General features: G+C 63.3%; 29 protein-coding genes, 1 tRNA gene and 1 riboswitch (2 of these 31 cut by a window edge). Of the genes, 19 read left to right on the top strand and 11 right to left on the bottom strand.

Annotation, left to right across the window (positions count from 1 at the left end):
• Positions 1 to 2,986: the 3' portion of an efflux RND transporter permease subunit gene (locus C4S68_RS09935; RefSeq protein ID WP_103932916.1), read on the top strand. 140 nt of this gene lie to the left of the window's left edge; the window shows 2,986 of its 3,126 coding nt (coding positions 141-3,126); its start codon lies beyond the left edge, outside the window; its stop codon occupies positions 2,984 to 2,986.
• Between the two features lie 146 nt (positions 2,987 to 3,132).
• Here the strand turns inward: C4S68_RS09935 and C4S68_RS09930 are convergent, their stop codons facing one another.
• Both C4S68_RS09930 and C4S68_RS09925 read right to left on the bottom strand, forming a co-directional pair.
• The gene (locus C4S68_RS09930) at positions 3,133 to 4,137 is read right to left on the bottom strand and encodes a YncE family protein (RefSeq protein ID WP_327333572.1); all 1,005 of its coding nucleotides are present in this window, start codon (positions 4,135 to 4,137) and stop codon (positions 3,133 to 3,135) included.
• Positions 4,138 to 4,418: 281 nt separating this feature from the next.
• On the bottom strand, positions 4,419 to 4,865 hold the full coding sequence (locus C4S68_RS09925) for a flagellar biosynthesis protein FlhF (protein ID WP_103932914.1): 447 nt from the start codon (positions 4,863 to 4,865) through the stop codon (positions 4,419 to 4,421).
• 502 nt (positions 4,866 to 5,367) lie between these two features.
• Here C4S68_RS09925 and C4S68_RS09920 point away from each other — a divergent pair.
• Complete coding sequence (locus C4S68_RS09920) at positions 5,368 to 7,410, top strand: beta-N-acetylhexosaminidase (protein ID WP_103932913.1); 2,043 nt, start codon at positions 5,368 to 5,370, stop codon at positions 7,408 to 7,410.
• 76 nt (positions 7,411 to 7,486) lie between these two features.
• Positions 7,487 to 7,592: riboswitch (SAM-I-IV-variant riboswitch) on the top strand.
• 48 nt (positions 7,593 to 7,640) lie between these two features.
• Complete coding sequence (locus C4S68_RS09915) at positions 7,641 to 8,705, top strand: threonine aldolase family protein (protein ID WP_235011492.1); 1,065 nt, start codon at positions 7,641 to 7,643, stop codon at positions 8,703 to 8,705.
• A gap of 175 nt (positions 8,706 to 8,880) precedes the next feature.
• Here C4S68_RS09915 and C4S68_RS09910 read toward each other — a convergent pair whose 3' ends face one another.
• Positions 8,881 to 11,646, bottom strand: coding sequence for a TonB-dependent receptor (locus C4S68_RS09910; protein ID WP_103932912.1), 2,766 nt, complete (start codon positions 11,644 to 11,646; stop codon positions 8,881 to 8,883).
• Positions 11,647 to 11,864: 218 nt separating this feature from the next.
• Entirely contained in the window at positions 11,865 to 14,117 is a 2,253-nt protein-coding gene (locus tag C4S68_RS09905) for an MMPL family transporter (RefSeq protein ID WP_146072100.1), read from the bottom strand.
• 222 nt (positions 14,118 to 14,339) lie between these two features.
• On the opposite strand from C4S68_RS09905, the gene C4S68_RS09900 reads away from it, so the two are divergent.
• Positions 14,340 to 15,167: a hypothetical protein gene (locus tag C4S68_RS09900; protein WP_146072099.1), complete on the top strand. Its 828-nt coding sequence runs from the start codon at positions 14,340 to 14,342 to the stop codon at positions 15,165 to 15,167.
• Between the two features lie 101 nt (positions 15,168 to 15,268).
• Here the strand turns inward: C4S68_RS09900 and C4S68_RS09895 are convergent, their stop codons facing one another.
• Entirely contained in the window at positions 15,269 to 18,541 is a 3,273-nt protein-coding gene (locus C4S68_RS09895) for a fatty acyl-AMP ligase (RefSeq protein ID WP_103932909.1), read from the bottom strand.
• 532 nt (positions 18,542 to 19,073) lie between these two features.
• On the opposite strand from C4S68_RS09895, the gene C4S68_RS09890 reads away from it, so the two are divergent.
• From C4S68_RS09890 to C4S68_RS09880, 3 genes are all read left to right on the top strand, one after another.
• Positions 19,074 to 20,225, top strand: coding sequence for a fatty acid desaturase family protein (locus C4S68_RS09890; RefSeq protein WP_103932908.1), 1,152 nt, complete (start codon positions 19,074 to 19,076; stop codon positions 20,223 to 20,225).
• A 125-nt stretch (positions 20,226 to 20,350) separates the two neighbouring features.
• Positions 20,351 to 21,736: a cytochrome P450 gene (locus C4S68_RS09885; protein WP_160115086.1), complete on the top strand. Its 1,386-nt coding sequence runs from the start codon at positions 20,351 to 20,353 to the stop codon at positions 21,734 to 21,736.
• A 528-nt stretch (positions 21,737 to 22,264) separates the two neighbouring features.
• Complete coding sequence (locus C4S68_RS09880; RefSeq protein WP_160115085.1) at positions 22,265 to 23,887, top strand: M20/M25/M40 family metallo-hydrolase; 1,623 nt, start codon at positions 22,265 to 22,267, stop codon at positions 23,885 to 23,887.
• Between the two features lie 78 nt (positions 23,888 to 23,965).
• Here the strand turns inward: C4S68_RS09880 and C4S68_RS09875 are convergent, their stop codons facing one another.
• Positions 23,966 to 24,511, bottom strand: coding sequence for a 4'-phosphopantetheinyl transferase family protein (locus C4S68_RS09875; protein WP_160115084.1), 546 nt, complete (start codon positions 24,509 to 24,511; stop codon positions 23,966 to 23,968).
• 334 nt (positions 24,512 to 24,845) lie between these two features.
• On the opposite strand from C4S68_RS09875, the gene C4S68_RS09870 reads away from it, so the two are divergent.
• The 10 genes from C4S68_RS09870 (at position 24,846) to C4S68_RS09825 (ending at position 47,048) form a co-directional block, all read left to right on the top strand.
• Complete coding sequence (locus C4S68_RS09870; protein ID WP_160115083.1) at positions 24,846 to 26,702, top strand: AMP-binding protein; 1,857 nt, start codon at positions 24,846 to 24,848, stop codon at positions 26,700 to 26,702.
• A 103-nt stretch (positions 26,703 to 26,805) separates the two neighbouring features.
• Entirely contained in the window at positions 26,806 to 31,008 is a 4,203-nt protein-coding gene (locus tag C4S68_RS09865; RefSeq protein WP_160115082.1) for a non-ribosomal peptide synthetase, read from the top strand.
• A gap of 337 nt (positions 31,009 to 31,345) precedes the next feature.
• The gene (locus C4S68_RS09860) at positions 31,346 to 34,249 is read left to right on the top strand and encodes a sensor histidine kinase (protein ID WP_160115081.1); all 2,904 of its coding nucleotides are present in this window, start codon (positions 31,346 to 31,348) and stop codon (positions 34,247 to 34,249) included.
• On the top strand, positions 34,246 to 34,878 hold the full coding sequence (locus C4S68_RS09855; protein WP_103932901.1) for a response regulator: 633 nt from the start codon (positions 34,246 to 34,248) through the stop codon (positions 34,876 to 34,878). Before C4S68_RS09860 ends, C4S68_RS09855 begins: the two co-directional genes overlap by 4 nt.
• Positions 34,879 to 35,143: 265 nt before the next feature.
• The gene (locus C4S68_RS09850; RefSeq protein ID WP_103932900.1) at positions 35,144 to 39,055 is read left to right on the top strand and encodes a TonB-dependent receptor; all 3,912 of its coding nucleotides are present in this window, start codon (positions 35,144 to 35,146) and stop codon (positions 39,053 to 39,055) included.
• Between the two features lie 151 nt (positions 39,056 to 39,206).
• On the top strand, positions 39,207 to 41,582 hold the full coding sequence (locus tag C4S68_RS09845) for a glycoside hydrolase family 2 TIM barrel-domain containing protein (RefSeq protein WP_103932899.1): 2,376 nt from the start codon (positions 39,207 to 39,209) through the stop codon (positions 41,580 to 41,582).
• 24 nt (positions 41,583 to 41,606) lie between these two features.
• The gene (locus C4S68_RS09840) at positions 41,607 to 41,981 is read left to right on the top strand and encodes a helix-turn-helix domain-containing protein (RefSeq protein WP_160115080.1); all 375 of its coding nucleotides are present in this window, start codon (positions 41,607 to 41,609) and stop codon (positions 41,979 to 41,981) included.
• A gap of 137 nt (positions 41,982 to 42,118) precedes the next feature.
• A complete protein-coding gene (locus C4S68_RS09835) occupies positions 42,119 to 44,341 on the top strand; it encodes a glycosyl hydrolase (protein WP_200821524.1) in 2,223 nt (740 codons plus the stop codon).
• Positions 44,342 to 44,394: 53 nt separating this feature from the next.
• Positions 44,395 to 45,141: an SDR family oxidoreductase gene (locus C4S68_RS09830; protein WP_235011491.1), complete on the top strand. Its 747-nt coding sequence runs from the start codon at positions 44,395 to 44,397 to the stop codon at positions 45,139 to 45,141.
• Positions 45,142 to 45,218: 77 nt separating this feature from the next.
• Entirely contained in the window at positions 45,219 to 47,048 is a 1,830-nt protein-coding gene (locus C4S68_RS09825; RefSeq protein ID WP_160115079.1) for an ATP-binding protein, read from the top strand.
• A 102-nt stretch (positions 47,049 to 47,150) separates the two neighbouring features.
• Here the strand turns inward: C4S68_RS09825 and C4S68_RS09820 are convergent, their stop codons facing one another.
• From C4S68_RS09820 to C4S68_RS09810, 3 genes are all read right to left on the bottom strand, one after another.
• Positions 47,151 to 49,637, bottom strand: a complete 2,487-nt coding sequence (locus C4S68_RS09820) for a S9 family peptidase (RefSeq protein WP_103932896.1) — start codon at positions 49,635 to 49,637, stop codon at positions 47,151 to 47,153.
• A 141-nt stretch (positions 49,638 to 49,778) separates the two neighbouring features.
• Complete coding sequence (locus tag C4S68_RS09815) at positions 49,779 to 50,315, bottom strand: cupin domain-containing protein (RefSeq protein ID WP_103932895.1); 537 nt, start codon at positions 50,313 to 50,315, stop codon at positions 49,779 to 49,781.
• 135 nt (positions 50,316 to 50,450) lie between these two features.
• Positions 50,451 to 50,933, bottom strand: coding sequence for a DinB family protein (locus C4S68_RS09810; RefSeq protein ID WP_103933278.1), 483 nt, complete (start codon positions 50,931 to 50,933; stop codon positions 50,451 to 50,453).
• Between the two features lie 92 nt (positions 50,934 to 51,025).
• Here C4S68_RS09810 and C4S68_RS09805 point away from each other — a divergent pair, with 92 nt between their 5' ends.
• Together C4S68_RS09805 and C4S68_RS09800 are read left to right on the top strand one after the other, a co-directional pair.
• Positions 51,026 to 51,982 carry a helix-turn-helix transcriptional regulator gene (locus C4S68_RS09805; RefSeq protein WP_103932894.1) on the top strand — a complete coding sequence of 319 codons (957 nt, stop codon included), beginning with the start codon at positions 51,026 to 51,028 and terminating at the stop codon, positions 51,980 to 51,982.
• A 269-nt stretch (positions 51,983 to 52,251) separates the two neighbouring features.
• On the top strand, positions 52,252 to 54,939 hold the full coding sequence (locus tag C4S68_RS09800) for a M14 family metallopeptidase (RefSeq protein WP_103932893.1): 2,688 nt from the start codon (positions 52,252 to 52,254) through the stop codon (positions 54,937 to 54,939).
• A 3-nt stretch (positions 54,940 to 54,942) separates the two neighbouring features.
• On the opposite strand, the gene C4S68_RS09795 is transcribed toward C4S68_RS09800, so the two are convergent.
• Both C4S68_RS09795 and C4S68_RS09790 read right to left on the bottom strand, forming a co-directional pair.
• The gene (locus C4S68_RS09795) at positions 54,943 to 57,303 is read right to left on the bottom strand and encodes a winged helix-turn-helix domain-containing protein (RefSeq protein WP_103932892.1); all 2,361 of its coding nucleotides are present in this window, start codon (positions 57,301 to 57,303) and stop codon (positions 54,943 to 54,945) included.
• 318 nt (positions 57,304 to 57,621) lie between these two features.
• Positions 57,622 to 57,671: transfer RNA gene (locus tag C4S68_RS09790), tRNA-Ser, on the bottom strand (it continues 40 nt past the right edge of the window).

Here is a 57,671-nt window from a genome sequence, read left to right as displayed (position 1 = left end):
CGCGCAGGTCCCCATCTCCGTCTTCCCGGAGACCAACTTCCCGCGCGTCGTCATCGGCATCGACAACGGCGTCATGCCCGTCGAGCAGATGCAGGTCACCGTCGTGAAGCCCATCGAGGACGCGGTCAACACCGTCCCCGGCCTCGAGACCGTGCGCTCCACCACCAGCCGAGGTCAGGCCGAAGTCAGCCTCTTCTTCAGCTGGGATGTCGACATGTTCCGCACGCTGCAGCTTGTCGATGCAGCCATCTCCCGCGTGCGCCAGCAGCTTCCAGCCACGGCCAACATCACCACCAACCGCCTCACCTTCGCCACCTTCCCCATCCTCGGCTACAGCCTCACCTCGGACACGGTGCCGCTTTCGAAGCTGTGGGAGGTCGCGACCTACGACCTCAAGCCGCCCATCAATCGCCTGCCCGGTGTCAGCGCCGTCGGCGTCCAGGGCGATCAGATTCCCGACTATGAGATCGTCCTCGACACCGGCCGCATGCAGAACTCCGGCGTCACCGTCACGGATATCCAGAACGCCGTCCAGAACACCAACACGGTCGATTCCCCCGGCCTCTATCGCGATCGCCAGCACCTCGTGCTCGGCCTCGTCGGCGGCCAGGTACATGATCCCGAACAGCTAGGCCGCATCGTCATCAAGACCACCACCGCAGGCATTCCTGTCACCGTCAACGACGTTGCGACAGTACAAGCTGCGACCTCGCCGACCTACACGATGATCCGCGCCGAGGGCCGCGAGGCGGTCCTGCTCAACATCACCCGCCAGCCCACCAGCAACACCGTGCAGGTCGCCGACGAGGTCGCCGCGGAGATCGAGCAGCTCAAGCCCTCGCTGCCCCCCGGCATCACCATCCGCCCCTACTACGACCAGTCGCACCTCGTCCGCGAGAGCATCAAGAGCGTCCGCGACGCCATCCTCATCGGCCTCATCCTCGCCACCGGCATCATCATCCTCTTCCTGCGCGACTGGCGCTCGTCTCTCGTCGCTGGCCTCGTCATCCCGGTCACCGTCGCGCTCACCTTCATCCTGCTCTATGTCTTCGGCGCGTCCTTCAATCTCATGACGCTCGGCGGCCTCGCCGCAGCGGTCGGCCTCGTCATCGACGATGCCATCGTCGTCGTCGAGAACATCGTCCTGCACCGCTCCGCGGGCGAAGACCGTGGCCAGGCCATCCGCCTCGCATTGCGCGAGATCGCCGTGCCCCTCATCGGCTCGACCATCACGCCCATCGTCGTCTTCCTTCCGCTCATCTGGGTGTCGGGCGTTACGGGAAGCTTCTTCCGCGCGCTCGCCATCACCATGGCCTCCGCGCTGCTCGCCTCGCTGCTGCTCGCCGTCACCTGGACTCCGACACTCAGCTATCTGCTGCTCAAGGAGTCAACCGGAAACGAAGCGCACAAGCACGAAGACTCCGGCTTCATGCTCCACGTGCTCGACTTCTACGAGCGCTGGCTGCGCTTCGGGCTGGAGCGCCCGGTCATTGTCTTCGCCGGCTGTGCCCTGCTGCTGCTCGTCACCTTCCTCGGCTACAAGAAGCTCGGTAGCGACCTCCTGCCCGAGATGGACGAAGGCGGCTTCGTCCTCGACTACATCATGCCCGCCGGCACCTCGTTGCAGGAGACGGACCGCGTCCTCAACCACGTCGAGGCCATCCTCCAGAAGACCCCCGAGGTCGAATCGATCTCCCGCCGCACCGGCGCGCAGATGGGCCTCGCCGCCGTCACCGAAGCCAACACCGGCGACATCACCGTCAAGCTCAAGGACAAGCGCGACCGCGCCATCGACGACGTCATCTCCGACGTCCGCGCCGAGATTAAGAAGACCGAGCCAGAACTCGACGTCGAGTTCACGCAGGTCCTGCAGGACATGATCGGCGATCTCTCCAACGCCCCCGAACCCATCCAGATCAAGCTCTTCAACAACGATCCCGCGATCCTCTCCGACGTAGCCGAACGCGTGGCCAGCACCATCAAACAGCAGCCCGGCGTGGTTGATGTCGAGAATGGCGTCGAGAACACCATCAGCGGCCCGTCATCGACGTGGCAGGTAAACACCGAGCTCGCAACGCGCCTCGGCTTCTCCGTGCAGGACGTGACCAACGACGCCGACGCCGTCGTCGAAGGCCTCTTACTCACGACGCCCCTCATCCAGAACGCTCGCCCGTATGACATTCGCCTGCGCTATCCCGCAGAGGCGCGCGTCTCGCAGGAAGCTGTGATGAACGCGGTACTCGTCGGGACCGGAGGCCACCTCGGTACCCTCGGCTCGCTCGCAACCCTCACGCAGAATCCCGGTGAGATGGAGATCCGCCGCGAAAACCTCCAGCGCGAGGTCGTCGTCACCGGCCGACTGGAGAACGTCGACACCGGCACCGGCGTCGCCGCCGTACAGAAGAGCGTCGATGCGCTCCATCTTCCCGCGGACATCCACGTGCACTATGGCGGCACCTACGAGGAGCAGCAGAGGTCCTTCGCCGAGCTCACCCGAGTGCTGCTCGTTGCACTGATGCTTGTCTTCGCCGTGCTCCTCGCCGAGTTCGGCAGCTTCTCCGCACCCATCGCGATCCTCACCTCGTCGGTGCTATCAGTCTCAGGCGTGGTCTTCGCCCTGCTCATCACGGGCACCACCTTCAACGTGGCCTCGTTCATGGGCCTCATCATGGTCATCGGCATCGTCGCGAAGAACGGCATCCTGCTGCTCGATGCCGAGCAGCGCAACGCAGCCGCCCACCAGACGCTGCTTGAGTCCGTCGTGCACGCTGGCCGTCGCCGCCTCCGTCCCATCCTCATGACGGCGCTCGCGGCCATCACTGGCATGTTGCCTCTGGCCTTCGCGCTCGGTGCAGGCTCTCAAATGCTGCAGCCGCTCGCCATCGCCGTCATCGGCGGACTGATGATCTCGCTGGTACTCTCGCTGCTCGTCACGCCGCTGGTCTTCTACGTACTCAACAAGCCACACGGCGCACAACCGGAATAAGCCCGCAACCCGAATCCCGACACCGATCCCGGTACCTCATCTCTTCTTCGCCATCACCGCTCACGCTATAAGCAAAGCAAAAAGTGGGCACGATCCGGAGTAGGATCGTGCCCCTGCTGCAAAACATAGTCTCTTGCCGGCGGCGCTTACTTGCTGACGACGACGATCTTGAAGCCCTCAGGCTTGGCCGCGGGCTTGCCATTCGCGACCGTTACATAGTCCGTGGTCGGCAGGTAGATCTTGCCCGCTTCGGCATCAATACCCAGCGTCTTCGCTCCCACAGCCGTCTGCACCGTCTGGATCACCGCGAAGCTTCCACCCTTGTCGCCTGCCACCGTCAGCGAGCCGTCACGGCAGCTCGCAAACGCCTCGCCCTTGCCATAGGCCGTCGCATCCACGCCCGCGCCAATGTCCACCGAGCCTTCGATCTTGCCGTCCACCGTGCTCATCACCACCAGCTTCTGCGGTCCACGGCAGCCGATGAACAGCTTGTGCGCGGCACGGTCGATGCTCAGACCCACCGGCTTACCGCCAGGAGCGACCGGGTACTTCGCGATCACCTTCAGCGTCTTCAGATCGACCTTCGCGACCAGGTCCTTGTCCTCGAGGTTCACGAAGACCGTGTCGCCATCGGCCGCAAGAAACTCCGGCTTGCCGCCCAGCTTCACCACCTCGGGCTTGCCGGTCTTGAGATCCGCAGAAGGCTTGTAGACCAGCAGAGCTTCGCTGTCGCCGGCCGAGACCAGCACACGGTCCGCGGCCTCGTCGTAGATCACGCCATCGGCATCGGCCATCGCAGGAAGGCTGCCCAGTACAGCGTAGGTCTTCAGGTCGAACACCAGCAGACCGCCTTCGCCCTGGCCCTGCGTCGCGAAGCCGCGGTTCACACCGGGCACAATCGCGATGCCGTGCGCTCCCTTGATGCCGGGAATGTCGCCGAGGAGCTTGCCCGACTCGGAATCGATCACCTGCGCATGCGTGCCGCGCGGCACAAACAGCCGATGCCCCTTCGCATCGACGGTGATGTAGTCAAAGCCGCCCGCACCACCCACCGCAAACGTCTTCTCTACATGCCACGTGCTCTGTCCATGGGCGGCGAGAGCCGTCACCATCAAGAGCTGAACCGCACCACTCGCAACGCACGAGCGCATCTTCACTACGCACCTCCAGGATTTGCCGCCCTTGCATGGACGTGAAGGCAAGGTAGCACCCTGATCCTGAAGCCAGCCTGAAGACGCATTCACCGGTCTGCAATATTCGCGCTCCGGTTGCGTCCGAGCGCCTGAGACTGGGCATATGCCTGAGCGCACCGCCGCGATCTACCTGGCCATCGGGCCCGCGATGTTCCAGGGCGCACGCACGGCATCGCGCAGCGGTAACCTCACCGCTGCGTAAAGACCTTCAGAGAGCAGGCATCAAGTTGCCGGAGCGCTCAGCGCGCAGCGTGAACCGGGGAACCGAGCAGGTTCGACCGCACAAGCGCTTCGAGCGACTGCTGATCGGGAATCACCTGCTTGGGAACGGAGACCACTGCGGCCTGCATGTTCGCGCGCGATACAAAAACCGGACGGTCGCTCCGGGCAGGAGCCAGGGCACGCTGATCGACAGCGGCATGCTTGGCGCGCGGGTGATACTCGCGCCGAATCCGCGGCGGGAGCACAACCACAGAGGGCTCGGGCTTGGCGGCAATCGGCGCAGGGGCCACGACCAAAGGCGGAGCGAGAGCCAAAGGCTTCGCTTCGGCTGGCGCGGGGGTCTTCTTGGTCCGCTTCACTTTGGGCAAGGGGGAGGGGCTTTCCAGGCGTTGCACGATATCTCGAATCAGCTGAAGCTTGGCGATCTCCGCGTCAATCTTGTGCAGAGTAGGTTCAAAGTCCATGCCGACAGCATATGCCTACTTATCGACACTTGGACAGCCCCCTACAGTTTTCCCTCCGGGTTTTACGCCAGCAATCTTTCAGACCTTCCCGATTGCCGTACTGGAAATTCACCTGCCAACGCCTGCACAGCCCGAACAGCGCGTGCGGAACGGCGCCGATGGCTCCCGGCTGACCCAGAATGAGACACACCTCGGAGCTCCCTGCCTCCTCGCTTGCTCCCGGCTCTCCAGCGAAGGCTCGCCTCGCCCTCAGCGGGCCGCCCTCAGCCGTCCGCGCCCAGCCGATGAGCTATAACTCCAACCGCGGCCCGCTGTTACAGACCGGCGACACTCAACACCGCGAGGACCGACGTCACGCTCGCTCAGCCTGCCCTTTCCACGCAGCATCTTCAGAGTCGAGGTGTATGAAACAGCCAAAGCGATCTTCCCCGCTCCTCAATTTCGTAAGATGTTGCTGTCACCGCTCCAATCACCGCGCTGGCCACAGGACTTTGATCCTCCCATGATGAAAGCACTTAGCGTTGTTCCGGTACTGCTGATGTCAGTCCTTTCTCTTCCTGCCCTGGCCGCGCCCCCGTCCGGTCCGCTCACCCTGATGCCGGTCCCAGCACACGTGCAGCGTCAGGAGGGCGCACTTGTCCTCCGCTCGACCTTCCTCGTCGAGACCTCCGCCAACGCGAACGATCGCCTGCGCGATGCCATCGCGCGGGCAGTCACTCGCATCGATTCCCTCGCCGATCTGCGCCACGCAGGCACGGGCGTAACCCCCGCGACGCCGCTGCATGTAGAGATCGAACATCCCGCCGATGCTGTACAGGCAGTGGACGAGGACGAGAGCTACAAACTCGATGTCTCCGCCTCAGGCATTCGCATCACGGCGCCCAATGAACTCGGCGCGATGCACGCCCTCCAGACGCTCATCCAGTTAGTGCAACCGGCGGGTGACCACTACGAGATCTCCGCCGTCAGCATCCAGGATGCGCCTCGCTTCCCCTGGCGTGGTCTGCTCATCGATTGCGGCCGCCACTTCGAGCCCATCGACGTCCTCAAGCGCAACATCGATGCCCTCGCCGCCGTAAAGATGAACGTCTTCCACTGGCACCTCACCGAGGACCAGGGCTTCCGCATCGAGAGCGAGCTCTATCCCGAGCTGACCGCCAAGGGCTCCGATGGCCTCTTCTATACCCAGGAGCAGGCGCGCAACCTCGTCGCCTACGCCCGTGCTCGCGGCGTGCGCGTCGTGCCCGAGTTCGAGATGCCCGGCCACAGCAGCGCCTGGCTCGTCGCGTATCCCGAGCTCGCCAGCGGAACCGTCCCTGATGGCATCCGACGCGAGTTCGGTGTCAGCAACTACGCCATCGATCCCACGCGCGACGAGACCTACACCTTCATCGCTCGCTTCCTCGGCGAGATGGCCACCGTCTTCCCCGACGAGTACGTCCACATCGGTGGCGATGAGTCGCCCGCGACCGACTGGAAGACGAACCCGCGCATCCTGGCCTTCATGCGTGCTCATAACCTCAAGGACAACGCCGCGCTGCAGGCCTACTTCAACACCCGCGTGCTCGAGATCCTGAAGGGCCTGCACAAACACATGATCGGCTGGGATGAGGTCCTCACTCCCGGCCTTCCGAAGGACGTCGTCGTGCAGTCATGGCGCGGGAGCGAGTCGCTCGCAAAGGGAGCACAGCTTGGCTACCCGGGCATACTCTCCGCGCCGTATTACCTCGACCACATGGACCCCGCCGGCAAGGTCTACCTCGCCGACCCCGTTCCGTCCGACTCGTCCCTCACCCCAGCCGAGCGCGCCCGCGTGCTCGGTGGCGAGGTCACCATGTGGGGCGAGCACGTGAGCGCACGCAACATCGACTCCCGCATCTGGCCCCGCACCGCCGCCATCGCCGAGCGCCTCTGGTCGCCCGCTGAAGTCCGCGATGTGCCCGACATGTATCGCCGTCTCGGGCCCGTGTCGGTACAGCTTGAGGCACTTGGCCTCACGCATCTCACGTCGGAGGACGCTGGCCTTCGCGCCATGGCCCACAGCACGCAGATCGGCCCGCTCCGCACCTTCGCGCAGGCCTTCGCTCCCGTCAGCTTTGGCGAGCGCTACCATGTGCAGCGCACCGATCAGCTCACGCCGCTGGATGGCTTCGTCGATGCAGTCGTACCCGATCCACCTTCGCAGTATTGGCTGGAGAGCACGATGAAGCGCTTCCTCGCAGACCCACGCGCCGACGTTGCAGACCGCGATGCTCTGCTCGCGAAGTTTGCCGAGTGGAAGCAGTCCATCCCCGCCGTGCGCTTGCTGATGAAGACCTCGCCACAACTTGCAGCGATGAGCCAGCGCGCGGATGACCTTGAGCATGTGCTGAGCGATGCGGAGACGGCCGTACATCATCTCTCCCAGGGCACAGCCGTTTCTCCTGCATGGAAGCAGCAGGCTGTGGCTCGCCTTGAATCCTTCACGAAGCCCAGGCCCGAGACGCTGGTGCACTTCGTAGGAGCCGCCCCCTTGCGCTCACTCCTCGAAGCTGCTTCGAAGTAGCAGCGAAGGTCGCAGCGCACGCCGCGTTCGAATAACGAGCGCGGCGTGCGCTATCAGTGGCCTTCGGCTATCCTAGAAATGACATCAAGAGTTGGGCTGCATGCCCAACGCCAACCTGCTCCCGGGCAAGGTGGCGTCCCGCTCCGGGAGATGTGGCCGATCCGGCAAACCTCGGGTTCCAGCCGCGCGTCACCGAACGCTCCCAACGAGAAGTTAGCGAGCAGTTCTTGATGATTGACGAACGAAAGGCTTGGACCCAATCCATGCAGCAGCCCCAGCAATTTGCCAGCGATAACTACGCCGGAGTGTGTCCCGAAGCGTGGGCCGCGATGAACGAGGCCAACAGCGGCCATGAGCCCGCATACGGTGGCGATCAGTGGACCGCGCGCGCCTCGGAGGCGTTCCGCACCCTCTTCGAAACTCCCTGCGAGGTCTTCTTCGCCTTCAATGGCACCGCTGCCAACTCGCTCGCTCTGGCGTCACTCTGCCAGAGCTATCACAGCGTCATCTGCTCGGAGTCGGCCCACGTCGAGACCGACGAATGCGGCGCGCCGGAGTTCTTCTCCAATGGCTCCAAGCTCCTCGTCGCGCCTTCCTCCAACGGCAAGCTCACGCCCGAAGCCATCCGCTCCATCGCGCTCAAGCGCACCGACATCCACTACCCGAAGCCCCGCGCCGTCACCATCACGCAGCCCACGGAAACCGGCGAGCTGTATACCCTCGACGAGATCCATGCGATCTCCGCCGAGTGCCGCAGCCTCGGACTCAAGCTGCATATGGATGGCGCCCGCTTCGCCAACGCCTGCGCTTCGCTCGGCTGCTCCCCTGCGGAGATGACATGGAAGGCCGGCGTCGACGTGCTGTGCTTCGGCGGCACGAAGAACGGCATGGCCGTCGGCGAGGCCGTCATCTTCTTCGATACGAAGCTCGCTGAAGACTTCGACTATCGCTGCAAGCAGGCAGGCCAACTCGCCTCGAAGATGCGCTTCCTCGCCGCGCCCTGGGTCGCGATGCTGGAGAGTGGTGCCTGGCTTCGCCATGCCTCGCATGCCAACGCGTGCGCGCAGGACTTCGCGCATCGCGTCGAATCGCTCCCTGGTATCAAGCTCATGTTCAAGGCGCAGGCCAATGCAGTCTTCCTCACACTGCCTAGCGAGATCGCAGAAGGCCTCCGCGCGCGCGGTTGGCTGTTCTATACCTTCATCGGCGGCGGTGCCCGCTTCATGTTCGCGTGGGATAGCTCACCCGAGCGAGTGACCGCGCTGGTGGAAGACCTGCGCGCGTTGACGTCCTGACGGCCTCTGGTCCTCAACGACGAAGCGCTGCTCACTGGAGATGAGCAGCGCTTCCCTTGGACATCTCCCTTCAGGTGTGCATCTCAGGGCCGAAGGCCTGGGTAAGGTACCAGCGATAGGCCGAGGGCTGAAAGCCCGACATATCGACCACTGGCACATCATCAGGAAATCCGCTCTAGAAGCTGTACCGCAGCCCCACTTCAACGCGGCGTCCCGGGTTCGCCGCGTACGCTTGCCCGAAGTTCGGAGAGCCCAGCACCGAACCCACCGCCGAAGCGTTCAGATGGTTCAGCACGTTTGAGCTGCGAAGGTTCACCATCAGCGTCTGCGGATGATCGGCCTTCGTGTTCTTGGTCAGGTTGAACGTCCGCTGCAGGTTCGTGTCGAGGAAGAACGTCCACGGCATCTCACCCTTGTCGCGTGAAAGCGAACCCACGCCACCCGAAGCCACAAGCTCTCCCCATGGCGTGTTGTAGCCGCACGGGCTGGCCTTCGGATTCACCGAACAAAGCGGGGTGCCCGCGACCGCGTATTGCGGCCGATCGTTGAAGTCGCCATCGCCATTGTTGTCGAACCCGGTGGTCACGTTGTAAGCCTGCAGCCCTGTGCCGTTGTAGTTGGCGCTGAACTGGATCTTCTCCGGCAGGTGAACCGTGGCGTTGCCGAAGATCTGCCACAGCCCCTGGTTATCGCGCCGGGCATACTCGCCCGCGGTCACACCGGTGGTCTGCGGCGTGAAGTACTGGTTGTCGTCCGTGTTGTCGATGATGTCCACGCGCACCGCACCCGCAAAGAACTGCACCTTCTTCAGCGACTGGTTCGTGAGTCCCACAAAGACCACGTTGCCATAGCCTCGACCCGAGCTTTGCATCTGCAGGATGTTCAGGTTCGCTCCATAAGGCCGCGGCCCCGTGGGCAGGTCGTTCGTCGGCGAGTTGATGTTCTGCGTCCGCGCATAGTGCCACATCTGCGTGATGTAGTAATCGCCGCTGAGAGTGAACTTCTGCGGCAGCGTCTTGCTGAAGCCGAGGTTCTCCATCGACCAGTAGGTCTCTCGGAAACCCGGCTGCAGCGTCCGCACCGAGCGGATCACGCTGCCTGTGCTCAAAGGCTGGCACGTGGTGGGGTCGAACGCTCCCGCGCACGTCGGCGTATAAACCGTGTTCACGCTGCGGTCCGTGCCGTTGTAGAACACCATCGACTCCCATCCATGCGCTCCCCAGCGGCCTGCAAACATACCGGCATGGGCATGCAGGTTCCACGTCGCCTTCTTGTCCGGCGTATAGGAGAACCCGAAGCGCGGCTGCACCGCCGCCGTGATGGAAGGCTTCTCCTGCACGTAGTACCGCACACCCGACGAGAAATGAACGTTGGGCCGGATGTTCCAGTCGTCCTGCACGAACAACGCATTGCGGAACTGGAACACCTCCACGTACGGGCTGCCCGTCGTGTTGTTGAAGCTGGTCGGCGAACCATTCGCCGCGCCGTTCAGCGCGTTCACATACTGCTGGATTCCCGTCAGCGTCTGGCCGGTGGAGGTCGTCCCGCCGCCAAACGTGTAAACCCCGTTGAAGTTCGTCGGCGAATACGTGTTGAGGTGCACGAACTCCGGTTGAATGCCCACCTTGATCAGGTGGTTCTTCGTCTGGATGATGATGTCGTCGATGATCGATGACCAGATCTCGTGCTCATGCGCCGCTCCCAGCGCCGATCCTCCGCCCGTGAACGCTCCCGCAACCGAAACCTGCGGGGCCGTCGAGTTGGGCGCGTAGGTATACCCGTCCCACTCCATGCCGATCCGGCCCTCGTGCATGATCTTCGGCGAGATCGTCGTCACCAGCGCCAGGTGCAAGTTCTCGTCATACTGGCTGTTGTCGTAGCCGTTCTCCGGCAGATTCGTTCCGCCCACGTTGAAGTTCGGCCGATCGTTGCTCCAGTGGTCGAAGCTCGCAATCAGCGTGTTCTTCTCGCCCAGCTGCCAGTCCGTCTTCAGGTTGCCGATGAACATGTGCTGCGGAGCCGCTACCGTCTGCAGAATCGGAGTCTGCACTCCCGCGGCGTTCACGCCAACAGCGTTCACCACGGCAGCGTTCGAGATGTCGCGATGCTCCAGCGACGTAAAGAAGTCCGAACCCTTCTTCCGGATCGGCCCCGTCAGCTCGAATCCATACCGCTGCTTGCCCAGCGAAGCGGGAGCCGTCGAGAAAGGATCGCGCGCATTCATAAAAGAGCTGGAGTTCGTCATGAACAGCGCCCCGTGAAAGGTCGACTGCCCCGGCTTCGTATAGATCTCAATGCGTCCGCCGCCGAACGGCGGGTTGCGGTACTCCGCCGAGAACAGGTCCGGATTCACCTTGATGTACGCGATCGACGACTTCGGCGGAAGATGCGTTCCGCCCTCACCATTGTCGAAGCCATCCACGGCTACGGTCGCCGCTGAGGGCGATCCACCGGACGCCGCCGAAAGTTGCTGCAGCTCCCGCAACAGGTCGTCCGGATCATCCGCCAGCGTCGAAAGCTGCTTGCTGGTGATGGTCTTCGAGGCGCCCGTCGATGTCGCAGAGGGCTGCTCAATCTCCTCGGCGTCGGTGGAAACATCGACGGTGGTCTTCACATCCCCCGGCTGCAGGGTCAGGTTCAACTCCGCCGGGCGCGGCGTCGTCACGGCCATGTCCAGCACGGCGAAGCTGTCGGCCGTCACATGCAACGTATGCTTCCCGGGCGCAACGCAAGGGAAGCGGTAACGGCCGTCCGAGCCGGAGGTGACAGCCTTGCCGCCATCCACCTGCACCGATGCCCCGGGGATAATCGCCAGGGTCGTATCGCGCACCAGGCCCGCGAGCGGCGCGCCCGTGGCACACGCGGTCTGCGCAGCGGCTGAATGCAGAACGCAGGGAAGTGTCATCGCCGCAATCATGGCGGCGGCGCAGGAAAGTCGCATGGGGTCCTCGGGAGATAGCCGCTGCCGAAAGCTGCGGCAGGCTACTCGCTATAACGTTGCTGCGATGGAGCGCGGATGCAAAATCTTGGCGCAGGAGTCAGGCAAACAGAACTTCAGGTCGTGAACAGAGGTACGCACACCATCCGGAGATGGTTCCCTGCGACTCGGATGTGCAGCAGATCCCTGCGGAAATCACATTAGGAGAGAGCGGCCCCCGCTCAATCTCCGGGAGCCAGCGATTTCTCCGGCGCGGCCTTGACCTTTGCCAGCCCACCTGGCCACCAGTTCCAGTCGCCCGCGACGCACAGCAGCGCCGGCCCAATCACCATCCGCACCAGCGTCGCGTCGATCAGCACCGCGACCGCCAGCGTGAACCCGATCATCTTCACCACCAGGAAGTTGCCGAAGGTAAACGCCGCGAAGACCACGATCATGATCGCCGCCGCGCTCGTAATCAGCCCCGCTGTACGAGCCAGAGCCTCGGGAATAGCCTCATCCTCGCTCAGCCCGCTGCGCCGGGCCTCCAGCACCCGCGCCACCAGGAAGACCTCGTAGTCCATGCTCAGCCCGAAGGTGATCGCAAACGTCACGATCGGCACAAGCGGAAAGACGCTCCCCGTCCCACCCGGCACCCCCAGCATCCCACTGCCAAACCCCTTCTGAAAAACCAATACCAGCGCCCCAAACGACGCGGCCACCGAGAGCAGGTTCAGCAGGATCGCCTTTATCGCTGCGAAGATCGAGCGGAAGCCCGCCAGGAGTGCCAGCAGCGTCCCGGCCACCACCAGCTCCATCACCGGAAGGAAACGCTTCTCAATGATCGTCTGATAGTCGCCGTTCAGCGCGGGGATTCCCCCGATCAGCAGCGTGGTTCCGGGTACTCCGGTCAGCGCCTCGCCGCCCGACCTCCGCACCTCGCGCACCCAGTCCACCTGCTCCCGCAGAGTGACCGAAGTCTTCGGCAGCACCTCGATCAGCGCAGCGTGACCATCGCTGCTGAGAAACGTCCGCCGCGTGTCGCGGGAGACATCGGTCAGGAAACTCCGGTCACCGCCCGCAACCGTCGTCAGCGAGATCACCCGCTCACTCCGAGGATCGCTCGCCAGCGTCTTGCTGGCCTTGTCGATCGCGGCCCAGCCTGCATCGCTCTCGGAGATCGACTCGTGAGCCTGGCTCGGCAACTCTACGATGACGCGCATCGACTGCACGATGCCCGCCCGATCCATCTGCTCCAGCGTGTGCAGCGCGTGCACGGACTCGGCCGCCTTCGGCAGCCAGTCGCCCTTCGGCAGGCTCGTGTCGAGCTTGGTAGCCTGCCACGCCAGCGCCAGCATCGGAAGCCCGGCAAAGAGCATCGCCAGCCACGGATGCGCCACAATGCCCCGGCCCCAGCTCCGCCACTTTTTGCCCACGCGCTCCGAAGCGCACTCATCCAGCTTCGGCTTGAACGGCAGGCGGCATAAATCGATGCGTCGGCCCAGGAGCGCAAGCACGGCGGGCACTAACGTGTTGGCGAGCAGTACGCTCGTCGCGGCCACGAGACATCCCGCGACGCCGATGGAGCGAATCTCGCTGATGGGCACGGTGAGCAGCGCAACGAAGCCAATCGCCACGGTCGAAGCCGAAATCAGCAGCGTGCGCCCCGCGCGCCGCGCGGCAATGGCCGCCGCCGTGGGCCCGTCGTTGCCTGCCGCGACAGCCTCTCGGAAGCGGCTCACCATGAGCAATGTGTAGTCGATGCCCAGCCCCAGCCCCAGCATCGTGGCCAGGTTCTGCACCAGGATGGAGAGGTGAAAGCGCGCGGCCAGAAGGGAAGCAATCGCCAGCGTCGTCGCAATGGCGAGCTGTCCCACGGCCAGCGGAATCAGCGCGGCGACCAGGCTGCCGAAGGCCAGCAGCAGCAGCGCCAGTGTCGCCGGGATCACCAGGCTTTCGCTGCGTTGCACCTCATCCGCGCTGGCCTTGCGGATGTCGAAGTTCAGCGGGATCTCGCCGGTCAGCTCCAGGCTGATCTTCGGGTAGCGTGGCCGGAGCTGGTTCGCCAGCGAACGCGACTGCGCGGAGATCGCAGGCACCAGGTTCTCGACCGGGCCATCCGGCGACGCGAGTCCCAGCACCACGTAGGTCCCGCCCCCTTTGCCCAGGAAGATGGAGTCATGCAGGTCGAGGTACGAGACGATGCCGGAGACGCCCGGCTGGTCCTTCAAGCCGTTCACGATGGCCGTCAGCGCCTGTGCGCCTTCATCGGTATCGGCGGCCGGCAGCCCCTGGACGACCACCACCACCTGGTCTACGAACGGCGAGCGAAAGCGTGTCTTCAGCTCCTGCACGACGGTCTGGGCATCGCTCCCTTCCACGCGCGTGGCGGTCTCGAGATGACGCTCAGAGTGGAAGGAAAACGGGAGCAGCGCGAGGACGCCCGCGAAGACGGCGCCGGCGGCCCAGATGCGTCGCGATGGCTTGAAACTCATGATGGTCGACAAGGGGGTCGCACGTTCAAGGTCTGAGACGGCGACCGGATTGGTACAAGACTACAGAGGGCGAATCGCGTTCGCGACGGGCAACCGAAGCGGGCCCTCACGCTTCGTATCGTCGTCAGGATACACCGTGTTGCGCCTCACGCTTTGAGCTCATGCAGGTCTGCTACATTGTGGAAACCGCGCGGCGGTTCAGGAGGCAGCATCCTACAGTTTGTGACAACCGCGATGAACCCCAACACGACCAGAACCTCGATCCTCAGCCTCGCCATCGGCGCGTTCCTCGGCCTGCTTACGGCGTCCCCGGCCTTCGCAGCTGATCCTCGCATCGGCGCATGGACGCTGGTCTCTGCCGATTCGACGCTCACGCCTCCCGACAAGCTCACCATCGTCTCCACGAAAGAGATGGTGCACGTCATCATGACCGGCGAGACGCATCTCGACTTCACCACCCAGGCCAACGGGAAGCAGTCACCCGTCGCCGCCAATCCCGCCTTCGATCAGGTCCAGCTTCACCGCATCAACAGGAAGCAGGTCGAGGTCATCGAAAAGAAGAACGGCACGGTCGTTTCGACGATTCGCAATGGCCTGTCGAAGGATGGCAGCGAGTTGACACTGACCACCTCGCGCCCCGGGCATCCCGACCAGATCTCGGTCTGGACGCGCGCGAAGGCCGCGAAACAGGCTCCCGATCCCTTCGCCGGAGACTGGACTCAGGATGTAAGCAAGACCCGCATGCGGCAGGGCATGACCCTGACGATCTCCGCCGTAGGCGGGGATGGTGTGCACTTCGAAGGCGACTACAGCTACACCGCGCACTTCGACGGCAAGCCGTACGACCTCAGAAACTCGCGCAACGACACCGTGCAGCTGGCGCAACCCGACGCACACACCGTGGACGCGACCTATCGCCGCGATCAACAGCCTACGCAGAAAGACCGCTGGGCAGTAACGCCGGACGGAAGGACCATGACGGTTACGAGCACGGGTTCGCTCGAGACCGGTCAGCACTTCACGGAGAAGCTTGTCTTTCAGAAGAAGTAGCGATCACAGAAGAAGTAGCGCCAGTGCTGCAATCGATCAGGCGTCCTAATGCAAAGAGCCCACCGCTGCGGTGGGCTCTTTGCTGTTTCTGTGTCGCGCGATCAGTCCGCAGGAACCGCTGCATCGACCTCACGCGGCGCGACCGAAATGATGCCCTTGCGGTGCATGAACTTCAGGATGCCGTTCACCACATCGTCGAGCGGAGGATCCGGCTGTCCCCACTTTGAAGCATCGCGGGCTGCCTGGTAGGTCGAGTTGTCGTAGCGCTTGAACTCCATCCCCGTGATGTTGTCCACCGAGCCGACGAGGAAGTCCAGCAGCGGGAACAGCAGGTCCTCCTTGCGGCAGCGGCGGATCAGTTCCGGCACGAAGTCATTCACGGCGAAGATATCGAACTGCCTCCCGGTCGACTTTGTGATCAGGTTGGTGATGTCCATCATGTTCGCGTAGTCGTCGCGCACGATGTGGTACGTCTTGCCGGCCGTGCCTGCCGAGTTGGAGATCGACACGATGTTGTTCGCGACGATGTCCGCCGGCACAAAGCTCACCTGGTTCAACGCATCCACACCGATGCCGTGGTTCACCATGAAGGCCACCAGCCGCACCGCAATGTCGAAGTTATTGCCTCCGCCATCGACCGACGGGCTGACGAGAGCTGGGCGGAAGATGCGCGTCGAAAGCCCCTTGGCGCGGGCATCTGCGACCACCTGCTCTGCGACCCACTTCGTCTGGCTGTAGCCAAAGTCCAGCAGCTCCAGATCTTCGTTGAAGTCCGTCTCCCACAGCACGTCCTTCACCGCCCAGCCGAAGACGAACGTCGTCGAAACGTAGTTGAACTCCTTCGCGCGGCCTTCAAAGGCGAGCCGCAGGACTTCGTTCGTCCCCATCACGTTCGCGTCGCGCATGCGGTCGTAGTTGAACAGGTAGTTCACCGTGGCGCCGTTGTGATAGATCGTGTCGCACTCGCTCGCGAGGAAGTCCCACGCATCGGCGGCGAGGCCAAGATTCTGCTGGCTCAGATCACCGCACAACGGCGTCACACGCGATTCGAACATCTGCATCAGCGAATGGCTGCACGGGCCCATGGACTCCATCGCGCCGCGCAGACGCTGCCTGCCCTGCTCGTCATCCGAGGCGCGCACGAGAACGTAGATCTTCGCGCGCGTCTGCTCCAGCAGGCTCTTGATCAGGAATGGCCCAATGAAGCCGGTACCGCCGGTCAGCAGGATGTGATGCGACTCTGGCACCACTGGAACCGGGAGCGGTGCGGGAGGATCGAAGACGAGCTTGCGATCTTCGCTCATCATCCTGCGCTCGGTCTCGCGCTGCTCTTCACGGAAGACGTGCAGCGACTGACGAAGATGCTCGATCGCCTCTTCGGGCGCGCTCTCCAGGTGCTCCGCGAGCTGGAACAGCTCGGCCACGCTCACCCGCTGGATGACGCCGATATCGACCTGCCGCGCCAGCACATCGGCGCCCTTGTCTTTCAGCAGCTCCTTGATCTCATGCATGAAGACCACGAGGTCAAGAGAGTCCAGCCCAGCGTCGACGAGGTTGTAAGTCTCATTGCCCGTCAGGTTGTAGCGAGCCTTGAGTTCATCGAACGGCGTCTGCTTTTCAAAGCCAGCCGAAGAGGCTCCGGCATCCTTCTCGCGCGAGAACTCGTTCAGGACCTTGAACTCACCTGCCACCCACAGCTGCTTGGCCTTGTGGCGCATGATCTTGCCGGAGCTGGTGCGCGGAATCGCACGCGGCGCGATGAAGGAGATCAGCGCGACTTCGACGTTGAGGAAGTTACGCACCGCCTGGGCGATCTTGCGCGCGTCGGGAATCTGCGACGGGTTCTTGACTTCGGCGACGATAGCCAGCGCAGGTTCGCTCTCCTCGTGGATCTGGAACGCTGCCACGCAATGCGCGCGGATCAGCGGAGACGCCCGCTCCACCACGCCTTCGATGTCCTGCGGATAGTAGTTCTGTCCGCGCAGGATGATCATGTCCTTGATGCGGCCGCAGACGTACAGCTCGCCCTCATGGAAGAAGCCCATATCGCCGGTGCGGAGGAAGCCATCATCGTACGGTGTGTCGTCGGTCAGTCGCGCGCGGAACTGCTTCAGCGTCAGCTCGGGGTTGTTCCAGTAGCCCGCACACTTGCCGAGGCCCGCGATCCAGATCTCGCCGATACCGCCGTCCGGCAGCACCTTGTGGAGCTCGGGCTCGACGATGCGAACATCCATGCCGGGCAGCGTCCTGCCGCAGCTCACGACCTGCGCGGACGAAGTGATCTCGGAGACCTCGGTCGTGAGCCGCGCCCGGCCCATGGCCAGTGCCTGCTTGCTGACCGCGATGATCCTGCGGCCCTCCAGCGAGACCGCCAGCGTATTCTCCGCCAGCCCATAGGCTGCGTAGAAGGCCTCGGCCTTGAGTCCGTAGGGCTGGAACGCCTCGAGGAAGCGGGTATAGGTGTCCGCCTTCACGGGCTCGGCGGCGCACATCAGCACATGCAGCGTGCTCAGGTCGCACAGCTCCATGCTCTCCTTCGGAATGCGTCCTGCGCGGAGGCAGTACTCATAGGCGAAGTTGGGAGCAGCCGTGTGGGTCGCCTTATAGGTGCTGATGGTTTCGAACCAAAGCACGGGGCGCTGGATAAAGTCCGTCGGCGAGAAGCCGTAGGTGGTTCCGCCACGCAGGGCCGGGTAGAGGTAGCAACCGATCAGGCCCATGTCGTGGTACTGCGGCAGCCAGGAGACAATCACCGGCGACGAATGGTCAATGACCAGCGGGGCCGTGCGCACGATGTTCTCGTGCGTCACCATCACGCCCTTGGGCTCCATCGTGGAGCCGGACGTGTACTGCAGGAACAGGATCTTCGCGGGGGCCGGATAGGTGGCGCCCGGGACGAGGTCTTCAAACGTCTCGGTCACGATCCACGGCATCCCGGAGATGTAGTCGATATCCACGCCAGAGGTCGCAACGCCGCTGCGAGCCATGTTGATCTTCAGCGACGCATGGTATTCGCTGCTGGTCAGCACCCCGGCAGCCTGGCAGTCCTTGGCGATGTGCACCATTTTGTAGAGCGCACTCTGGAAGCCGCGGGAGCTCGGCGGGTACACCGGCACAGGAATTAATCCCGCGCGGATGCATCCGAAGAACGCGCAGATCATCTCAAGACCAGCAGGGTATGCCAGAAGCAGACGATCTTCCGCCACGAAGCGGCCATCCTTCAGCAGGTGGCCGGCGATCGCCTTGGTGCGCGCCAGGAACGAGGCATACGTGTAGCTCTCGAGCGTGTTGCCGTTCAGATCGAGATAGGAGAACAGGAGCTTATGTGGTTGCTCCTCTCCCAGCCGGTCCAGTTCATCTAAAATCGACGCCATAGTAGATCAGCTAAGCCCCTTCGAGCGTTGAATAGGTATACCTGAACCGAAGTCTTGCAGTGTTTCGCTGCTTCCAGAGCCCACGGCATCTCCCTACAGAGTCGAACAAAGACGGGGATGCAGGCAAATCCGGATCGGACAAACGGACGGAATGGACTCGGTTCGCATCTTCCGTCGTGTCCGCGGCGAACAAGTTGCGGATGAAAACAAAGCAGACGGCCGGACGGGTTCCGGGGTTTCCGGATGCGGTTTGAGCCACTCCATTCGTGTGCAGTATCCGACCATGCTAGCAGAGGCAAGATCAAAGGCTACAAGCCTGTGGCGCTCCGTGCCGATACCCGGCCCCATCTTTCGTCGGAACGGGAAACCCCGCTACCGCCGGGTGAAACACCTTGATCCGTGTCCTCGTCCCAGCTACGATCAGCACTTGCAGGCCACGGTTGGCTGCGCCCCGGCCGCTGATTGCACAGAATACTCGTAGCCCGGACCGGGAATCAGAAGAACCTTCAACAGGATTGTGGAGACGGCCGTAATGTCCCAGGCAGTGACTTCCCCCATTGGCACCCCGATTGCTTCGAACGCTGCCGTGGAAGACCTCGTTTCCCACGAGACCCTGCCGGAGAGCGTCTATCTTGCGGGCGATCCATCGTTCCCCAAGGTGCTCCGTCGCCGCCTTGATCGCTACTTCGCCGACCAGAACCTCTCGCCTAAAGCCAATAGCGCCATGTGGATCAAGATCGGCGTCGGCCTGGCGGTGCTCGCTGGCAGCTGGGTCGCGATCTACGCGATTCACCCCGCAACGCCCTCGTTTCTGGCTCTCTATCTTCTCGGTGGGCTTGCCCAGACCTTCCTCCTGCTGAATATCGCGCACGACAGCAACCACAACGCCATCTCCTCCACCGCGACCGTGAACAAGGCGCTCAACTACGTCTTCGATGTGTGTGGGATCAACTCGTATATGTGGCGGATCCTGCATCATCGTGGCCACCACTCGTGCGTCAATGTGCACGGGGAGGACGATGCTCTGACGGGACGCGGCCTGCTCCGGTTTACGCCCCACGAGCCGCTCCGGCCCCTGCAGCGCTTCCAGCACATCTACGCGCTCTTCCTGTACGCGGTGTTCTCGCTCGATTACGTCTTTGTCCGAGACTTCGAGTGCTTCTTCAAGCCCGAGCACGATTACCTGACCCGCACCAGGCACCCGGCCCGCGAGTACGTCATCCTGTTCGCCGGCAAAGCCTTCTACCTCACGTACATGCTGGTTCTCCCGGTGCTCCTCCTGCACATGCCGATGTTGGTAGTCGCCGGAGCGTTCCTGATGGTGCACCTGATCGTCGGCTTGAGTGTGGCGCTGGTCTTCCAGACGACCCACACGGTGGACAGCACCTACTTCCCCGAGGGCCGCAACGAGTTCGAGAACGGGGTGTACCACATCTTCGCGACGACGGCCGATTACGCCACGACCAGCCCCATGGTCGGCTGGTTGACCGGTGGCCTCAACCATCACGTCGTCCACCACCTCTGCCCGTTCGTCTGCCACACGCACTACGCTCCGCTCACGAAGATCGTGAAGGAGACCGCAGCCGAGTTCAATGTGCCCTACCGCCAGCACCCCACCATGACGCGCGCGATCTGGCATCACCTGATACTTTTGAAGCAACTGGGCGACGGAACCTGGTCCTGATCCCGTCCTGGGCTTCCCAATCTCCCGAGCTTGATCTCCGATGTAAGGCCCCAGGTACAGCTGCAAGGCAAGACTTCTGTCCTTCGCCATAACCGGCAGCCCCGTACCTGCGGCGAGGTGTGACGTTGTCCGCATCCATACCAGCAGTCTCCCGCTTCCGCTCCTTCAAGGATTCGCCCGCGATCGCGCGCAATCCCGTCACGGTCCTTCAGACCTATACCGAGGAGTTTGGCGACACCTTCCGGTTCTATCTCGGCGGCCTCAAGGAAGCGATCGTCACGATCGATCCGGCCGTCATTCAGCACGTGCTGAAGACCAACGCCGAGAACTACCAGAAGTCCGAGATCCAGGTGAAGCGCATGGGCCACTTCCTCGGCAAGGGCCTGCTGACGACCGAAGGCCAGCCCTGGCGCGACCAGCGCCGCCTCATCCAGAAGGGCTTCGACCGCAAGCAACTCGACGCCCTCACGGCCATCATGCAGGACTCGCTCGACGCCTCCATGGCCGAGTTCGACCGCCGCATCCAGGCTGGGCCGGTCGACATCTATCCGCAGCTGATGGAGATGACCTTCGCGATGGTGGCGCGGTCGCTCTTTGGCGCCAAGCTGGACCGCAAGGACATCGATCTCGTCAGCCACACCATCTGCACCGTGCAGGAGTTCATCGTCCGCCAGACGCTGCAACCCTATCTGAATCCTTGGTTCGCGGCCTCAGGAGAGCTGAAGAAGCACGAAGATATGCGCGTCAGCGCGGACAACGTGCTGCTCGAGATCATCAAGCAGCGTCGCCACCAGCCGCCCGGCAGCGACATGCTGCAAAGCCTGATGGATGCACGCTACGCCGACGGCGAAGGCATGACCGATGAGTTGGTCCTCAGCGAGAGCATGCAGCTGCTCGTCGCCGGACACGAGACCTCGTCCAACGGCCTCTCATGGCTCCTCTACCTCATGAGTCAGCATCCCGAGTGCCTCGCCCGCGTGCGCGAGGAGTTCTACGCGGTCCTGGGCGACAACCTGCTCACCCATGGCGATGTCATGAAGTTCCCGTACACCTCGCAGGTCATCGCCGAGGCGCTGCGGCTCTATCCGCCGTTCTGGATGGTCGACCGCATGGCGATCAACGAAGACCGCATCGGCGATACCGTCATTCCCGCAGGGGCGATGGTCATCGTCTACGTCTACGGCGCACACCATGCGAAGAGCCGCTGGGACAGTCCTGAAGAGTTTCGGCCTGAGCGCATGGCCAAAGAGAACGACAAGCTGCGCACGCCGTTCACCTACCTGCCCTTCGGCGGCGGCCCGCGCATCTGCATCGGCAACCAGTACGCGATGCTCCAGATCCTCATGATCCTGAGCACGCTGCTGCGCCGGTACGACTTCGTACTGGCCCCCGGGCAGGACATCGAAGAGCGCGCCATGGTCATCCTCCGCCCGAAGAACGGCATCCGCATGAGCTTCAAACCGGCTGCCGCGGTCACGCGTGAGCCTGAACCTGTGCCCGCCGGCGTCTAGGGCCCGCGCCGCCCCGGCAATCTCCGGCCACCACCCGATGTGTCCTTTCGACCGGAGCGGGACGAACCTGTGCCAACGTTCGCGGCTCACGTGGACGTCAACCCGGCGGTTGCTCGTCCCGCGTAGTGGAGAAACCGGCATCTTTGCCTGTGCTGGCAAACTGCAGGTCCCTCGACTTCGCTCGGGATGACACATCGTTGCAGGGAGCCAGGGAGCCCGGCGCTCGCCAAACTTGTCGCTGCCGTTGAAGCCTGGGCTGCGCCCCGCGCCGTCCGGCGATGCGATACACTTCTCGGCAAGCTTGCAACTCATGTTGTTCTATCGGGCCTCCGCGCGCGTGCGCCGCTGGGGGACCCTTGCCCGTCTGCTCTCGCCGTGCAGTCCAGAGCCTCATTCTGCCTTGTCAGTGTTGCGTAAACCCACGTCTCTGAAGTGATTCCTGGAGTGAATATGCGCCATCGGTATCTTGCAGCATGCCTTATCGCCGCCACTGGACTGAGTGGCTGTACGAAGGAGAAGGCCAAATCTGTGGCTTCCGCTCCCGTGCACAAGCTCGGCATTCGCCCCTACGGCGATGAAACCGTAAAGATCGACACCAGCAAGATGCCGGCCGAAGAAAAGAAAGCCTTCGACTACATCGATGCCCACATTGATGAGCACGTCGAGAACCTGCAGAAGTGGATCCAGCAGCCCAGCATCTCGAACTCCGGCGAAGGCATGCAGGAGTCGCCCGAGATGGTGAAGGGCTTCTTCGACAAGCTCGGCTGCCAGAAGACTCAGATCAACGACGTCGGCATCACCAAGTGGGGCCAGCCCGGTAACCCCGTCGTCTACGCTGAGTGCAATGAAGGCGCTCCCAAGACGTTGCTCGTCTACTGGATGTACGACACCATGCCCGTCACGCAGCCTGAGCTTTGGGTGGCTCCTCCGTTTGAGGCGCGCCTCGTCGACGGCAAGACTGCGGGCATCGATCCCGGCTTTAAGAAGGTGCTCATCGGTCGCGGCGCGGTCAACTCCAAGGGCCCGGAGATGACGCAGTGGAACGCCTTCCAGGCCATCAAAGCGGCGAACGGCAAGCTCCCGGTCAACCTCATCGTCATCGCTGAGGGCGACGAAGAACGCATGTCGATGGGTCTCAACAAGTTCGTCACCACGCATCCTGACCTGCTGAAGCGCGCCGATGCGATGCTCATGTTCGGCGGCCAGAACGGCGCACGCGCGGCCTCCATCATGGGCGCGTCCGAAGGCCTGATGTACATCGAGCTCACCACCAGCGGCACGGCCTGGGGCCGCGGTCCCACGGTGTCCGACATCCATGGCATCTTCAAGCGCTCCACCGATTCTCCGGCGTGGCGTCACATCCTCATGCTGGGCAGCCTCATCGGCAAGGACGGCAACACCCCCACCATCCCCGGCTTCATGGACAACATCAAGCCCATCGATCCCGCCACCGACAAGCGTCTCCACGAAGCCGCCGGCAAGGTCGATCTCAAGAAGATGGCCGACAACGTCGGTGTCGCCCGCTTCATCTCCGACGATCCCTATACCGTCCTCAAGATGTCGAGCTTCGGCACCGCCTTCAACCTCGATGGCATCTGGGGCGGCAATATGTATGCCGGCGGCTCGGGCGCGATCCTTCCGAACAAGATCACGTCGAAGCACAGCATCCGCTACGTGCCGGACATGAACAGCGGTGACATCCTCAAGAAGATTCGCGCGCGGCTCGACAGCCAGGGCTACAAGGACGTACAGCTTCGTCTCATCGGCGACCAGCCCTGGTCTTCCATGGACTTCGACACCGACGTCGCCCACTCTGTCGAGCAGATGTTCGACAAGTTCGGCATCCCGTGGACTCCGCCGCTGAGCAAGACCACCACCATGGACGCCGAGGACACGAACATGGGTGGCGCGTGGCCCGGCTATCTCTTCACCAACGGCAAGCAGGGCGACCCCGGCACCACGCCGATCGGGCTTCCCATCGCTGGTGGCTCTGCAGGCTACGGTGGCCGCGCTCACGCAGCGAACGAGTTCTGGGTGATCGAAGGCTCGGGCAAGGTCTACGGCATGGCCGGTGCGGAGAAGTCTATCGTCGACGAGCTCTACAACTTCGCCAACAACAACACCACGCCAGCGAAGCACGGCCTCAAGTAGCAGCAAACCCGGGGAATCGACGATGGTGTGGCGCGGCAGCTTTGCGCCACACCATCTTTCTTGTGCCAGGCAGAGCGCTTACATCAGCTCGACGGACAGGAAGACATGCTTGTCGATGACGTTGCAGCGCGCGGCGTACACAGAACCCTCGCGAAATTCGGCATTGAGCGATCGCAGCAGCTGCAATGCAACATTGCCGCCTTCCATGTCGAGGCCCGTGACCTCTGCCTCGAGAAAGTCGAACCATGTGCCCGTCACCGGATTCAGGCACTTGAAAAGTGACTCCTTCGCAGCAAAGCAGATCGTGATGGCCCGCAGAGGGTCGGCACAGCTCGCGATGAGCCGCCGCTCGGCCGCGTTCAGGCACACCGCCGAGACCGCAGCCGAGTCCTTCTCACTTACCATCCGCTCGATGTCGATTCCGATCCCACGGACTTCATCACGCAGCGCAACGGCCACGCCACACCACGTCGTTGTGTGAGTGATCGAACCGATGAAGCCAGCGGGCCATAGAGGCGAGCGATCTTCCGCTACCCCGACAGCCGTCTCCGCACTGCCCAGCTCTGCAAGCAGCTGCGCAGCGATCTCCCTGCCCAGAGCAAACTCGCCGCGTCGTCGCTGCATCGCCTGCTCCCGGCTGCTGAACGTGCTTGTCCTCACACCATTGTCCGGAGCAGTATCGATCCGAACGACCCTCTGGAGTGCGGCTGACGTTAACCTGAAGGGCTCAAACGAAGTGCCCGCTGCAGTGTCAGACCGAGCAATCATCGAGCAGTCCTCCAACGGGTGAGATCAGGCCAGCGGCCTGCGAAGCCCAGCTGCCGTAAGACGCAGCCGCCAACGAAGCCAGCAGTGCACGACGCAACATTGCCGCAGGCATACCTCACAGAGTAGCCTCAGATACACCCGGCTCGCGATGTGCACAGACGGACGATTTTGCCATTGGGGCCCGGAGCAGATGCTGGATCAGAGCAGTCTTGAAGGTCAGTTGAAGCAGAGCGCGGAGCTGTTCGGTTCGCGCATCGCAATCGCGGGAGACGGCGGAGTCGAGCTGTCTCACCGGCGACTCCGCGAGCACGTCGGTACAGTCTTGCGCGATCTGCGCGAAGCGGGTATCCGCCGCGAACACCGCGTCGCCATGGTCTTTCCTCAGAGCCCGGACCTCGCCGTCGCGTTCCTCGCTGTGAGCTCAGGAGCTGCTGCCGCTCCGCTCAACCCCGCCTACTCTCTCGCCGAGTTCCAGTTCAACCTGCAGGATCTCTCCGCGCAGGCCCTGCTGGTCCCCAAGGGTTTCCAGACTCCCGCCCGCGCTGCAGCGCAAACACTGGGGATCCCCGTCCTCGAGCTCGCTCTCCTGCAGGATGGCGGTCGCGTGGTGGCCGATGGCCATGCTCTTCAGGGCGTCGATGCTCTGCTGGACTTCAGCGATAGCGAGGACGTCGCTCTGCTGCTCCACACCTCCGGTACGACGTCCCGGCCAAAGCGTGTGCCGCTCAGCAACCGGAACCTCTGCGCCTCCGCTCGCAACGTCGCCGCGACGTTGCACCTCACCGAGGCCGACGTCAGCCTTTCGACGATGCCCCTGTTCCACGTGCATGGGCTCGTCTGCATGCTGGCTGCTCTCAGCGTGGGTGGCAGCTGCGTCTGTACCGGGCCATTCCGGGCGGACCAGTTCCCGCTATGGCTCGAGCGCTGGCAGCCCACATGGTTCAGCTCCGTTCCGACGGCCTTCCAGGCGCTCCTTGATGTGGCACGCACCACGCCTCTGCGGACGAAGTCCCTGCGATTGATTCGCTCCTCCTCCGCCTCGCTTCCACCGGCCGTCATGGCAGGGCTCGAGGACGCGTTTGGCGTTCCTGTCATCGAGGCCTACGGCATGACCGAGGCGGCGCACCAGATGGCATCCAATCCGCTGCCCCCTGCTGCGCGGAAGCCCGGCTCGGTGGGTCTGCCTGCGGGGCCGCGCATCGTCATCCTGGATGAAGAGGGCAACCAGCTCGCCCAAGGCGCGACGGGTGAGGTCAGCATCCACGGGACGAACGTGACCTGTGGCTACGAAGCCAATCCCTCCGCGAACGAGGCTGCCTTCACGAATGGCTGGTTTCGTACCGGCGACCAGGGTTACTTCGATCCCGAGGGCTACCTGTTCCTTACGGGTCGTCTCAAGGAGCTCATCAATCGCGGCGGCGAGAAGATCGTTCCCCGTAAGATCGACGAGGTGATGCTCTGCCATCCCGCGGTGCGCCAGGCCGTCACCTTTGCGGTGGCGCATCCGTCGCTCGGCGAAGATGTCGCCATGGCTGTGGTGCTGCATGCCGGCGCCTCGGTGACGGAAGCTGAGCTGCGTGCCTTCCTCCTGGAACGGCTCGCCGACTTCAAGGTTCCCAGCCGCGTCGTGAAGGTCGACGCCATTCCCCTTGGGCCCACCGGCAAGATCCAGCGCATCGGCATGGCGGCGAGGCTGGAGGCTTTCCTCGGCATCGCCTATGAAGATCCCACGACCTCCACAGAGGAGCTCGTCGCCTCAACGATCGCTCAGGTCCTCGGGCTTGATCGCGTGGGCCGGAACGACAACTTCTTTATGCTCGGTGGCGATTCGCTCCGCGGCGCACAGGTGGCATCACGGCTTGCCCGGGAGCTCCGCGTCGCCATCGCCGCATCCCTGCTCTTCCATGAACCGACGCCGAAGCTGTTGGCCGCCCGGCTGGATGCTCTGGTGGTGGAGCGCGAGCTGGAGGCGCTGGCCGCAGCCATCGCCGACCTCACGCCGGAAGAGCAGGCCGAGCTGCTGGGCGAAACGCCTCCCACAACCTAGCCTGTGATCCCGTCACCGCGCGCAGCCGGGGTGTGACGATAGAATCCTCACACCAATGACAGCGGGTGATCGAGCTTTTCCGGGCGCCCGCCACCAGAGCGACATGAATCCTGACAGCGACGCGCGCGACCTGAAGGGCCGGTTGGCCGCACTGAACGACGCCCAGCGGGCGCTCCTGGCTCGCAGGCTGCAGGAAAAAGCCTCCGGCGAGCAGCGGGCTGCGAAGCGGACCTCTGAGGCCGCTACCGCAATTCCTCGCGCGGTTCCGGAGCGCGTTGAGGTTACGCCGGAAGGTTTCGAGGTCTCCATCTACCCAGCCTCCAGCGATCAGGAGCGGATGTGGTTCCTCGAGCAGCTGACGGGTGGTCTTCCGCTCTACTCCACACCGCGCGCGTTTCGCCTCCACGGTGCACTGCGGCTCGACCTGCTGGAACTGGCCCTGCAACGCGTGGTGGAGCGTCATGACTCTCTGCGCACCACCTTTGCCAGCGAAGAGGGAGGACTCACTCAGCGGGTCTCGCCGCCTTCCATCGCTTGCAACTTCAAGCTCGAATGCATGCCGCCGGCCGAGGCCAGCCTGGCCGAAGCGCAACGTCGGGAACTCGCCGAGCGTTGGATCGAAGCCGCGGCCGCGCGGTCCTTCAATCTCACCGCTGGTGCTCGGTCCTGCCCCTCCCTGCTGCGAGCAAGCGTCGCTTCCCTCTCGACGACCGAGCATTACCTTCTCCTCGCGTCGCACCACATCGTCTCCGACGGCTGGTCCGGTGCCAACCTCTGCCGCGACCTCTCCGTCGCCTACGCAGCCCTCTTGCAAGGTTCTCCCGATGCACTGCCGGCGCTGCCGGTGCAGCTGGCCGACTACACGGCGCTACAGACAGAACACGCCAGGAGTGGAACCCTCGCCGCCGCCACGGAGTACTGGCAGCGGCAGCTGAAGGGCCTCGGGGAGCCATTGGATCTGGGCGGCGATCATCCCCGGCCAGCGGTGAAGAGCTATCGCGGAGAGACGTGTGCGTTACCTCTTGACCACGCGCTGATGGACCGGTTGAAGTCGCTGGCGAACGCGCACGGTTCGACGCTCTTCATGGTGCTGCTCGCTGCGTATGATGTGCTGCTGTGGCGCTATAGCGGCCAGACGGATCTGACTGTCGGCGTGCCCGCGGCCAATCGCCCCTTGCCGGAGGTCGAAGGGCTCATCGGCTACCTCGCAAACACGCTGGTCCTGCGGACTGATGTTTCGGGTGCGCCCAGCTTCGTCGATCTGCTCGGGCGCGTGAAGCCGACTGCGCTCGAAGCCTACGAGCACCAGGCGATGCCGTTTGACCTCCTCGTCAGGCTCTGCGATCCCGTGCGCGATCCATCCCGCACGCCCCTATTTCAGGCGAGCTTCGCTCTGCAGGAGAACTCCAGCCTGGCGTTGACGCTGCCCGGCGTGGACGCCTGTGAATATGCCGTTCCGACGCATACCGCGAAGTTCGACCTCGCACTCTCCATGCGCCCACACCGCGATGGCTTCGCGGCGCAGCTCGAGTTCAGCACCGACCTCTTTTCTCCGCAGCACGGCACGAGAATCCTGGAGCACTGGCAGGAGCTGCTGCGCTCCATCGCGGCGGATCCACACCAGTCCATCGCTACGCTGAACCTTCTGCCCGCGCACGAACGCCAGCTCGTGGTGACGGAGTGGAACCGCACCGCCACCGCGTACCCGCGCGATGCTTGCGTGCATGAGCTGTTCACGGAGCAGGCGGCGAAGGCTCCGGGTGCAGTTGCTGTCGTTGCCGGGGGCGAGACTCTCACCTACGGCGAGCTCGACCGGCTCACGGATCGCTTGTCGCTGCAGCTGAAGGCTTGTGGTGCGGGGCCGGGCAAGCTGGTCGGCCTCAGCATTCCGCGTTCGTTCAACGCGGTCATCGCACTGCTGGGAGTTCTGAAGTCCGGCGCGGCGTATTGGCCGCTCGAAGAGAACATCCCCGAGGAGCGCCTGCGGGGCATGCTCGACGATGCCGCACCGCTGGCAATCCTTGTACCCCGCGGAAGCGAAACACCAGCCGCCCTAAATGGCCAGACCGTGCTGGCAGTCGAAGATCTGTTGGAGTCGCCAACACCTCGAGAGTTCGTCGAAACACGTTCCGTCGTCGCGACTGACGCAGCCTATGTGAATTACACGTCGGGCTCGACTGGCGTGCCCAAGGCTGTGCTGGTGCCACATCGGGGTGTCGTCCGTCTTGTGCGGAACAATGCTGCGGTACCCCTTGGCTCCGGCGACACGCTGCTGCAAATCTCACCGCTCTCCTTCGACGCCGCGACCTTTGAGCTGTGGGGAGCTCTGCTGAATGGCGGCCGCGTCGTCCTGTTTCCTCCCGGCCCACTCAGCCTCTTCGACATCGGCGAGACGATCCGCGCTCACAAGGTCACCTCGACCTTCCTTACGACCGGCCTCTTTCACGCCCTGGTGGACGAGCGGCTCGACGACCTGAGACCGCTGCGGCAGCTCATTACCGGTGGGGATATCCTCTCGCCAACGCATGCATGCCGCGCCTTCGAGGCTCTTCCCGGTTGCAGAATCATCAACGCCTACGGTCCTACCGAGAACACCACGTTCACGACCTGCTACCCGTTCACCGGTACCGAGGACCTCACTCCCAGCGTGCCCATCGGACGGCCCATCGCCAACACGCAGGTCTATCTTCTTGACGCAGTCCTGCAGCCGGTGCCGATCGGCGTAGCCGGTGAGCTCTACACCGGCGGCGACGGCGTAGCCATTGGGTATCTCAACCAGCCGGAGCTCACGGAGGAGCGCTTCATCGCCGATCCCTTCATCGCCGATCCCTTCATCGCCCATCCCGGTGCGAAGCTCTATCGCACCGGAGACCGTGCCCGCTGGCGCGAGGACGGCAACCTCGAGTTCCTGGAGCGCTCCGACGCGCAGGTGAAGATCCGCGGCTTCCGGGTGGAGTTGTATGAGATCGAGGCCACTCTGCGTTCGCAGCCCGAGGTGCGCGACGTGGCCGTCGTTACCTGGTCGCCGACCGCAGGACAAAAGGAGCTGGTGGCGTATCTCGTTGCTTCCGGTCACGATCGGCCTGAATCGAAGACTCTTCGCGCACGCGTCGCGTCCAGCCTTCCGGCGTATATGGCGCCCCGCTACTTCGTCTGGGTGGAGTCGCTCCCGCTGAAGCTGAACGGCAAGCTCGACCGCAACGCATTGCCGGCACCTCGGCCGGAACAGTCCATCCCGGAAGAATCTGTCGCGCGCCCCGTCACACCTCTGGAGCGCGAGCTCACCCTCATCTGGCGGCAGCTGTTTGAGGTGGAGGGGATTGCACGAGACGACAACTTCTTTGCGATTGGTGGGCACTCCCTGCTGGCTACGCGCCTCATTGCGGAGATCGATCGCCGCCTGAAGATCCGCCTCCCCATTGCGGCTCTCTTCCAGTCCCCCACCATCGAGCAGCTCGCGCAGCGGCTCGGCAGCGAGAGGTGGCGAGCGGAGCCTCGTCACATCGTGCCGCTGCATGCCGCTGGGACGCGTCCCCCGCTCTTCTGCGTACACGGCCTCAAGGGCGACCTCTACGTCTTCCGCAACATCTCCGGGCTCCTCGGCGAGGATCAGCCCATCTTTGGCCTGCAGGGAGTGGACCCCGATGGCAGCCTGCCGGCCTCGATTGAAGACGCAGTGGCGCGCTATATCCCGGAGATGCTCAGCTTCCAGCCGGAAGGGCCGTTTTTCCTTCTGGGCTTTTCGCTCGGAGGCGTCTATGCGATCGAGGTCGCCCGCCAACTCGAGGCGGCCGGTCGCGAGGTCGGTATGCTGGGGCTGTTCGACACGCGACCCGTTGGATCGAAGTTCTGGGCGCTGTACACGCGCATTGCGATGATGGATCCACCCTCGCGCGCCATGATCCACCTGCGAAGGCTCAGTCATCTCCCCTGGAGCAAGCGCGTGGCGTACGTTCGCGCGCGGGCCCCGAGAGTGACCACTGCCGTCCTCCGCCGACTCAGCCGCGCCCACGGCGCAGAGGCCGCGCCCCTCGACCCCGCGAAGGACATCCAGGAACTGCTCACGGACTTCTACCGGGTGCTGGCGCTGCCCTATAAGCCCAGGCCCCTCTCGTGCACGCTGGACATGTTCGTCGCGGAAGATTCGTTCGGCCGCTGGCCGGGCTACTGGAACCGCCTTGCCCGCAAGGGAGTGCGTTATCACCCGGTCTCCGGCAGGCACGCCGACATCCTCGACTCGCAGCATCTCCCATCGGTCGCGCAGACGCTCCGGGCCGCTCTGGCCGAACGACAGAACGGCAGGTAAGTCCGGCGTCGGGGCGTTTCGCAATCGTCCGATCGCCGAAGGCTGCGCGGCGGAATGTGGCTCAACGACATGCTGTATAGATAGAGTGAAATCTCTGTCCAGGATGAGGAGCTTCCATACGATGGCCCGCCTGTCACGAGCAGGGCCGCCCACCTCCCTGGCGGGCCCTCCGGCATCACGCCCCGGCCAGAGCTTCCAGTGTCGGAGAGCTCCACTGCGACGCAAGAGATCGTCTTCCCTGGGCCTCGCCATCAGCCGTTTCTTCGTGTGCTTCGCGTCGCTCGTTGCAGGTTTCTTTTCAGCCGGGCCCATCCACGCGCAGAGCAGGCTGGACTGGATGACCAGCCGCGTCTGGAGCATCCAGGATGGCCTGCCCGACCAGGTGATCCTGTCGATGGCGCAGACGCCGGACCAATATCTATGGCTGGGTACGCGACTCGGGCTCGTCCGTTTTGACGGCTATCACTTCATCGACTACGGCGCGGATCTCGCGCCCGCACTGCACGACTTTGGCGTCGACTGCGTGCTGGTCGTCCGCGACGGCAGCCTTTGGCTTGGCACGCAGGGCGGGGGCGTGGTGCATCTGTTTCCCGGCGGCGGCCGCACGTACAACACCAGGGCCGGTATCGCCAACGGCCTGATTCGAGCGCTCTATCAGGACGAGGCTGGGCGCATCTGGGCCGGCACCGATAACGGCCTCTACCGGCTCGATTCCGGAGAGCACTTCTCCCGCATCGATGACAGGGGTGGTATCCACGGCGCGGCCGTCCATGCGATCGTCGGCGATGGTCATGGCGGCGTGTGGGCCGGTGGCAGCCGGCTGCTCCATATTGACGCCTCGGCCGGCCTTGGCACGATCTCCTGGCAGGAGGTTGCGTTGCCGCAGCAGAAGGGCTCGCTCCGTATCTGGTCGATGGCGAAGGGTTCGGGTGAGTCGCTGTGGATAGCCACGCTCGGTGGTCTCTACCACCTGCCGGATGGCGTTGGCTCCGTCGCGACCAAGGAGCCGCGCGTCCTCGGCAGCGCCTTGTCTCTGCTCGTCGATAGCCACCGCCAGCTGTGGGTCGGCACCATGGACGAAGGGCTCTATCTGCTCAGCGAGAACGGCTCCGTGACCCGTGCCCGCGCTCCCGACCAGCTCGCCAGCAACTCCGTGCTGGCCCTTGCGGAGGACCGCAGCCATGACCTTTGGGCAGGCACGCAGTCCGGTCTCACGCGCTTCAGCGCCACCGGGATGCACCTTACCCGGGTTCCCGGCGCGATCGACTCCGAGTTCGGTTCGGTCGCCGTGGATGCCGACGACTCACTTTGGGTCTGCTCGCGCCGGTTGACGCACATCCGGAACGGCCGCATGGAACCGGTGAACCTTCCCTCCATCACGGGCTTCGCCATCCATAGCGTGATGCGCGAACGCTCCGGCGCCTTCTGGGTCGGAACGCTGGGCCGAGGCGCCTATCGTATTGCGCCGGGCGGACACATCGACCACTACACCTCCGAGATCGGCACCAACTACATTCGTGGCTTCCTCGAGACACCCTTTGACGGCGTCTGGATCGCCTCCGACGGCGGCGTCGCCAACTGGCGCGACGGGCACGTCACCAGCTTCCAGAACGTTCCCGGAGCCCCCCACGCGCCCACCTTGTCCATGGCTGCCGGAGCACCCGGCGAACTTTGGGTGGGAACCTACCACGGGCTTTCGCTGCTTCGGAACGGCGCGTTCGTTGCCGCGCCCGCAGCGGACGCCCTTGGGAGCCACGCCGTCTCTGCCATTCATGTCAGCGATGACGGCGCGCTCTGGATCGGAACCGAGAGCGGTCTGTTTCGTTGGCACGACAACCAGCTCCAGCACATCCGGCTGGAAGCCGACATGAACGCCCCGGCCATCCTCACCATTCTCGAGGACGGGCACCACCGCATGTGGCTGGGCGGCCCGACCACCGTCGTCCGGGCCGATCGCTCCAGCTTCGAAAGCCTCGCCGCAGGCAAGGACAAGCGCCTCTTCAACCCGGAGATCTTCGCCGTCTCGCTCGAGACGGGTGCCGAGCTGGGCAGCGGTGCGGCCTCGACCGCGGAGCTGGATCGCTCCGGAGGCGCCTGGTTCACCACCAATGAGGGCCCGCTTCATATCCAGGCTTCGAACCCCAGGCACGACGGTGCGCCTCCGCCCATCATGCTGGGACAGGTGCTCGTCGATGGCGAGCGCGTCGCCGTCAAGGGGCCAGTGATTCTGCAGCCCTCCGCGAAGACCCTGGTCATCGATGCTCCACCCATCGCGCTGAGTGCCCGGCCCGGCCTCCAGCTCCGCCGGAGGCTCATCGGCTTCGACCCGGACTGGGTTGCGATCTCGCCGCTGCAATCGGCGACGTATACCAACCTTCCCGCGGGCCATTACACCTATCGCGTCGAAGCCAGCTGGAAGGACGCTCCGGGAGCGACGGTGCTGGAGCTTCCCATCGTTCAACGGACGCACTTCTATCGCCAGCCCGCATTCCTCGTTGCCTGCCTCGTTGCGTTGCTGCTCGCGATCTGGGCGGGCCACCGGATGCGTGTTCGGCAGGTCATGCTGCGGTTCCGGCTTGTCGCCGAGGAGCGCAACCGCGTCGCTCGCGAGATGCACGACACGGTCGTGCAGGGCTGCATTGGTGTGTCGTCGCTCCTCGAGGCGATTGCCATTCGCCACGCACCGGTGGGCGCCGATGACGTCCCCACCGACGAGGCCAACCTGCTCAACAGCGCCCGCGAGCAGATCGCCGTCACCATCCTCGAAGCTCGCGACGCCATCTGGAACCTGCGGCATCCGCACGAAGGTGGCAATCTCTCCAACTCGTTGCGGTCGCTTCTGGACCGCATCACCACCATCCAGGGCAAACGGGTGGAGTTCGAGAGCGATGGCACGGCGCTCTCGCTCAACGTCGAGGCCGAGCACGAGCTCTTTATGACCGTCCGCGAAGCCCTGCACAACGCCCTTGTTCACGCGGGCGCAGAGCACATCCGGCTCAGCCTGCGTTACGTCACGGACTCGGTCCTGGTCAGCATCCGCGACGACGGCAGCGGCTTCACGGCAGGATCGACTGACGACCGCGGAGAGCACTTCGGTCTTCTCGGCATGCACGAGCGCATGGAGCGCATTGGCGGAACCTGCCGCATCGACAGCGCCCGCGACCGAGGTACGATGGTGGAGCTTCACGTGCCTTACGAGCGCAACGTTCGTACCGTCCGTCCCGAACAGGAGAGCCGATGAGCGAAGCCCCGGAACCAACGCGCATCCTGTTGGTCGACGACCACCCCATCGTTCGCGCCGGGTTGGCCGCCATCATCAGCTCCCAGCCGGACATGAAGATCGTCGCGCAGACCGGCAGTGGACGTGACGCGCTCGGTCTCTACGAACAGCTCCGGCCGGACGTGACGCTGATGGACCTCAAGCTCCCCGGAATCACCGGCGTCGAGGCAATCCGCGAGCTTCGCAAGCGCTTTGGCGACGTCAAGGTGCTCGTCCTCACCACCTACGAGGGCGACGAGGACATCTACCAGGCGCTGCTCGCCGGAGCTGCCGCGTACATCATCAAGGGCATGCCGCACGAGCAGCTGCTGCAGGGCATCCGCAGCGTCCAGCAGGGGCAGGTGTACCTGCCCGCAGAGATCTCCCGGGCCGTCCGCAAGCGCACCGACAACGACGAGCTCAGCGTCCGCGAACGCGAGGTCCTCAGGCTGATGGCGGGTGGAAACAGCAACCGCGCCATCGCCGAGCAGCTGGGCGTCACCGAAGGCACGGTGAAGTGCCATGTCGGGGTGATTTTGTCGCGCCTGGGCGTCAAAGACCGGACCCAGGCTGTGCTCATCGCCCTGCGACGCGGATTTGTCCATCTCTAAGAAAATAAAGAACTATTTCGGAAGCTAGGGTGCCACCCGGATACTTTCCCTAACGCGCCGTGTCGTGTGTTCTGCAATAGGTAAATTATTTTCACTCCACTCTGACTAAAGTCAGATGACCGTCTCAAAATCCCGCTCCTAAGATTCTCCTCGCACAAACAAGCACCGATCAGAGCTCGGCGAATCGTCGTCCATGCTGACCTCGCGCAGGGGTTTTCCCTGCGAACAGATCGGGTGATCGCAAGTCCTTCGAGGAGACCTACGGATGTATTTCCGCAATCGCACCACCCCTGTTCCCCCCTTGTCCAGGCAGCTCGTGGCATGGCTCGGCGTCCTGATTCTGATCTTGCTTCCAGCGACTGCAACCTTCGCCCAGTCGGGCGGTCAGGGTGCGATCCAGGGAACCGTCACCGATTCGACCGGCGCCGTCATTCCCAATGCCAGGGTGATCGCGACCAACGTTGACACCGGCGTCAAGACGGAGCGGCCCACGTCCTCGGGCGGACTTTATGACATCTCACCGCTGCAGCCCGGAAACTACACGGTCGAGGTCCAGGCGCAGGGCTTCCAGACCCACGCGCAACAGAACATTCAGGTGAACGCACTCGATGTCTTCGGCCTGAACGTGACGTTGAAGACCGGCAGCCAGACAGAGACGGTCACCGTCACCGGTGCACCTCCGGCGCTCGACACCACCAACGCAACGCTGGGCGGCACCATCCAGGGCTCCGAGTACCTCGAGCTTCCGCTGCTCGTCTCCGGCAATCAGCAGCGCGACATCACGCAGTTCTCGAATCTTCTTCCCGGCGCGCAGCCGGGCAGCCGCTCGTCGGTCATCGGTGGCACGGCAACCCGCCTTGGCGAGCTGTACGTCGACGGCCTTCCGCTCACCACCATCTCGCAACAGGGCGACAACCGCCCCGTGTTCAACGTCATTCCTCTTGAGGCTATCGACGAGATCAAGGTCGTTACCAGCGGCTTCTCCGCCGAGTATCAGGGCGCAGGGCTGGAGAACTACAACCTGAAGTCCGGTACCAACAAGTACCACGGCACCGTCGCCGACTTCATCCGCAACACAGCCTTCGATACCTGGGGCTTCTCCGCTCCCTGGGCCACCATCACCAATGCGTCCGGCGTGAAGGGCCCGCAGAACTCAACGCCCAACTCCTACGGGCATATCTCCAAGCCTGCCGACCACCAGAACGAGCTTTCGATCAGCTTCGGCGGGCCGGTCCGCATTCCGCACCTCTTCGATGGCCGCGATAAGCTCTTCTTCCAGTTCACGCTGGATAAGGTGCACGCCCAGTCGGCGCCTACGTATGGCTTCGATACCCTGCCCACCGCCCTGATGCGTCAGGGCAACTTCTGCGAGCTGCTCGATCCCGCTCACGGTGGCTGCGGCGTCACCGGTACCGCCCCCAACTATGTGATCTACGATCCTTCCACGCAGAGCTGCAACGGCACCACGTGCACCCGCACGGCCTTCCCAGGCAACGTCATCCCCGCTGCGCAGATCTCGCCTCTCGCCAAGGCGATGCAGCAGTTCCTTCCTGCCCCGATCAACACGAACCTCACCAACAATTATGTTGGCGGCATCCCGACCGGCTACAAGAACTACATTGTCTCGGACAAGATGGACTGGGACATCTCTCCGCGCCAACGCTTGTCTGCGGCCTACACGAGCGGCCGCCGTCATGCGGTTCCCTACACCTCGGGCTCGGCGAATCTCCCGGTTCCTTACCTCGCGGCCACGTTGTCCACGGTCGTGGGCGACTATCTCGAACTCGAGCACACGTTCACCATCCGGCCGAACCTCGTCAACCAGTTCAAGATCGGCTACCAGTACTTCGGTGGGCCGCCGACGCAGAACAGCACCGAGGGCATCTCGAAGTACGAAGCCACAACGCTGGGGATTACGGGCCTCCCGCCCGGCCAGGCGTCGGACGAGTTCCCCGGCTCGAGCTTCGCTGGCACCAACGCTCCGACCGCGTGGTCGCAGCCGGACATCACCAACAAGACCGTGACGCACACCTACGATCTTCTCGACAACGTGGAGTGGGTCATCGGGCGTCACGCGCTCAACATCGGTTTCCAGTTCCAGGACCTGATGGAGAACTTCAGCAGCTTCAACAGCCCGTCCTCGCCCACCACCTATGCGTGGAGCAACAACGAGACTGCGCAGGTGACGGGCACCTCTTATGCGACGGCGACGACCGGCTTCTCCTACGCCAGCTACATGCTCGGTGCGGTAGGCAGCACCAGCACCACGCTGCAGCCGTTCTCCGACATTGGCGATCGCTACCACCCCATGTCGCCTTACTTCCAGGACGACTTCAAGGTCACGCCCAAGCTCACCGTCAACGTTGGCCTTCGCTGGGACTACATGCCGGGCTTCCGCGAAGCACTGGATCGCTGGTCGTTCCTCAACCCGAACATCACCAACCCGTACACGGGCAACATGGGCTCATTCCAGTTTGCCGGTAACTATGGCGGCTCCAGCGCAAGCTGCGGCTGCGATACGCCGGTGCATACCTACTGGAAGAACTTCGGTCCGCGACTCGGTTTTGCTTACTCGATGGACAGCAAGACCGTGCTGCGCGCTGGCGGAGCGATCCTCTACTCGCACGGTGGAGGCACCGGCGGTGCGGCAGCCAACGCCACGGGTCAAACAGGCTTCAGCCAGCCTGTAAGCTTTACCGCGAATGCTGCCGGCCCCACGGCTGGCCCGGTGTTCTATCTCAACAACAGCGGCTACAACGCCAACCTGAACAACACCAACTTCGGCGGCCCTGGATACAGCCTTCCGGCGATCACACCTCCGTCGGCGACGAGCCAGTTGAGCACAGGCCTCGTGGGCAACTTCGTCAACAGCTCGGGGGCCTTTGTAAAGTCCACCGCGGGCATCAATTATGGGGATCCGTACTACGGAGACCGCACACCGACCTTCTACTTCTACAACGCCGGCCTGCAGCGCTCCATCACGGACAGCATCACCGTGACGGTCAACTACGCGGGAACGATCAGCCACTTCATCGCCGGCGCATCCGGTCTTCGCGGTCTGCAGTCCGGTGAGATCAATCCCATCTACCTTCCGCTGGGTGCGCTGCTCACCAAGGCCGCGACGCCCACCAACATCGCTGCGGCACAGGCTATCGTCGCTGGGTGCTGCGCGACTCCCTACCCTGGCTTCGCCGCTGCTGCCGCTACCACCGCAGGTTCCAGCATTGCGACCATCGGCCAGGGCCTCAAGTGGATGCCGCAGTACTCCAGCACAGGCGATACGTGGGGCCTCTACTCCGCCAACGCCGCGTACAACGCCTTCGAGTTCTCGCTCGCGATCCGCCCCACCCACGGCCTGACGCTTAACGTGAACTACACCTACAACAAGGAGATCGACGACGCGGGCACCATCCGCACCGGCTATGACATCCCCGGCAGCGCGATCCTCAGCGGCAAGTCCTGGAAGGCCGATCGCATCGACCGGTCCATCTCGGTGCTCGATCAACCGCAGAACCTCGCAGTCTTCGGTGTCTACAAGCTGCCTTTCGGCAAGGGGCACCTCGGCGGCAACAACTTCCTGGTGCGGGCGCTCGCGGGCGGCTGGGTGTTCTCCGGAACAGCGACGTATCTCTCCGGTGTGCCGCTCTTCATCACCTCATCGGCCTGCACCTCGACCACACTTCCTGGCCAGGGGACCTGCATGCCTGACGTCAACCCGAACTTCACCGGCAAGAGCATTCGCCAGAATGGCAAGTGGGGCAATGGCGTCACGGCGCTGACACTCGGCACGGTCAGCTACCTCAGCGGTGCGGTCACCAACACGGTACCTGGTGAGGGCGCGGGCGGCGCAGCCTGCACGGCCAGCACCGGGCCGTTCTGCAACTCCGGAAATTACATGATCGGTGATGCTCCTCGCGGTGGGGCTTTCAACCTCCGCGCTCCCAGCAACGGCCGCATCAATGGAGGCCTGCGCAGAAACTTCAACATCACCGAGTTGGTGAAGTTTGAGTTTGGCGTCGATTGCCAGAACATTCTGAACTCGGTGACCTTCGGCGGCGGTGGTGGTGGCAGCGCCTCCGGCATCGGTCAGAACATCAACGCATCGACGTTCGGTACGCTCACCAGTGCGTCTTCTGATAGCCGCGACTTTCAATTCTCCGGTCGCATCAGTTTCTAGTCGCGACCCAACCCACCGGGCGGAGTGAGCAGCGCTCATTCCGCCCGATCTACTCCTGCTGCTCCAGCAGGGAAGAGCTGCCGTGCTCAGATCCTTCCAGGAACTCGGGCGAAACATAATCTCTTTCACCAAGGCATGGGACCCGTCCTGCATGATCGTCAATCGTCGGAGGCTCCCGATCTCGCTGTTCCTCGTCGCGCTGCTGGCTGCGGCAACGTCAGCAGCCCATGCTGCATCTCCATGCACACGCACCGAAGTGCTCTTCGATCAAGGTTGGAAGTTTCACCTCGGTGACGCTCCCGGAGGTGAGCAGCCCTCCGCGGACGATCATGCCTGGCGCACGTTGTCTCTGCCGCATGACTGGGCGATCGAGTCCGGCGCGGATGCCTCCAACCCGTCGGGCGGAGCGGGAGCGTTCGCTCCTATGGGTATTGGCTGGTACCGCAAGCACCTGCCCACACCAGCGATATCGTGCGTTCGCACGGTCATCCAGTTCGATGGTGTGATGGCCAACAGCGACGTCTGGCTCAATGGCCACCTGCTGGGGCACAGGCCCAACGGCTACGTCACCTTCCGCTACGACCTCACACCATTCCTCAACTCCACGCCTGGCGCCGATAACGTCCTCGCCGTGCGCGCGGACAACAGCCAGCAACCCTCCTCGCGCTTTTATCAGGGCGCGGGTATCTATCGGCATGTCCACCTGCAGCAGCTTCCGCTTGTCCATGTCGAGGGATGGTCGACTGTGGTGGCGTCTTCCAACATCACGCACGCCTCTGCAACGCTGAGAATCGCGACGGTGTTGCGCAATGACGACGTGTCCCCGAAGACCGCTGGTGTGGTGGTCACGGTGTTCGACGCTACAGGCCGCGCCATTGCCCACACCACGATGGCCGCAGCTTCGATCCCAGCCGGAGCCACATCGGCCTACACGGCAACGCTCAGTCTCCCGCACCCTCATCTCTGGAACCTCGACGACCCCGCACTCTATCGCGTGCATGTCGATGCCGTCGAAGCCGGCAGGCACGGCGACAGCGAAGTCGTGACCTTCGGCGTCCGCGATGCTCACTTCGATGCTGCCACCGGCTTCTGGCTCAACGGGAAGAACATCAAGATCAAGGGCGTCGCGCTTCATAGCGACATTGGTGCTCTTGGCATGGCAGCACCGCTGTCGCTGTGGGAACACCGCCTGCGTGCCATGCAGGCGATGGGCGCCAATGCGATCCGCACCGCGCACAACCCGGTCGCACCCGAGCTCCTCGACCTCTGCGACCGCATGGGGATCCTCGTGCTCGACGAGTTCTTCGATACCTGGACCGTCGCAAAGAACCGCTACGACTACCACTTGTACTTCCGCGACTGGTACCTGAAGGAAACGCGAGACACCGTGCGGCGCGACCGCAATCATCCCAGCATCATTGCCTGGAGTGCAGGCAATGAGATCCACGACACGCCGCATCCCGAGATCGCGAAGCCGATCCTCGCGAGCCTCGTCGCTGCGTATCACGAAGAAGATCCGACGCGGCCTGTCACGCAGGCGCTCTTTCGTCCCAATGCTTCGCATGACTACGACGATGGTCTTGCGGATCTGCTCGACGTGATCGGCCAGAACTATCGGCCGAACGAGATCCTCGCGGCGCACGAGGCCAAGCCGACGCGCAGGATTCTTGGCACGGAGAATATTCACGACCGCGCGACGTGGCTTGCGGTGCGTGACAATCCACCGTACTCCGGGATGTTTCTCTGGGCCGGTGTGGACTATCTCGGAGAGAGCCGTCACTGGCCGCTCTTCGCCGATGCTTCAGGGATGAACGATCGCACCGACTATCCCAAGCCCGACTCGCTGGAGCGCGAAAGCTGGTGGGCGGATCATCCTGTGGTGCACGTCGTGCGCCGAGTCGCACTCGCGCCAAAGGCCCCCACGGATCCCGGCTATGAGCTGGAGCAGTATCGCCCCAAGCCCACTGCGCTTCACGATTGGACGCCCGCCGATTCAGCTCCTCATACAGAACATGTCGAGGTCTATAGCAACTGCAAGGAAGTGGCGCTGCAGTTCAATGGAAGCAGCCTGGGCAGCAAGTCACTCAATGCCGATGCGTCACCGCGAGTCTGGGAGGTGTCATTTCGTGCCGGGGCGCTGGAGGCTCGGTGCACCGATCATCCCGCAGTCGTGGAGACACTTCGAACCGCAGGGCCACCTTCTGCGCTTCGCCTCACACTCGAAGGCTCTGAGCCGGGCAGGGGATTCGATGATGTCGCAAGAGTGCGACTGATGGTGGTGGATTCCCGCGGGGTTCCGGTGCCTGGTGCGGTTGTGCCCGTCGCATTCTCTTCGACTGGCGCGGGCTCCATCCTCGCAACCGACGATGCAGACTACAGCTACTCTGCTCCCTTCAGCAGCACGCAGCGGTCGACCTACGATGGCCGCGCCCTGGTCCTGCTCCGCGGGAGCGCTGCGGGAGAGGTGCATCTGCTCGCAAAGTCTCCGGGTCTTACGACTGCCGATCTGACCCTCCACGTCCACTAGCCGATGAGCTTCGAGAGGAGTGCGATGAAGACATTGCCAACCAAGAAACTGGCTTCCTTCAACGGTCCAGAGCGCGGCCCCGACAGCGTCAGCAGGGCGGTTCATGCGTCCGATTCACCCTGCGAAGACGCGGCCTATACCGAGAACATCCATCGCCGTGAATACATCATCCCGACGGTCTTCCGTGCCATGGTGATCCTCAAGATCCTCACCCGGCGCAACCGTGGTCTCACCGTGACGGAGATCCACGAGGAGACCCGCTTCGCAAGGACGACGATCTACCGCATCCTCCGCACGCTCGCATTTACCAACATGTTGCGGCAGGATGTGGAAGGCAAGTACTGGGCGTCGATGACGCAACCCACGCCGCAAGACAATGGCCTGGCTTCGGGCCGGTGAGGTTTGGAGGACGCGACTCGCAGAGAACTGCGAGCCCGCAGCCTTGCAGTAGATTGGAACCGAGCGCACGTCGAGTCTCATGCCTGCGAACGCGACTGCCTGCGAACCTGACGCGCCTTCACACGAGGATTGAAACCTTGAAACGCATCTGTATTACTGCGGCCTTCCTCCTCTCTGCTGTGGCAGCCACGGAGCTCGCGCATGCGCAGGCTTGGCAGCAACTGCAGAACCCTACCGCCGAGCAGGTGTTCGCGAGTTGGAAGACGCCGCCGCCCGAGTATGGCCCTGAGCCGTACTACGGCTTGAATGGTCCTTTCGATTTGGCCACCGTGCAGCGTGATCTCGATAGTATGCAAGCGCTGGGATTCCGTGCCGTGACGGTGCAGTATGGCTTCGGCTCGAAGTACGAATATCTCTCGCCCGAGTACCTCGCCTTCTTCCGCAGCTTTGTAGGCGAAGCGAAGAAGCGCAACATGCGTGTGTGGATCGTCGATGACGCGGGCTATCCCAGCGGCTTCGCAGGTGGCCGCTTCACCGCGGAGCATCCCGAGTTGGGCATGCAGGCGCTCGTCGCGCAACGCATACCCATGAAGAATGGCGAGACCTTCGATCAGGCTGCGTCGGCTGACCAGGTCGCAGCGACAGCGATCGACTCGAAGTCGGGTGAAGCTGTTCAGTTGCCCATTGCGAATGGGCGCATGCACTGGGTGGCCACAGGCGACTCGTGGGTCATCTACCTCATCACGCATGCGTTCAAGACATCGCCAACCCGCTCCGACACAAACCCCAGGCGGGTGAAGGACGGCACGCAGACCCTTGAGGACTATCTCAACCCCGCGGCAACAGCGCAGTATCTCAAGTACACGCACGAGGCCTACAAGGCAGCGGTCGGGGACGAGTTCGGCAAGACCATCCTCGGCTTTCGCGGCGACGAGCCTGACTACTCGCTGAACGGCCTGCCGTGGACGCCGAAGTTCTTCGATGCGTTCCGTGCCACCAAGGGCTATGACATTCGTCCCTTTGTCGCAACGTTCCTCCAGCCGAAGGACGTAGCTCTCACGCCGCGCGAGTTGAAGGCCAAGGCCGACTACTACGATGTCTTCGCCAACCTCTTCCGTGACGGCTTCTTCAAGCCGCAGGGGGACTGGTGCGCAGCCAATCACCTCGAGTACCAGGTCCATCTTAACCATGAAGAGATGCAGCTGCAGCTGGTGCACAGCGAAGGCGATTTCTTCCGCGACATGCGTTACGTGCAGGTTCCCGGCATCGATACGATCTGGCACCAGATCTGGACGGACACGATCTCCGACTTCCCGCGGCTCGCCAGCTCGGCAGCACACGTGTATGGGCATCCACGAGCCTTCACGGAGAGCTTCGCAGCCTATCGGCCAGCGCCTGACGTCACGATGGCCCACTACATTCTCAACGAGCAGTTCGTGCGCGGCGTGAATCTCGTCGAGACCATGTACTACCCCGCGACGAGCACACCCGGACGCGGTGGCCCCGCAGCCTTCATGCGCGACCCTGCCTACCCCGCGCTGATGCAGTACACCAGCCGCTTGAGCTACCTGATGTCGATGGGCAGGCCCGCAGCTTCGGTTGGTCTTCTGCTCCCCGCCGCTTCGCTGTGGATGGGAGACGCGACGGCTGACAACACCTTCGTCTCCACGGAGCGGCTTCTCTCTGAACACCAGGTGGACTTCGACATCGTCGACGAGGACGCGATCGCGATGGTGCTGAAGCCAGGCCACGGCACGCTGGAGACACTTAGTGGCAATGATCTGCACACCATCATCGTGCCCAGCGCAAGCGTTCTCTCCGAAGCGACGATCGCTCGCCTCAAAGCTCTTGTTGCCGGAGGCGGGCACGTGTTGTTCGTCGGTGGCACACCAACCCAGGTCGCGGGCCGCACCTACATCGATGATCACGTCGTCACGGCGAAGGACTTCGCCTGGGCGAGCATCAGCCTTGCGACGCTCGAACCCACGCCGACGCCTCCGGCGCAGCCACCGATGGCTCCGCCGCTACCGCAGGTCGTTCCAGCGGAGCTCCTCTCGGCGTTATACCGTGCCGTGCCTTCGAGTGAACTGACTCTGGCAACCCCCGATGCCGCTCTGCGCTACACGCATCGCAAGCTCAAGGACGCGACCGTGTTTCTGCTCTTCAACGAGTCCAGCGTGGCGATGCACAATGAGCTGAAGCTTCGTGCTGCGGGCAACACCGTGGAGCTCTGGGACCCGCAGGCGGGATCCAGCATGCCAGCTCCCAGCGCCATCGTCGGCAAGGAGCAGGTCACGGTGCCCCTGGCACTAGAGCCATACGCGACGCTGGTGATCATCGTGAAGCAAGGCGCACATTGAATGCCCTGCAAGCGCAGCGCGAAAATGCACGGACAGTGATGGAGGTCGAAGTCTTGGATAGCACCCACGAAGCTCTGCTCAAGGGCACCGTTGCCATCGTCACCGGCGCAAGCTCCGGTGTGGGCTGGGCGACCGCAAAGCTCTTCGCGAGCCGCGGCGTGAAGGTGGTAGCAACGGCCCGTCGCGAGGATCGGCTGAACCAGCTCTGCCGCGAGATCGCCGATGAGGGCGGCGAGGCCGTCTTCCACAGCGGAGACGCCGCGAACGTGCAGACGGCGAAGTCTGCCATCAGCCTCGCCCTGGGAAGGTTCGGTCGCCTCGACGCAGTCATCTGCAACGCGGGGCAGGGCAACTACAAGCAGCTGGTCGATACCTCTCCGCAGGAGTTCGACGAGCTGATGAACAGCAACATGCGCAGCTCGTTTCTCTTTGCGCGCTTTGCCGCGCCGCACTTCCTCGCGCAGCGCAGGGGGACACTGTTGTTCATCTCCTCTGTAGCCGGCCTGGCGGGCGCGGCAAACGAAAGCGTCTACTGCGCCACCAAGTTTGCCCAGGTCGGCTTTGCGCAGGCGCTCGACGCCGAGCTGCGTCCCTTCGGCATCAAGGTAGGTGTCCTCTGCCCGGGCGGAATCAAGACGGAGTTCGCCATAGGCAAGGGCCGGACAGAAGAGTCGGTGGCAACGTCCTCCATGCTCGATCCCATCGAGGTCGCGAATGCGATCTGGTACGCCTGCGCACAGCCTGCAAACGTGCGCGTCGTGCAGATGACGGTCCGAAATATGGGCACGCCCCCTCGTTGAGAGCGGTTGGCGCTATCCAATAGCCCCTTCGTGGAAGCAAGCGGCGTCGCGCGGCATCCTGCATAATGGGAAGGCCCATGGGTCGACTCGCGCCAAGAACTTTCTTCGGCCAGCTGGTTTTCAGCACAATTCTGGTGCAGACGCTGTTCCTCGTGGTCTTCGTCTCGTACATCATCACGTCACAACGAAGAACCGCGGAAGAGCGATCGCGTCAGCGGCTGATCCAGGAGCTCGCTCTTCTCTCCACCGGCTGCGCCGAAGACCTGGCAAAGGGCGATGACGACTCGGTAAAGCGCATCCTCGAGATGTCGCAGCTCACCCCGTCCATCGATGCAGCACGGTTGACCGATCTCACCGGAACAACCATCGACGCCGTCGGACGAGGAAGCAGCCGCAAGCTCGATCCGTCGGAGCAGGCCCTCCTCGGCACCTCAACGCAGCAGAAGGTCTTCAAGATCAGCAACGGGCTGCTGGAGGGCGTTACGCCCGTCATCCACGATGGGCAGCCGATTGCGCTCTTGTGGCTCGAACCGAACCACGATTCGACGCAGAACACGTTGCGGATGATCCTCCGCGTCTGCCTCACCTATGGTGGATTTGCTCTCCTTGCCAACCTGCTGCCGATCTTTCTGCTCGTGCGCGGCATCACGAGGCCCCTGCGCCGGCTCGGCGAAGCCACGCAGCGACTCATTCAGAATCCCGACGCGAAGTCGGCCTTCCCTCTTCCCGTCACCACGAACAACGAGGCAGGCGAACTCACCACCAGCGTCAACTCCATGGTGTGGGAGCTCGAAGATCGCCGCAACGGCCTGATGGAGACCGTTGCCCTGCTCGACTCCATGCTGGGCAACGCGCCCATCGGCTTCGCGTTCTTCGACCGCGATCTCCGCTACGTGCGCGTGAACGACTTTCTCGCCGACACCCACGGCCTGGCGCCGGATCTTCATTCGGGCAGACCGGTGAGCGACTTCTACAGCGCCGAGGTCGCGTCCCGCAAGGAGTCGTGCATTCGCCAGGTCTTCGAGACCGGCGAAGCGGTGCGCGATGTCGAGCTGTCCGGGCAACCACCGAATTCCCCTGGGACCCGTCGAAGCTGGCACATGCACTTTTATCCCGTGCGCACCGAACGAGAATCTGTTCGCTGGGTCGGCGCAATCGTGGTCGAGACCACGGAGCGCCTGCGCACAGAAGAAGCGCTGCGCAAGACCGAGAAGCTTGCCGCTGCCGGGCGTTTGGCCGCGAGCGTAGCGCATGAGGTCAACAATCCTCTCGAGGCCGTCACGAACCTTCTCTACCTGCTGTCCCTGCATGAGCCGCTGGATGCCGAAGCGCAGGAGTACATCGCCACCGCCCAGTCCGAACTCGCGCGGGTCTCCGAGATCACGCAACAGACGCTCCGCTTCTACCGCCAGTCCACCTCGCCGCGACAGACCAGCGTCGGCGAAGTGTTGGATTCTCTCCTGACGCTGTATAAGTCCCGACTTGCCGCGCTCAACATCGTCGTCGAGAAGAAGTATCGCGGGACTCCGGAGGTCTTCGGTTACGCCGGAGAGATGCGTCAGCTCTTCGCCAACCTCGTAGGCAATGCGCTGGATGCCATGTCCCGCGGCGGTCGCCTGACGCTGAGCGTTCGCCGTGGTTCGGGACGGCGCAATGACGGCGTTTGGTGCGAGGGGGTATGTGTTTCAGTCGCCGATACGGGCGAAGGCATCGCGGAGGATGCGCTGCAGCGAATCTTCGAGCCCTTTTTCACGACGAAGGATGCGACAGGCACAGGCCTTGGCCTTTGGGTCAGCGCGGAGATCATCGCCAAGCACTCGGGCACCGTTCGCGTTCGCAGTCGGCGAGGAGTCAACAGCGGGACGATCTTCGTGGTCTTCTTCCCCGATGACTCAACCGTGAAGTAAGCCGCTCCCTGGCTCGTCTATGACGTGAGCCCGCAGACAAGATGAGGGCCGTACAGATTGGAGTTACCCTCTGTACGGCCCAATCTTTCTTAGCCAGTGCGACTAGTCGTTCTTCGCAGGAGCAACCGCTGGCGTCATCGGCTTCACGTACGTGTCCAGCCAGCGATTCATCTCCCACAGCATGTGCTGCAGGCTCTCGTGCGCTCCGTAGTGATGCGGCTCCAGCGGCAGAAACACCAGCCGCACCGTTGCTCCCTGGCCCTGCAGCGCCGCGTACAACCGCTCGCTTTGGATCGGGAAGGTGCCGGTGTTGTCGTCGGCCTCGCCATGAATCAACAGGATCGGTGTCTTGATCTTGTCGGCGTAGCTGAACGGCGACATCTCGAAGTACACCTGCGGCGCCTGCCAGTAGGTGCGCTCTTCGTTCTGGAAGCCGAACGGCGTCAGCGAGCGGTTGTACGCTCCCGAGCGAGCGATGCCCGCGCGGAAGATGTCCGTATGCGCCAGCAGGTTCGCCGTCATGAACGCGCCATAGCTGTGGCCCATCACGCCGATGCGATTGCGATCCACCGTGCCGGTTGCGACACCGGCTTCTACGGCAGCCTTCGCACCTTCCACCAGTTGCTCGACGTAGGTATCGTTCGGCTCCTTGTCGCCTTCCCCGATGATCGGAATCGCGGCGTTCTCCATCACCGCATAGCCGTTCTGCGCAAAGTACACCGGTGAGCCGCCCCAACCGAAGCTCGGGAAGCGGTTGGTGGAACCTGTCACCTGCGCCGCAGCGGCACGTGTCTTGAACTCCGCCGGATAGGCTTCGATCAGCGTCGGCAGCGGGCCTTGCGATTTGTCATAGCCTGCAGGCAGCCACAAAGTCGCCGTCAGCTCCACGCCGTCGGCGCGTTTGTAGTGCAGCAGCTGGTGGGTAGGCATCGCGATGCCCGCATACGGTGAAGCGAAGTGCGTCACCTGGCGGAAGTCCGCTGCACCTGCCTTCAACGTCGCGGCAAAGTAATTGGGAGACTCCGTCGCAGCCTCGCGGCGCACCAGCAGCTGCGTGTTGCCGGCCAGCAGGGCCACGGGCTGCGCATAGTAAGGATCGACAGAGTGGAACAGCACCGACTCCTTGCCTCCTGCGATCGGCATCACGCCCACGAAGGGGAAGTCGCCCTTGGGCGAAGCGCCCTCCGATGAGAAGTAGATCCCCGAGCCATCCGGTGTGAGCTGCAGCACGGGATGCCCAGCCGCATTCGACTCCGTCATCGGCCGTCCCGGCGAGTGATACCGATCCTGCGATGACCCCTCGTACAGCATCGTCGTGTTGTCCGGAGTGCTCGGATCGAACGCCACAATCGCAGTCTTGCGGTCCGCCCAGCGCGACTCCGTCACCAGAGCAAGGTGCTCATTGCCCCACTGCACAGGGCCAGCTGCTGCCGCACCAAAGCCGCGCTGCACACGCATCGCCAGCTCCACCAGCGTCGTCGCTTCGCCGGTAAACGGTGCAGGCAGAGCCTTCACGCGGTCACGCACATTGGTCTTCATCTTGGGATCGCCGTTGTCCGCAGCCTCCACCCACACCACAGTCGAAGGTGCATCCGAGCGCCAGCTATAGTCGCGCGGCCCAGGCTGCACCGCGTCGCGGCTGATAGGCAGATCGTCCACCGCAGGGCGGTCCTGCAGAACATGCGGCGACGCTGAACCCTTCAGCGACGCAATCTCCGTCAGCTGAGGAAACCGCTCGTAGGGAATCGTGTAGCTGAACGGCCGATGGATCAGGGACACCATCGCATAGTGGCCATCCGGCGAAGGCTTTGCGCCTTCGACTACGCCCTTCACCGCGAGCGGCTTTACCACGCCGCCCAGCGATACCACCGCCAGCTGCGATGTTGCATAGTACTCAAAGATCGCGGCATCTTCAGGCGTCTTTAGCAGATCCTCATAGGTCGGTGCAGGCCGCTTGGTGCCCAGGTTTTCCTGTACATGCGGGCCGGTCGGAACACCCGTCTCCTTCGGCGCAGCGCCGCGTGTCGCAGGCACCGTCTTGCACAGCAGCCCCGTCGAATCCGGCAGCCACTCGCACGGATGCCCGAGGATCGAGTTCAGGTGCACCGCACCCACGCGATTCGCGGCCGCGGTAGCCACATCGATGACCCAAAGCTCCTGCCCGGCCATCGTCGCCGGAGCATCCACAGTGCGCACGAACGCGATGTGCTTCGCATCCGGAGAGAAGCTGGCGTCAGAAGCCTTCAACTTTGCCGGCAGGCCAGTCACGGCCTTCGCTTCGCCTCCAGCCACGGGCTGCAGCTTCAGCGCGATGTCGTAGGTCACCACGCTCGGTCCGCTGATGACAGGGTTGAACCGGATGCCTGCCAGCCGATAGCGCGGCGCCGCCACATCGGCGATCGTCGGAAACGTCGCGGGCTGCTCGATCAGCAGCACCTTGCGGTCCGGAGATACACGCGCTGTGGGCGTCGGCGGGGCATCCAACAGCTGTTCAATGGCCGCGGGCGGCTGCTGATACTTCAACTCGGTCTGCGCGCAGACAGGGATAGTGAAAGACAGCGCGAGCGCCAGGGCCAGCTTGCGATCCATGGGATTGCCTCGGAGAGTGTCGGTGAACTTGGTGTAACGATACCCGATATACGGGCCGCCGTTGCACCGAGTCTCACCGGCATCCTTACTCCGGATCGCAGCGTTCCCCTGAGCTTCGTCCCTGAAGCCTCGCCCCGATGCTCAGGCTTCCTTCAGCAACTCGGTTCTGTATTTCGGTGCGAGAGCCACAACCTTGGCGATGAAGGCCGCCTGCTCCTCGCCAGTGAGCGCGGGAGGGGGTGTGGTCCGCGTCGCGACGGGGATACCGACCTCCGCGAAGAACTTCTCCTGCCCGGCAGGCGAGCAGATGCACAACAGCCGCGTTGCGGACGACGAGGCGTTGTGGAACTGGTGCGGAGCGTTGGCCGGAATGTTGATCGTGTCGCCGGCCCGCACCACGGTCTTCGCGCCGCGGAAGGTCGCCACCATCTCGCCCTCCAGCAGGATGAACGTCTCCTCGAAGTCGTGACGATGCGGCGGAGGTCCTCCACCCGGAGGGATGTGCATGTCGATCACGCAGAACCGGCCGTTGGTGTCCTCGCCGCTCACGGTGACCGTGTAGGTATCGCCGACCAGGCCGATGTGCGGAAGCCCATCATCCTCGTTGATGTGGGCAACCGCGAGTGCGCGTGCAGGATCGTCGGGCGGCAGTGTCAAAGACGCAACAGGCTCGGTCATCGTGATTCTCCTTGGCGCTTGCTTCTTCTACGATCTACGATGCACGATTCCGTGGCGCTGCGTCATGAACAACATGAACATAATCCCCCCAGCCGTCACAACCGCCACGAAGAAATACGATCGCCCTGAGGCCTCCTAGTCACGCTCCCAGAAGACCGGAGGCTCGATGCCCAGCGCGCGCAGATACACATACCCCTGGCCGCGATGATGAATCTCGTTGTCCACGGAGTACTGGAGCATCACCATCCCGGGCATCTCCCACTGGTCAAATGCCTTCGTCACGAGCCAGAAGCGGTCGGGAGGAATCGCGCGAAACGCCTCGTCCAGCAGCGGCGTCTGTTCGTCCCACAGTGCCAGAAGGTCAGCCTTGGTTCCGGGCTTGCCGTATTCGAAGCCGCCCCACTTGCCGGTCCCGACGCCGGCCGCAACCGGTACCGCCATGCCAATCATCTCCAGCGCCATCTGGCCGAAAGAGCGCATGCCGCCCAGGGTGAACGTGAACAGCTGATCTTCGGGAAACGCCGCAATCACCTTGCGGGTAAGGCGCCGATGCGCCTGCCAGTTCTGTAGAAACGCCTCTGCCGTCACGAGGTTCACGGTTGCTGTCTCGGTTGTCATCTTCATCCTCCAGGGCCCGTCTGGGCTTAGCCTCAAGCTACAGAGCATTCCCGACAGCCTCTGTCGTAGATTGCAGGGAGGATGGAAATCGTATGTACGACCCGATCATGCGCGTCTTCGCCGTCCTCGAGATCCTGCAGGCGCGCGACCACGTAACCGGCGCGGAGCTCGCGGAGCGCCTGGAGGTGGATCTTCGCACCGTGCAACGGTACATCGTCAGGCTGCGAGACCTCGGCATCCCCATTGGCTCTTCGCCGGGCGTGGGCGGCGCCTATCGCCTGCGTCCGAGTTACCGCCTGCCGCCACTGCTCCTCACCAATGAAGAGGCCTTCGCCTTGTCGCTGGGCCTGCGTGCCTTGCGCCAGGTGGGGCTCGCCGCATTTGCTCCCGCGACGGAAGGCGCACTCGCAAAGCTCGGCCGCGTTCTTCCCGAGTCACTGCGCGAGAGCATACGAACGGTCGAGAACGTCATCACCATCGAGCCCGGCGCCTGGGTCGCTCCGGCTTCGCTGGAGTGCCTCACCACCGCAGCCTATGCCATTCGCAACTGTCGCCGCATTCGCTTCGCGTACGAGTCGCACAGCCAGGCTCACTCCTTTCGCGAGATCGAGCCCTACGCTGTGCTGCACATCGATGGCCGCTGGTACCTCATGGGCCACTGCATGGCACGCCGTGCGATGCGCACCTTCCGCCTCGATCGCGTGACGCGAATCGAAACCACAGACCAGATGTTTCCCGCAGTGACGGGCTTCGACGCCCGCCGTTTTCTTTCAGAGAGCATGCCCTTCCTCCAGTCGCTGTACCAGGTGGATGTGTGGATCGACCTGCCGTTGGAAGAGGCAGAGCGCAACTTTGCTCCCTGGAGGGTCGCGATGGAGGCCGAGGCTGAGGGGACGCGCCTTCGCTGCGGCCGGGACCGCCTCGAGCTGGTCGCCGCCATGCTGCTCAGCACCGGGAGAAAGATTGTGGTGCACGGGCCGCCGGAACTCAGGGAGACCTTTCAGCGAATCGCTACTCTGGCCAGTCAGGCTGCACGCAGTGCACCGTAAGGCCCATCCCCGTTTGCAGTCCCACGCCGTTGATCTGCGAACAGTTTCCCTCCCAACCTGATTCCCGGTAGATTCATATCCATCAACTCACAGCGGGATGCCGTCGAACCGACGCCATTCCTGAAGATTCCAGGGCCCTGCGCGTCAGCGTACGCCCTCGCACATGCCATTCCGCCATTCGTGGCTGGCATTGTCTCCACGCCTCCGGTCGTGAGCTCCCGGACGAGAGGCTCATCGTGTTCGTTCTTGCCGTGTTCGAAAGGGAATGTATGAGTCTTCTTCGACGTCTCCGCCCGCTGTGTCTTCTTCCGGTTCTACTCGCGTCGCACCCCGCGCTGCATGCGCAGGCCCCCACCCCGGTCTCGGTGCTGGGACACACGCCGGGCGACGACTTCTACCTCGCAACGTATGAGGACGCGGTCAAGTACTTCCATACGCTCTCGGCCAGTACCGACCGCATGAAGATGTTCACCGTCGGCAAGACCACGCAGGGCCGCGACATCGAGGTGGCCGTCATCTCTTCGCCTGCGAACCTCGCCAAGCTCGACGAGTACAAGAAGAACGCGCGCAAGCTGGCCACGGCCGATGGCCTGGACGATGCGAGTGCGCTCGCGCTTGCGCGGCAGTCCAAGGTCATCGTGCACATCGATGGCGGCTTGCACTCTTCCGAGGTTGCGGGTGGGCAACACTCCATCACGCTCGCGTACAAGCTCGTTTCGGCGAAGAACGATCCCGAGATCGACGCGATTCTGGACAACGTCATCCTCGTCCTTTGGCCCACGCTCAATCCCGATGGTCAGGACATGATCGTCAATTGGTACCGCAAGAACGTGGGCACCAAGTACGAGGTCGCGCCGCTGCCGTGGCTCTACCAGGAGTACGTCGGGCACGACAACAACCGTGACGGCTTCATGCTCAACATGAAGGAAGAGCAGGTCGTCACGAAGACCGAGATCGAGTACAGCCCGGATATCTTCTATTGCCAGCACCAGACCGCGCCGTTCCCTGCACGCATCTGGATTCCGCCCTTCGCCGATCCCATCTCCGGCAACATCAGCCCGTATGTGCGCAGCTGGCTCAACGTGCTTGGCACCAACATGACCGCCTATCTCGACCAGCACAACATGCCCGGCGCCATCTCCGAGACTCATTTCGATAACTGGTACGCAGGCTTCACCGACTGGGCCGGCGTCTATCGCGGCGAGATCTCCTTCTTCACCGAGACCGCGCTCTATCGCTACGCCACCCCGCGCCTGTATACGGTCGATGAGTTCCCCACTGAGTACAACGATCTTCGCGTGCTCAGCATGTACACCGCTCCGTGGGTCGGTGGCTGGTGGCGTTTGAAGGATGCAGTCGACTACATGGTCGCGGGTTCGATGTCCGTCCTCGATCTCGCCGCGAAAAATCACGAAGCGCTGCAGTACAACCGCTATCAGACCGCTCGCGACAACAAGCGCCGCACCGAGCCGCCGTTCGCGTATGTCATCAGCTCGAAGCAGGCGGATGTTCCTGAGGCTGGCCTGCTCGCGCAGAAGATGATCGACAACGGCCTCGATGTGTACCAGACCAACGCGGGCTTCGAAGCCAATGGCATCGCCTATCCGGCGGGCTCATGGGTTGTGCCCATGGATCAGGCCTTCGCGCCCATGGCGAAGGAGCTGATGGAACGCCAGGCCTATCCCGCCGCTGCTACCGGCGAGACAGCCTCAGGGTCGCATCTGCCGTATGACATCACCGGCTGGACCCTGCCGCTGCAGATGGGTGTTGCCGTCGACACCGTGAGCGATCCCCTCGAGGCCACGCAACGAGCGAAGATGAGCAAGGTCGACGCGGTGAAGCTGCCCGAAGCCGGTGTCAGCGGCGCAGGAGAGACCTTCGCCATCAGCCACAAGCCGAACAATGCCTTCCAGATCGTGAACGCGGTGCTGGCCAAGGGTGGAAGCGTCTCCATGGCCAGTGAGCCGTTGAAGACGGCAGAGGGCAATGAGCGTGGAGCCTTCCTCGTGAAGGGCATCGACCACGCCGCGATCAGCGACCTCACTTCGAAGTACGGGGTGGGAGCGGTAGCCATGGCGTCAGCGCCGGAGAAGACCGTGGCGCTAAAGAAGGCGCGCGTGGGTCTTTACCGTCCATGGACGGGCGCCATCGATGAAGGCTGGACACGCTGGATTCTCGAGAATTACAACTACGGCGCGAAGAGCCTCTACAACGCGGACATTCGCTCCGCGAATCTGCGCGATCGTTACGACGTCATCATCCTGCCGGACATCAACAGCAACCAGCTCATGCACGGCTTCCGCGAGGGCATGGTTCCGGGACAATACGCTGGCGGCATCGAAGAGTCCGGTGCGGAGAACCTGCGCGAGTTCGTGCGCAGCGGCGGAACGCTCATCGCCTTCAACCAGGCGGCCTCGGCGCTCATCCCTGTGATGTCGCTGCCGGTGAAGAACATCGTGCAGGGCCTGCCTAACGACAAGTTCTACTGCTCTGGCGCCCTGCTGCGTATCGAGGTGCAGCATCCGGAGCTGCCCATCAACTTCGGTGTGCCGTCATCGCCTGTCGTGATGTTCGAGCGTGGCCCAGCGTTTGAGATTCAACCCGGCTTCAAGGGTGCGGTGCTGGCAAAGTATGCCAAGCAGGGCGAGCTGCTCGAAAGCGGCTTGATCATCCACCAGGAGCTGCTGCACGACAAGGTGGCCGCACTCGAGGTGAGCTACGGCAAGGGCCGCGTCTTCCTTTATGGCTTCAAGCCGCAGCATCGCGGACAGGCGCACGGTACCTACCGGTACCTCTTCAACGCGCTCTACCAGTTTGAAGACCCGCCGATGCCGGTTGAGACTCCAACGCCTGCGCCGCCCGCACGGGCAGCCGGCGAAACGTCTGCGGGGTCGGAAGCTGCTGCTCCCGCAGCGGCAGGGGCGGCTCGTAGAACCGGACAGGGAGCTCAGCCGTAGCGGCTACGGATGGCGAGTCCTCTGCTCCTCCAGCCGCGCCTCGTGCAGGATTGGAAGATCAGGATCTGCGGCAGACCATGCGGCAAAGAACTTCGCGTACTGCTCATCGGCCTGCGCTTCGTTGTGCTCCTGCGCGTAGGCTCTGGCCTCGCCGAGATGCGCCAGGTTGGTCAGCGCCGCTGAAGGGTCGGCGAGATACGGTCGATCCGCCAGCTCCGAAAACTCGCGGAGTGCCTCGGCCGATTGATGCGCGGCGAGGTATGCCTGCCCGCGCAGATATGGAATCGTCGGATCGCGCAGCTCAAAGGGAGAGCTTGCCTCCATCAGGCGCACCGCATCCGAAGCTCGGTTCTGCTGCAAGGCAATCACCGCCTGCACGCTGGGGACATACTCTGCAGTGACGAGGGTGTCCTGCGGGGATTCGGCGCGCATGTGCTCCGCTGCTGCAAGCGCGGCAGCATCATCGCCAATCTCAGCCTGGGTGAACGCACGATCCAGCGATGGATCTGCCGGAGGCAATACTTTCAACATCTCGCGAGCGCGGTCTTTCAGGCCCACCTCGGCCAGCATGCGCACGTAATAGTCGTCGAGGTCCGGCATCGAGTCTTCGACCTTGTCGCGGGTCGCTGCCAGCCTGGCTTCCTTGAACAGCCCGTCGGCCTTCTTCGCCTGACCCGCGGCCAACGCAGCCAGTCCTGCCTCCTGCAGCATATGCGCTTCGGCAGGCGTGTTGCGCGACCATGCAATCTGGCGATCCACCTCTGCCTGGTCCCCGTTCTCTGCGGCAAACTCCAGCATCACGCAGTGCAGACCTTGCGTGTCCACCTTCCACTGCATCGCCTGGGCGTAGGTGGCGCGGACCTTGTCTGGCAAATTTGCATGGTGATAAGCACGGGCAGCGATCTCGTAAGAGATCCCGTTGTGAATGTTCTGGCTCTGTTCGAGCTCGGCCACACGATCTGCGTAGGCAGCCGCCTCGGGATAGTGCCCGGTCCATGTCTCGAAGTTCACCAGGTCGCTGAGCGGCAGGTTGTCCTGCGGATACGTTGCCACCCAGCGATGCAGAGAATCAAGCAGGGCGTTCAGATCGCCCGTCACGCTCTGCGCATAGCGCAGCTCGATGTAAAACCGCTCGCGCTCATTCACCGTGTCGCGGATCGCATAGGCTTTGGCGATTGCGGTCTTGTCGTGGACCTTGTCGTCGATGTTGTAGTACATCGTCGACATGTCGGCGTAGGCCACTGCGAAGTTCGGGTCGAGCTCAACCGCATGCTGATAAAGCGCAATCGACTCCTGGAACTTCCCTCCGTCGCCCAGCCGCGTCGCTTCGGAGTAGGCCCGCAGCGCATCGAGTGATGACGTCGGCTCGTCATACAGCGGCTTGTCGAACTCCTTGATCGAGCTTCGCGATTCGCCGGCTGATCGCCGCACGCGCCGCGTCAGATCCGACCATGCCGTCAGCACTTTGTCCTTCGACGCGACCTCCTTACGGTCCGACCCCAGCGCGTGTCCGTCAGAGCATGCATTCACCTGCATGGTGAGGGAATAGCGGTCGCCGAGCTTCGCAATCGCGGGGACGACATAGACCTGTCCGTTGACGCGCTGACAGACCTCGCGCGCCAGCGGTGCTGTCAGCGCCTCGGTCGGATCCTGCCGCATCATCTTCAACGTCCGGCGCGCCCGCCCTTCGCTCACCACGCCAAAGTAGGGAGACTGTTGCAGATCAATCTGCAATACCTTGTTCAGCGTGTGATCGAACTCTGTGTCGCCCGTATCGTTCTCGAGATCGGCGAGGACTGCCGTTACGTGACCTCCACCGGATTCGCTGCGGGCCCGCCACACTCCGATCCCGACGGCTACACACAAAGCCATCGCCGCGATGGGACCGCCAACAATCATCAGGCGACGACGGGATCTCTCTTCGAGCCGTTCCTCGGTCACGACGTGGTGGCTGAAGGTGCGTTCTTCAAACACCAGAGAGCTCGGCTCCTGGTGCTGCACCAACCCGGCGCCGGTGTCGGTTGCTGTCGGAACGACCTCGACCGGAGCCAGAAATTGATATCCCCGGCCGGGAAGCGTGGCGATGTAAGCGTTCTCGCCAGGCTTTTCCTCCAGCGCCTTTCGGAGTGCGGAGATGCTCTGCGAAAGGCTGTTCGCGTCGACATGCGAATCCGGCCATACGCCGCGCAGCAACTCTTCGCGGCTCAGCACCTCGCCGCTGTGCAGCGCCATGAAGTACAGCACGTCGAAGGCTCGTCGATTGAGCGTGAGCCTGTTTCCGCCACGAAGGACAGAACGGCTCGCGGGGTCAATTTCGAAGTCCGCGAAACGGAGAACCTGACCATTTTTCATCGGGATAGCCATGCAATCCGTACTGACGCGCCCTGTCACGACGCGTCACTGGGGTCTCTTTGCAGTGTCCGGCGACCATCGAAATACCTTGCGGCTCGGAAGTGACACGACTCTATCAATGGCCACGCGAAAGGGCAATGAACTTCCATCGCGATGTCCATGACGACTCGCGGTTCCGCTCCTTGTTCCACCAGGAACGCGCAGAACGCCCGCAAAGCCAAAAGGTGCACTCCGCCAGAGCGACGGACACCGACATATGCATCTGGCGCAACAGCAACCAGGCCCGCGCAGGAAGAGCATGGCGCCGGAGAACTCTGGTGCACATAGGAATGGCGGAGGGAGAGGGATTCGAACCCCCGTAGCCCGTTAAGGCTAAGCGG

The organism is Bryocella elongata, assembly GCF_900108185.1.
GTDB classification, from domain to species: Bacteria; Acidobacteriota; Terriglobia; order Terriglobales; family Acidobacteriaceae; genus Granulicella; species Granulicella elongata.
Note: the sequence above shows the minus strand (reverse complement) of the source record. Positions and strands in the feature narration are given on the sequence as shown.

What these genes read in the sequence shown, in the direction of transcription:
- C4S68_RS09805 (WP_103932894.1), top strand. Translation starts at nt 51,026, where the DNA reads ATGTACGACCCGATCATGCGCGTCTTCGCCGTCCTCGAGATCCTGCAG.
- C4S68_RS09860 (WP_160115081.1), top strand. Translation starts at nt 31,346, where the DNA reads ATGACCAGCCGCGTCTGGAGCATCCAGGATGGCCTGCCCGACCAGGTG.
- C4S68_RS09800 (WP_103932893.1), top strand. Translation starts at nt 52,252, where the DNA reads ATGAGTCTTCTTCGACGTCTCCGCCCGCTGTGTCTTCTTCCGGTTCTA.
- C4S68_RS09920 (WP_103932913.1), top strand. Translation starts at nt 5,368, where the DNA reads ATGATGAAAGCACTTAGCGTTGTTCCGGTACTGCTGATGTCAGTCCTT.
- C4S68_RS09865 (WP_160115082.1), top strand. Translation starts at nt 26,806, where the DNA reads ATGAATCCTGACAGCGACGCGCGCGACCTGAAGGGCCGGTTGGCCGCA.
- C4S68_RS09930 (WP_327333572.1), bottom strand. Translation starts at nt 4,137, where the DNA reads ATGCGCTCGTGCGTTGCGAGTGGTGCGGTTCAGCTCTTGATGGTGACG.
- C4S68_RS09925 (WP_103932914.1), bottom strand. Translation starts at nt 4,865, where the DNA reads ATGGACTTTGAACCTACTCTGCACAAGATTGACGCGGAGATCGCCAAG.
- C4S68_RS09855 (WP_103932901.1), top strand. Translation starts at nt 34,246, where the DNA reads ATGAGCGAAGCCCCGGAACCAACGCGCATCCTGTTGGTCGACGACCAC.
- C4S68_RS09895 (WP_103932909.1), bottom strand. Translation starts at nt 18,541, where the DNA reads ATGGCGTCGATTTTAGATGAACTGGACCGGCTGGGAGAGGAGCAACCA.
- C4S68_RS09825 (WP_160115079.1), top strand. Translation starts at nt 45,219, where the DNA reads ATGGGTCGACTCGCGCCAAGAACTTTCTTCGGCCAGCTGGTTTTCAGC.
- C4S68_RS09820 (WP_103932896.1), bottom strand. Translation starts at nt 49,637, where the DNA reads ATGGATCGCAAGCTGGCCCTGGCGCTCGCGCTGTCTTTCACTATCCCT.
- C4S68_RS09875 (WP_160115084.1), bottom strand. Translation starts at nt 24,511, where the DNA reads ATGCAGCGACGACGCGGCGAGTTTGCTCTGGGCAGGGAGATCGCTGCG.
- C4S68_RS09795 (WP_103932892.1), bottom strand. Translation starts at nt 57,303, where the DNA reads ATGGCTATCCCGATGAAAAATGGTCAGGTTCTCCGTTTCGCGGACTTC.
- C4S68_RS09910 (WP_103932912.1), bottom strand. Translation starts at nt 11,646, where the DNA reads ATGCGACTTTCCTGCGCCGCCGCCATGATTGCGGCGATGACACTTCCC.
- C4S68_RS09890 (WP_103932908.1), top strand. Translation starts at nt 19,074, where the DNA reads ATGTCCCAGGCAGTGACTTCCCCCATTGGCACCCCGATTGCTTCGAAC.
- C4S68_RS09810 (WP_103933278.1), bottom strand. Translation starts at nt 50,933, where the DNA reads ATGACAACCGAGACAGCAACCGTGAACCTCGTGACGGCAGAGGCGTTT.
- C4S68_RS09845 (WP_103932899.1), top strand. Translation starts at nt 39,207, where the DNA reads ATGATCGTCAATCGTCGGAGGCTCCCGATCTCGCTGTTCCTCGTCGCG.
- C4S68_RS09915 (WP_235011492.1), top strand. Translation starts at nt 7,641, where the DNA reads ATGATTGACGAACGAAAGGCTTGGACCCAATCCATGCAGCAGCCCCAG.
- C4S68_RS09905 (WP_146072100.1), bottom strand. Translation starts at nt 14,117, where the DNA reads ATGAGTTTCAAGCCATCGCGACGCATCTGGGCCGCCGGCGCCGTCTTC.
- C4S68_RS09870 (WP_160115083.1), top strand. Translation starts at nt 24,846, where the DNA reads ATGCTGGATCAGAGCAGTCTTGAAGGTCAGTTGAAGCAGAGCGCGGAG.
- C4S68_RS09815 (WP_103932895.1), bottom strand. Translation starts at nt 50,315, where the DNA reads ATGACCGAGCCTGTTGCGTCTTTGACACTGCCGCCCGACGATCCTGCA.
- C4S68_RS09840 (WP_160115080.1), top strand. Translation starts at nt 41,607, where the DNA reads ATGAAGACATTGCCAACCAAGAAACTGGCTTCCTTCAACGGTCCAGAG.
- C4S68_RS09850 (WP_103932900.1), top strand. Translation starts at nt 35,144, where the DNA reads ATGTATTTCCGCAATCGCACCACCCCTGTTCCCCCCTTGTCCAGGCAG.